Below are 57,671 nucleotides of genomic sequence, written 5' to 3'. Positions count from 1 at the left end.
TTTCCTACCGGTATTTCAGGCCAGGCGCTGGCTGGCCGCGGCCTGTCGCAGGCGCGCAAATTTGGGGCGGAAGTCGCAGTCCCGGTAGAGGCGAAATCCCTCAATTGTGATGCCAGCAAGGATTTTGAAATCGAGCTGGATAACGGCGAAAAAATCCATGCCGCATCCATCGTCGTTTCAACCGGTGCGCGCTACCGCAAGCCCGACATCCCCAGGCTGGAGCATTTCGAGGGACGCGGCATCTATTACAATGCCTCGTTCATGGAAGCAAATTTTTGCACCAGCGAAAAGGTCGTCGTCGTAGGCGGCGGCAATTCTGCCGGCCAAGCTGCGGTCTTCCTTGCCAGCCATGCCAAGCATGTGCACATCCTGGTGCGCGCGGAAGGCCTGGCCGCCAGCATGTCGCATTACCTGATACAGCGCATCGATGCTGCGAGCAATATCACCTTGCATACAAGAACCCGTATTGTTGAACTATTGGGAGACGGCAAGCTGCAACAGATACGCTGGCAGCATCGCGATGACGAACCGGAACTGGCGCCGGTCCAGCACGTATTCCTGTTTCTGGGAGCGGAACCAAATACCGAATGGCTACGCGATTGCGTCGCGCGTGATGACAAAGGATTTGTACTGACCGGTGCTCAAATTCCCAAGCAGGATTGGCAACTGGAGCGCCCGCCGTATTCGCTGGAAACCAGCCGCCCAGGTATTTTTGCCGTTGGAGATGTGCGCAGCGGCTCGGTGAAACGAGTTGCCGCTGCGGTAGGTGAGGGAGCTTCCGCAGTGCAGTCTTTACATCAATTCCTGGCGGGTGTTTAGGCCGAAAGCACCGTTTTCAATCATGAACTTCGGGGCAGGGGATTTGTGGTTTGAACGCCAAGAGGGTAGGGCCTAGTCGATAAACAAATCGCCCTGCATCAAACCACTATCCTCCACCTGCTCACTGGCCTTGCTTAAGGTATTGGCCCGTACTCCCAGCAGGCGGAATTTCTCATCTAAAGGCACCCGTTTAAGGCATTCGCCGGCGGCTCTGCGGATCGCATCTGCACTGGCCGTCGGCACCGGCAGAGTGACGTCGCGAGTGGCAATACGAAAATCGGTGTACCTGATCTTGATCCCTACCGTTTTTGTCACGTAACCTTTACGATCCAGATCATCTGCCAGCCTGGTGCAAAGCTCGGTGAAAATCGTGGAAAGCCTGTCACGGTCCTGCTTTGCGTGCAGGTCGCGTTCAAACGTCGTCTCGCGGCTGATGCCCTTGGGTTCTGAACTGGTGCTGATCTCCCTGTCATCGATGCCTTGGGACGCATTGGCAAGCCAGGCAGCATACTTGCGGCCAAAATGCGTTTGCAGCAAATCGGGATCGGCCGCCGCCAGTTCTCCCACCGTATTGATGCCCAGGCCGGCGAGCTTTTCCGTCGCCTTGGGGCCGATGCCATTCACCTTCTTGACCGGCAGCGGCCAGATGCGTGCCGGCACATCTCCCATCGACAAGATGGTCAGGCCATCCGGCTTTTCCAGGTCGGAGCATATCTTTGCCAACAGCTTGTTCGGCGCCACGCCTATGGAACAAGATAGTCCGGTCGCCTCGCGCACAGCAGCCTTTATCCGGGATGCCAGCGACAGCGTATCTTCTTCAATTTCGCTAAAGTCGATATAGATTTCATCAATGCCGCGATTTTCTATCCTGGGTGCGATACTGGCCACCGCCTGCTTGAAAAGCCTGGAATAGTGGCGGTAAGAGTCAAAATCTGTCGGCAGGATATAGGCGTCCGGCGCCAGTTTGGCGACCTTCATGATGCCCATTGCCGAGAATATGCCTAGCTGGCGCGCCGCATAGGTTGACGTAGTGACTACCCCGCGCCCTACATAATCCCTGAGCCTGGAAAATTGATGGCTGCCGTCCGGCAGCTCTACGGGCTTATGCGAAGACCTTCCACCTATGACGACAGGCTCTCCTTTCAACTCCGGATACCTTAGCAATTCCACGCTGGCGTAGAAGGCATCCATATCCAGGTGGGCGATGCGACGTTCAGCCATACGCAATCCCCAACCCCGCCTCCAGTTGATTCCAGAGAGTCTTCACCAGAAATTTGCCGGCGCGGGACCAGGAATAAATAGAGGGCAGGGGAGACATCGATGTATTTGCATAATTACTGTTTATTCATACAGTATAACGGCAGCACGGCTGCCAAGCAAGAACAGGGGGCCGACGCATATATCTTATTGCGGCTGAGACCTATGTTAAACATCGAACGGACAAAGTTTTTTCAAAAATACAAGATAAGGTAAGTATTGAGCCAATGCCTTTTTCTGTGGGACTGATATGAAAAAATTTGCCTCCTGTCTGCTGTGTGCCTTGTTCACTTGCTGTTTTTACGCAAATGCAAAGCAGCCACCTCCACCTTTGGTTTGCAATAGCGGCCAGCAGATATGCGTGAATGGGTCTGAAAGAACCTGCTACAGCCCGTCTGATGGTCAAACCTGTACGCAAGGGCTAGTGTGCAATACCAATCAGCAAGTATGTACCGGCAAAACGGGGCGCTACTGCTATGACTCATCGCAAGGACAAACTTGTTCGGACGGCCTGGTTTGCTCTACCGGCCAGCAAGCTTGCAGCGGCCAATATGGAAAATCCTGCTTCAACGCCTCCCAAGGGCAAACCTGCAATCAAGGGCTCACGTGCAATAGCGGCGAGTTAGTTTGCGCCAAAGGTCGCACAGCACTTTGCTATAACCCGTCCCAAGGGCAGACTTGCAACTAGACAAATTAAAGGAGGCCGTATGTCGGAAGTGACAATCAAGATTGGAATAACGGACCAGATGGTAAACCTGACGCGCGTACCTTGCGTTGGGGAGATCATTTCCATCAAAAGAAAAGACAATGAACGACTCATGCATTTGCGCATTGATAATGTGATGCACATGGCCGACGCTATTCCTGAATACATTGCTCCCGGTACAGCATCAGGGCAAGCGGAGGAGCTGATTCCCTATCACGCTATCGTGCATGTGACTGAGTTGCGCGCATGACAGATCAATAAAGAGAGGTGGGGAACCTCGTTCCGACCTTCCGCTTAAAATACCGTTTCAGATATCGCCGGCGCTAGCTGGTATCATTAAAGCCAGCATCCATAAGCGGAGATGGAGATGGCCCACTTATCCAATATTGCTCTTGCCATCGGCAAACTACTGGGGCTGGGCATCTTCTTTATCAGCTCCACCGTATGGGCTTATGGCTGGACAGGGCACGCGCGCGTGCTGGAGCAGGAATGGAATACTCTGACAAGCAATCCATGTGCAGGCAACTCAGGCAATAGCTCGCCAAATCAGAAAACAAAAGCGCTCGATTTCTCCAACCCGGACATTGCCGCCTCAGCGGTACTGGGTGCCATATTCAGCGATATAGGATATGCGCAAAAAGATACTGAAGAGTTCAGTGACTTGATGCATTACGTCGGCACCGGCGAATTTGCCAATACTCTCCGCGCTATCACCTGTTCAACGCCTCGGTCGGATAGCCTGCTGGCTTTCATGGTCGGATTCCGCTCTCATTCCATCGCCGACCGCTTCGGCCACTTCGAAGGCACCAATGTCGCTACCGCAATGCTGTCGCAGAGTATCGCGGTGAAAGGGCTATACAGGGCGCCCTATGAATTAGATATTCAAACGCATAAAAACCTTGAAATGGTCACGTTTACGATTTTCGATCTCCGCTATGGAAGTACCTCGCTGCTTAGGCATTTCATAGAATCGGGGCACGATGAGAAATTGATCGAGCCTCTGATTTCGCTGATACGTGAAGCGATTCTCCAAACCTACAAAAATAGCGCGGCACAATTAGTACCGACAGTACCGACAATACCGACGGCACTGCAGATCAAGAAGTATATGGATGCCGTAAGGGGCGTGGTTTGCAAGACAGTATCGGAGGTATATGAAAAGCAGCCCGATATACCAAACATCAACGAAACACGGGCTTCCTGCAAGAAATCCCTGGACGCCCGCTCCATCAAAGATTGGGATCTTCCAGCTGGAATGGATTGGAAGCAGTTTATTGCGAGAGGAGTTTATTGGTCATGGAATGATCATCTCCGCTCCATCTACGAAGGCTCAATACAAGTAGTTCGCGACAAGCTCCTGGAATCAAACAACAAGGACTTTGCGAACTACAATCTGGATACCAATATGCCCTCAGTAGGAGGGCAATACAAGCATGCAGACAATGCCTTCCTACAAAGGCAAGGCCAGGTGGTGGCTACAGCCATTTCGCAATGTCAATCTGGCGACGTCATCCCCAAAGTGAAAACCGCATTGAAGTCCTTCCAGGGGTTTCAGGAAGCAGGCGTTTGTGTGCGTGGCTTTATGGAAAGCAAGGCGGTTTCAAGTTCATGTCATGATCTGTTGCATACGCCTGAATTTGAATTTATCCTGGGCACATGGCTACCGGACCTGGCCCGGCCGATCGGCATGATAGGAAACGCATCAGCCTGTACTAGCGAAAAAATAGAAATCTTCGGAAAGCAGCTACGCATGAGCAAGGATTGCACTATCACGAGTGGCATCCCCATCAATATGATGGAGGGCGCTCTAGCCTGTTTGGAAAACGGCGGGCAAATAAAGAAGGCTGGCAGTTCCGCAATCGGCCCCCTTACTCTTTATCCATTATTGCCGCCGGCGGATGTGGCCGAGAGATTGAGGATGGAGCCGAGAAAAGGAAAAATAAACCCTGCAGACGGCCTATATCATTAAGAAATGCCCTACACGAAAATCTACCCTCGCTTTTGCACGGGTGCAACGATAGCGGGGGAAACCGACACAAAATACTAACGTATGCAGTCCAAACCGGTATAAGATAAACACAGCACTTCATAATAAAAACAAAAATAGGAATACATGTTCGTTATCTATTGGACCGCACTGGTCCGTACACCGGGTCAAACTGACCTTGTCAAAACTCCATTCAGAAAAGAATTCGATCTCACTTGTATGAGCGAGTTGCTTGCCTTTGCAGAGCAGCTTCGTGTGCAACAACGATCCGGCCCGCCTGATGAGGAGGGGGCGGTCAGCCATATCAATTACTGCTCAGAAAATCCCAGCTCGATAGGCCAGGCCGGCGCGGCAGATCCTTTGCCAAACTACGATTGGCAAAAGCGCAGAAAGCACATGCCCTCGTACAAACGCCGACGGTAATTCGCGGCCAACGCAAGCGTAGTTACCAAGCGCCTGCCAATATTCCCTCGGTTTCGATCCCTGTCTCACGCCTATGAACACTACCTGTTTAGAAAAAGGCATCGCACTCTTAGTCGATAGGCACAGCAACGCTTCCATGAAATAATTTCCCCATAGGAACGCTAAAAATGCCGTGTATCACTCTTTGCACGGAACATACAGAATGAATTGAATTTGCTTAATTTTTATGCAAGACTACCGCCAGGTCATTTTCCCCGGAATGGCATGGTGGCCGGGTTGCCTGTGCGATTGTCTGGCTTTCGACTTGACCTGAGCGGACATGAAGGTGCCACATAGCACCCCAATGTCAAAAAAGGTATTGATAGACTCAATTGCTTTGAAATATTTGGTTCCACATTCTGGGGAGAAATAATATGGCAAGCACTGCAAAAACAGCAAGCAAGACTAACGGCTCTGACATCTCTGCCCTAGACGAGGACGGCCAGCCGGTTGACTGGTGGTTCATCTACAAGGTTCCCAAGCTGGATGCTGGCACCGGCACCGACAAGGCCAGCGGCTACGAATACGTGTATTACGATTCCAGCATAGACAAGCGCAAAGACGGGATGGTCAACAAGTCGCCTTATCGCCTGGATCAAGGCACAGGAGCGATGAACCGTACACTGGATGCGGTATTCAAGAACCGTAGCAAGGCGGCGGCCAGCACCGGCTGGATCTTGTATAACGATGAATTGCCGCTGAGTGAAAAACGTAAGGACAGTGGCCTGATGGGACACACCAAGGGAGTGATTGCCTTTGACACCAAAAGCCAAACCGCATTCTGGCTGCTGCACTCCTGGCCCAAGTTTGCCGATATCAGCACCGGTCACGAACCCACGCCGCAATACGGACAAACCTATATATGTATTTCCCTGACGCTGGATACTGCGCGCAAGATCGCCACGCAAATGGCCACGCATCAGGAGCCGCAAACCTATTTTAGCCGCACCGCAGACCTGCCCGAAAAAGATCCGCTGTATGCCCTGACACAGCCACTGCCGTCCAAGAACGTTCCTGACGCCAGCGTGATCGACCTGACGAGCCGCGTCGGAATGAAATTCAAGGTAATGGCAAAGAACCGCGAGTGGAATCAGGATTTCTGGAACGGCTTTGTGGGGCCTACCCTGGGCGAGGATATGGATGATGAGACCTGGATACGCGGTCCTATCCCACCCATCGCCGATACCGACGGCATCCACAAGACCTTTGACATCAAGTATATCAACCTCGGACCTCTGGGCGCACACTGGGCGTGGCCGGAAACCCATGATCATGCAAAGTGGGGCATCACCGTAAAATCCACCTGGGTATGCGTGGGCGATATTAACCGCATGATCTCGCAGCGCAAGCGCGGCGGCGGCACCATCGCATTTCAAAACGAAACCCTATGGCGCGCGCTGTCAAAAGCCGGCTTGCTGCTGGCGCCGCCCGGCCACAGCCGTACAGAAGCGCACGAGGTCATCCAGAAGACCCACGTGCACAGCATGATAGACCATGAGCAGCCGCATCCAGCCTCCAAATTCGTCGCCAACCATAAGACAAAGTTTCCGGTGCCGGCCAAGAAAGCTGCCGTCAGGAAGCCCGCTATCAAGAAAGCTCCGGTTAAGAAGAAACCGGCTTGAAGCATGGTCTAGGATCACATCCGAATTATATGCAGAGCTTTGCCTCAATGGAGGTGATTTAAACATTGATCATGTCATCAATCATGGCCTCAGCGGCAGGCTGGTACGGCGCCCGCATCAAGAGATTCGATTCGCCGCCCATACTTTGCAGCACCACGGGCTTCGCATGACTGAGCGTTCTGAAACCGTACTCTCCGTGGTAATGACCCATGCCGGATGCCCCTACGCCGCCAAACGGGAGCGCGTCGAAAAAGACGTGGGTCATCGCATCATTCAGCACCAGCGCCCCAGACGTCGTACGAGTCTTGATCTGCTCCTGCTCGCCGCTGTCGTCGCCGAAGTAATATAACGCGAGCGGACGCGGGCGGGCGTTGATATAGGCGATCGCCTCGTTCAAGCTTGTATAGGTCACGATAGGGAGTATCGGTCCAAAGATTTCTTCCTGCATCACCCGCATGCTATCGGTGGTACCAACGATAAGAGTCGGCGCCATCTTGCGGACATCGAAATCCGAGAGGTCCTCGCCGGCCGGAGCGAGGCTCACAATGCCGGCGCCTTGTTGCCGGGCATCTTCGACCAATGCCAGTTGGCGCTCGAAGCCGCGTGCATTGATCATCGCCGTGTAATCGGGATTGTCGCGCATGCCTGGATACATTTGCGACACTGCTGCCTTAGCTTGTGCAATAAAAGTATCGACGCGGCTAGCGGGGATCAGTACATAATCCGGCGACAAGCAGATCTGGCCAGCATTGAAGGTCTTTACTGTCAATACCCGTTCCGCCACGCGCTGCAAGTCCGCATCCTTTCCGACCAGGACCGGCGACTTACCGCCCAGCTCCAGGGTCACAGGTACGAGGTTTTCCGACGCGGCCCGCATCACATGGTGTGCCACCTGCGTACTGCCGGTGAACACAAGATGATCAAACGGCTGTGCGCTAAAAATCGAACCCGTTTCGGGGCCGCCCAGCACGGTCGTAAGTTCATCGCTATCGAAATAACGCGCAATCAGTTCCGCCACCAGCTCGGATGTGCGCGGGGTCAGCTCAGACGGTTTCAGGATCGCCCTGTTGCCCGCTGCGAAAGCGCTCGCCAGCGGCCCGAACGCCAGCACCAGCGGGAAATTCCACGGGCTGATTATGCCTACGACGCCTAGCGGCTGGTACTCTACACTGGCCTTGATACCAGGCATGGGTTCGAGCGTCGTAGGGCGCGCCATCCATGCATCGAGATGCTCGTGATTGAAGCGCAAGCTCTCAATGGAGGCGAGGATGTCTGCGAGCAAGGTCTGTTGCCTGCCGCGGCAGCCGTAGTCCGTATTGATTGCCTCAACCAGCTCTTCCTTGTGGGTACGCAGCATCTTGATCGTTCTATCGATGCGATCCTTTCGCAGCGCAGCCGACGGTGGTCCCTCATTGAGCTGCACCTGTTTCATGGTATCGATCTGGTTACGGATCTGCTGGCTTGTTGGTTTTATAGGTAAGCGAAAATGTTTTGACATGATTTTTCCTTTTTTAAAAGGTGTATTTGCTTGTTTATCTGGCGTGCCTGCACGAGAACGATCAGATCACGGCCTCGATCAGCATAGGACCACGACGTTTCATTGCCGATGCAAACGCGGCCTCAAAGTCTTCGCGCGATTCAGCGCGCACGGCTTCCACGCCCATACCCTTGGCCAGGGCAACCCAGTCAAGTGCCGGGTTTTGCAAATCGAACATGGATGCGGCATGTACTCCATTCTCTGCAGCTCCCACGCGTTTGAGCTCATTGCTCAATATCTTGTAGCCGCGGTTCGCATAGATCACCGTCACGACGTCGACGTTTTCCCTTGCTTGCGTCCAGAGCGACTGCACGGTGTACATGGCACTGCCATCCCCTTGCAGGTTGACGACCTTGCGCTCAGGGCAGGCAATCCCGGCGCCGACAGAGACCGCCATCATGCTGCCGATGGCTCCACCTGTCAGTGTCAGAAAATCGTGCGGCGCCGCTGTTTCAGTCAGGCCATAGAATGGCAAAGCCAGGGACGACTCTTCGGTGATGATCGCGTTATCGGGTAAGTGCTTGGCAACGACCCGCATGATCGATTCCGCATCCAAGGGACCATCCAGGGAAACTTCAACGGGCTGGCGTATGCTGGTCTTGGCGACACAGGTATTCACACCTAGCGCATCAACCAGAGCATCGAGTGCAGCCGGGCCATTTTCATGAGGATGGGACAGCACCGCCAGGCGGCAGCCTTCGGGAGTGAGCCAACTGGGTTTGTCCGGGTAGGCAAAGAAGCTGACTGGCGGTTGAGCACCAACCAGTATGATCAACTCAGTGCCGGACAGGAACTCGACCACCTGCTCGGCAAAATACGGCAAACGTTCCACCGGCACCCGCCCTGCACCGCGCTGCAAGCGCGGCGCGAAGGTGTCGCACAGCAGGCGCGCTCCAGTCTTGGCAGCAATCCGGCCTGCTGCGCGCAGCCCTTTTTCCTGCAGGGCCTCACCTCTAAGCAGAAAAGCCGTGCGGACACCACTTTGCACAAGGCTCGCAACGTATTCAATGGTTTGTTCGCTAACGAGAGCAGGTGCAGGGAATGGCAGCGTAGATGCTACATCGTCTGCCGGATTCCAGGCCGTGTCTGCCGGAAGGATCAGCGTCGCGACCTGGCCGGGGGCCTCTGTCGCAGCTTGCACCGCACGGGCAGCGTCGGCACCGACTGTTAAGGAGCTGCTTGATGAGTGTAGCCAGTGAGATACGGGGCGGGCGAAACCCTTCAAATCGGAAGTCAGCGGCGCCTCGTAGCGCGCATGGGAAGATGCATGATCGCCAACGATGTTCACCACCGGACTCTGCGCTCGCCGGGCATTGTGCAAATTAGCCAGGCCGTTGGCCAAACCAGGGCCAAGATGCAGCAAGGTACAGGCCGGCTTTCCTGCCATGCGTGCGTAGCCATCGGCCGCGCCTGTCGCAACACCCTCGAACAGACAGAGGATAGGCCGCATCCCCTCGACTTCATCCAGTGCCGCCACGAAATGCATCTCTGACGTACCAGGATTACCAAAACAGACATTTACACCGTTCGCCATCAGCGAGCGCAACAGACTTTCTGCACCGTTCATTTTCACTTACCTCAATAAAAGCTATTTAGCCTTGCCGTCCAAGCTTTTTATGGGGCGACGAGGACGTGCGACATTGCACGCCTGAATCTTAGCAACTGCGATATCATGAAAAAATACGACTTCATATGAAACATTGTTACGTTATGCGTAAAAATCTGGATATTGGGTTACTACATGCGATGACCGCGTTTTTACGGGTCGTCGACTCAGGCAGCTTTACAGCGGCAGCAATACAGATGGATCTGACAACGGCGCAGGTCTCCCGGCTGGTTTCCGACCTGGAGAATCATTTGCAAACAAAGTTGCTACAGCGCACTACACGGCGGCTGGCGGTCACAAGTGTCGGCGAGCGCTACGCGGATCAGTGTCGCAGCATTCTTGAACTCGTGACGGAGGCGGAGGGTGAGGCAAGCGGCGCGAGCATACAGCCCACCGGGCGGCTGAGAATACAGTGCATGACTATCTTCGGCGGTCGCTATATTGTGCCGCTGGTGTCGAAATACTGCGCCATGTATCCGAAGGTAACTATCGAATACAGCACTTCACAGCATGTACCGGACTTGCTCGCGGAGGGAGTGGATGTCAGTGTGTATCTGGCCCAGCAATTGCCGGACTCAAGTATCGTGGCACAGCAGCTTGGGGCGACCCATGGCGTACTGTGCGCATCGCCGGCCTACATGGCACAGCATGGCTCCCCGGTAAATGTGCAAGAACTGACCGATTACCGATGCCTGCGCCTTATCAATCCATCCACAACGCCGCACTGGGAGTTGACCGACGGGCAACATACCTACACGCTAGACCCAAGGGGACCTCTGGTCGGAGATACCCCAGAAGCCGTGCTGCATGGCGCATGCAGCGGATTGGGCATTGCGCTGCTCCCACTCTATTCGGTGGTCGACCGTATCCTGAGCGGCGAACTTGCACATGTCCTCCCGCATTGGCGCACGCCTGATATCGGCGTGTATATGCTGATGCCATCCAGGAAATTTCTCGAAGCCAAAACGCGCGCCTGGCTAGACCTGTTGAAAATGGAATTGCCGGCTGCGCTGGCGCACGACGCCAGTCATTTCAACCGCAGCATAAAGCCAAGCGGCGAGGGCGCACCCGTCTAGAATACGGTGCTTGCTGCCGTAAGAAAGCGCAGCGAGTGTGGGCTCGCCCGCGAATAAGGCCGACCTATCACCACAGCAGTTACGCTGGCCACCTCCATGTGCAGCAACTCCTCAAGCGCTCAAACTCGACGAACGATCAAGTTATACAGCGTGCGAATGGAAAGCACGACGATAGAAACTGTGAGCAGGAATAGCAGGAGCACGGCGATAGCTCCCAAGATTTCCCCACCAACAGCACTGGCATACACCAACGCAGAATTCGACAATGCCGCCATCGGGAAGCCTATGCCCCACCACGACGGTGAAAAAGGAGCGGGCCTGACAACAAGCCGCCAGGAGATTATCACGAATAGAAACAGGGCGAAGTAAAACAGCAGCGCCGCAAACATATCAACTTTTTGTACCAGATTGACATAGGCGATAAAGCCCACCGCAAACGGCGCAACCAAAATCATTTTGGAAGGACGCATGGCTTCCGCCAAAGGTTCATGATGAACCAGGCGCGAAAAAATCATGACAAAGAAAACAATAGCACTGACTCCGCCGATAGCAGCAGCAAGCAGGTTCACTTCATGCGTCCATGCTGCCGTCAGCCCGCCACCGGTGACGACGATATCGAGACTGCCAACACCGGCAATCAGCCAGGACGGAACCACGCTGGTGGGCGCGGCGCTTCCATTCAGCAACCGGGAAATCATGATAACGCTAAGTGCCAGGGTAACCGCCGTCCCGATAGCCCAAACGACCAGTTGGGCATCGGCGCTGTAGCTACTGATCACGCTTGATAGCAGCAAGATACTGATGCCTACAGTCCCAAAGAAGCTCCCGATGACCGGATGCGAAAATTCGTGTTTCACCAGGTCGGGGTACTTGAGCAGTTTACCCAGATAAGACAAGGTCAGAACAATGAACAGCGAGATCGCGACAAGCCCTATCGTGTTCGACACAGCGATACTCACGCCATACTCCTTGCTGGCAAGACGCCAGGCCAGTGAAAGACCGGCAACACTCATGACAGAGCCAAAAAAGCCAATTGCTAAATGTCGAACGGACGGCAGTGTGCGTGCTGCAGTGCCATGGCTCGATTGACGAGATTCCATAAAAGCTCCATATGATTAGTCGAATAAGCTCACTGCTTTCCTGGCCTGTTCCGCCTGCTGCATGTTGCCCAGAGGGAGTCACAGCTCCGCCCCGGCTCATTAAAAATGACGCCAATTTGGACTCATGCGATTGTCATAATCAGTGCGGCGTGCCGTTAGTTATCGGTCATCGCTAATGCATTGACAGCTTGATGCCACTCATTGTTTGCGAGGGCATAAGTCGAATTTTGGCTCGGATACAGCCATGATTCAGGCGCAGGTTGCAGTGCTACGTTCGCATTGTGCATGAGCGGCCCTGAGCTGTGGGTAGGTCAGGGAGGGTGTGGCTCAAAAGGAGTAGGGGTTGTCCCAAAAGTAGCCAAGCACGAGCATCAATCTAGATCGTACTCTACGAGCTTTGGCGAGAACTGCACTCACACATACGAACTATCGTCTATAACTGACGATGCATCTCTTCCAGAAAAGCTCTTATCGCCTTTTCGTCGCGCTTAAAAAATGCCCACTTGCCTTTGCGATGAAGGGAGATCAGACCGGCTCTCTGTAGTGCGGCCAGGTGAGACGATGTGGTTGATTGCGAGAGGCCGGAGCGCTCGTTGATCTGGCCTGCACACACACCATTCTCAAGGGGATGCTCGGGTGAAGGAAAATAGGACTTGGGGTCCTTCAGCCATGCCAAAATCTCTCGCCGCGCGGGATTCGCAAGCGCCTTCACAATTTCATCTATATTCATGATGTCTGATTCAAATGGAAATAAGCACACAGACCAGGTTCGTGCGTTAGAATTAATTTTAGGGGAAAGGCGACGGACGAAACAGTCTCTCCACATGCCGTTTCGGGCCAATCCGGCGCTAAAAAAGGACAGGGCCATACAAGCAGCCCCGGCCGATTGTCTTTTTACTGCCTAGCCTTTTGGCACACTGCGGCAATAGCCGAAGCTATCAGCAGCACTGGCGATATCCAGAGTCCGGCACTTACTGACCCGGTCATATCTGATACATATCCAGACAATAAAGGACCAACCGCTTGTCCCACAGCAAACGCTACGGTCAATGCGGAAATCGCAGCGGTCCAGATTTTGGGGGCAAGTAATTTACGAACCATCACAGTCACCGCCGTCGGACCGGCCATGAAACTTCCGCCGAAGATGATCGCTGAAACAAACGCGGCGGACAGGCTTGGCCAGATCAAGGTGGGGAGGGTGCCAAATAGTACGACTATGGCCACTACACCAGCGCCAACACCTTCCCGCATTTTTGTCAGCACGCGTCCCCACAGCAAGGTGCCGATAACCGATGCCATGCCAAGCACAATCCAGAAGCCTGCTGCATACAGTGCGCTACTGCCGCTCTGGCGAATCAACACAATAATAAACGTCATGTACGAGACATAACCAGCACCGAATAGCGCATAACTGATGAATGTCGGCCACAAAAAGGCAGCTTCCTTCATCGGCAGCACACCCGAGTCAGGTGAGAGCTGTTCAGGCACAGCGCGGGTAGCAGCAATAGCCGGCACCATCGCCAGTATCGCAATGAAGCCCATATACAACCAGCCATGCTCCCAGCCGGAAGCACCCAGTTTGGCCAGGATAGGCGGAATAAGCAAACCGGAAATAACGATGCCACTACCGACGCCAGTAATATATATAGCAAGCAGCAATGAGGATCTGGCCGGTGATGCGTCCGGGGCGACACCGGCTGCGAGCGACACGCCGACGACAAAAGTGACTGCCGTCGTAAGCCCGCCAATGAAGCGCAGCAGCATCAGGACATTGTAGCTATCGACGAGGCCGGTCAGCAAAAGAACCTGGCCGCTGAGCGCCAAAGAAACTAAAAAGCTGGTCTTGATACCCAGTCGTTTGGAAAACCAGGCCCCGGCAGCAGCACCGATGACATATCCCACCGCATTGGCGGTATTCATGCCTCCTGCCTCAACATAAGTCCAGTGCAATGACTCGCGCATTGCAGGCAGCAGCAGTGCATAGGCAAAGCGAGAAAATCCCAATGACACGGCAGCCCCGATCGACAGGCCGATTGCAACGAAAATTTCGCTTGTACTCCCACGCCTTAGCGGTACGGTATCAATTATCGATATCATGGAATTACTCCTTATCTGAATTCTTCAATACTCATCTCAATATTTCTTCGCAGCGAACGATCACTGGCTTTTTTTGTAGTGAACTAAGGCTTCACGAGAATCTCTAAAGAAGTCTTATTTCTGCAAAAAGTGGTTCAGTCAAAGTGAAGTGCGGTCCTTTGTATTCTCGTAGATGCCCGTCTTCTTCGATAGTGCATTGATGGATAGGTTTCGGCCATTCAATCGCTCATATCGGACATTTGCGTTGCGAGCGTCGATTGAAGATGATCTTTAGAACACATTGCGTCCTTTGGCGGAAACTCTTAAGGAGATAGAAAAATGTGAGAACAAAGTCTGGTAGCAAGACAGAAAATCATCTCCGTATGAGGCGATCCTAGATACTGACCTCTGTTTCATGCTGAGCAGGCTTCATCCGCCGTGGCAGAGGACAGGCCCCGCCGCCGGAATAAAAATGCCCCCAAACGCACGACCATAGGAAGGTAGTCAATGGCCATGGTCGCCAGGAGTAGAGCAATGCGTAAGAGAGCGTAAAATTGTGTGCCTGGATTGGATATCAGGGATACATTGCCGCAAAGATATTCGGTAGGCTTGCGGATTATAATGACGATGCATTTTTTCGGCGGGCAAAACACGATGAATTTTGGGCCAATCAGTGACTATTTTTTGCCACTTTCAATGGTCCCTACGAAGCTTTCCGGCATGAGTTACAGACGGGCTAATCGAGAAAACGAAAAGGAGACTGAATTGTCTACGTCGTTGTGGAATGAGGAGACAGATCGGTATACAATCAATTACATGGATACGCAAAAAACTCCGCCTCGCCATCGCTCACCAATGGCGCATCGCATATTGACGACTGCTCACGACCTTTTCTACCGCAATGGCATTCGCGCTACAGGTGTGGATAGAGTGATCGCCGAATCTGGCGTCGCAAAAAAGACTTTTTATCGTCACTATCCAGCCAAGGATGATCTGGTACTGACCTTCCTGGAATACCGGCACCAGAATTGGATGGCCTGGTTTATCGACGCATTGGAACGCCACGGTTCAACCACGCGGGCGATTACGCCTGCGCTATCGGAATGGTTTCACAGCGAAGCGTTCCGAGGTTGCGCGTTCATCAATACCGTCGCAGAAATTGGTGCAAGTTTGCCGGCAGCGGTAGATATTTCCAAGAATCATAAGCAAGACATGGCCGCCGCAATTCGCAAGCTGCTGCCTTCATCATCCCGAACTGCAAACGCAGACGCGCGTGCATTGGCCCTTGCCGTCGATGGCGCGATAGTCGGCGCCCAGTTCGGTGAGCCCGTCGATGAAATACTGAAGTCGTTATCGCGCTTGATAGCAGGAATTGAAGCAATAACCGGCACACCGAAGGTGAAAGGCCTGCTAAAGTAAACTTAGCCGGATTAGAAGGAAAAATTTGATGAAAATTGCGATTATTGTTTTTGATGGCGTCCAGGCACTGGACATAGCCGGCCCCCTTGATGTTTTTAAGGAAGCGAACGGTTTCCTGCCCAAGCATAAGCAATACGGAATCACGATGGTAGGTGTCCGCCCTGATAGCGTGACATGCTCAAACGGCATGGAGATCAAGGTGCCCGTTGACTATCTGAACTACCACGAAGACTGCGATCTATTGCTGGTCGCCGGCGGGCCGCGCGCACCCGAGATGCAACCAGATCCGGATTTCCTGGTATGGCTAAAAAACAAGACGCACGCGGCAAAAAGGTTCGGTTCCGTATGCAATGGCGTGTTTTTGCTGGCCCACGCCGGCGTGCTGGATGGCAGAGAAATCACGACGCACTGGAGCGATGTGAAGAGGCTATCCGCACAGTTCCCGCTGGCGAAAGTGCGCCCAGACAAAATATATGTCAGGGATGGTGGCCTGTTTACCTGTGCGGGCGTTACTGCCGGGATAGATCTTTGCCTGGCCCTGGTGGCGGAAGATTTTGGACAGGAGCTTGCAGTAAAAGTCGCAAAACGGCTGATCGTCTATATACGCCGTGATGGTGGACAGTCGCAATATAGCCCTTATCTGGCCGTTGGGCCGGAGGAAGATTCGATTGTTGGAAAAGTGATGCGCTATGTGACCGATCATCTCGCTGATACTTTATCTATCGAACAGCTTGCCGATGCCGTCGCAGTAAGTCGTCGCACGTTTTCCCGCATATTTGCCAAGCATGCCAAGGTAACTCCGTCCGTATTTGTCGAGCAGGTTCGTATTGATTTCGCACGAAAACTGCTGGAAGAAACCGACGTTCCATTAAAAACTGTTGCCTTCCGCTGTGGCTTTCATAGCGCCACGCATATGCGGATGATCTTTTCACGGCGGCTCGATACCACGCCTAAACAGTATCGCCAGCGTTTCCGCACAGAAGAATTGAATACCTCAGGAATTCTGGATGATATGGATGACGATCTGAATATGGAAACGCAAAAAATACCAACCCATTTCGATATGCCCAAACGCGGCAGGGTCTTGAATCAACAGAGCGATTCATAGGCAGTATTCAGGATGACTGCATTCAGTGAATTGCAGCATCTTTCAATACTAGCTGTTCCAATAAATCCTTGGGAATGGAATCGGCGCAGAGAGCGATGACAGTCGCTATCTCGCTCAGATTCTCGTCAGCGCCAGCTTCTTCGACTGCAAACCGTTCGCGCGCCTTGTCCTGAAGCAGTATCTGCATGCGTGCGGAAGTTGCGTTGTGCTGTGCATTTTCTGCCAGGTTCCTATGGTTCAATACCGTTGTCAGCGTATTGCCGTTGCCCGTGTGGACGACTTTGAACGGATCAAATCCAGCCGCCAACGAGTATCTGAGGAAATTTTCATGGAATTCGTTATGGTCCATGCCGTCTAAGGCCAGGATATGGAACGATAAGCCCTTGCCCTCGTTGTATGCTGATGCGCCGGCTTCTGCCAAGGCTTCCAGTTCGGTCCATTGAAATCTGGAAGGGTCATCCTGCCAACGTTCTTCCAGATACAGGTATTCGCCTATCAGGCGGTTGATGTCTTGCGTCGCTGCGATTTTCATACTATCCCTCTTTCGGGCTATGCCTGGGGTGTCGCAATCCTTGCCCCAGGATGTTTTCATCTATCGGCAATATGCCAACGCCCAGCAAAGCTGGCAGGCACCGTTACCAGAAAATTTACTGCCTTGTACTACCTGTAAGCCATCCATGGCTCAGCCAGGAGTACAAGGGACTTTCGCTCTTACAGCTGTCTTTAACCCGGCTAATACTTGAATGCACCGGCCACCAGCGCAGCTTGTTGCGCAGTGTGCATAGAAGGGTGGCCGGGGGCCGTAGAAGCCATCGCCGGACGGCTTGAGTCGCGCAAAATTGCATTCGCCGGCAATGCTTTTCTAAGATCTTCTTCAATGACCTTCCAAGCCCCCTGGTTCCTTGCCTCTTCCTGGCTCCACACAACAGCCCTGGCGTTTTTGTAAAGCGCCAATTCAGCCGCTAGCTGTTCGGCAGGGAAGGGGTACAGTTGTTCCAGGCGGACAATGGCGGTGTTGGTGATGCCGTTTTTACGACGATGTTCCAGCAATTCAAAGTAGATCTTGCCAGAGCACACGATGACTTGCTCGATAGCATCGTAGGCCGCGGGCTTTAATTCGGAATCTCCCAGCACGGCCCTGAACTCTCCATTCGCCAACTGGTCCAGGCTGCTGACCGCTTCAGGATGGCGCAACATGGACTTGGGCGTCATCACTATCAACGGCCGGCGGCCACGCTGTGTTGCCTGCCTTCTCAACAAGTGAAAGATTTGCGCAGGAGTAGTAGGCTGGCAAACCTGAATATTTTCCAAGGCACATAACTGCAGGTAGCGCTCCAGTCTGGCAGAGGCGTGCTCGGGACCAGCTCCCTCCTGGCCGTGGGGCAGGAACATTGTCAAGCCGCTGGTCTGGCCCCATTTCGACTCACCGGCAACAATGAAGTTGTCGATAACGACTTGGGCGCCGTTCGCAAAATCGCCGTATTGCGCCTCCCAGATTACCAGGGCCTCTTCCTTGACAGTGCTATAGCCATATTCAAACGCCAAGACAGCGGCCTCGGAAAGGATGGAATTATTTACGGTAAAGCGCGCCTGGTCTGCACTCAGATGTGCCAGTGGGATATAGCGGCCTTCATCCCTTGCCACACGCTGCTGATTGTTCAGTACTGCATGGCGGTGGCTAAAAGTACCGCGTTCTGAATCCTGGCCGCTGATACGAACCTCAATACCAGAAGCCAGCAGCGAGGCAAAGGCCAGATGCTCGCCCATCCCCCAGTCAAGCAGCTTGGTGCCATCCGCCATTTCACGGCGACCGGTGATTACTTTCGTCACCAGGGGATGCAAGCTGAAATCCTGCGGCACTTCAGTGATTTTGTGCGCCAGCGCGACCAGCTCTTCTCGCGCAGGTGGTGCATAGGTGATCTCAGTTACGCTATTTTTCGGCTTTCGGACTACTTTGCTTACACTGCCACTAGCATTGGGCAATGCAATCGCATCAGATACGATGTCCAGCTCTGCTTCAGCCTTGGCTTCTATCAATTGCTCGCGATAAGCGCTTGCACAAGCATCTACCTCTTCTGCTGTCACCACCTTGTCATCCATCAGTTTTTTGGCATAGATCGCGCGAGCACCTGGATGACCGGCGATAGAGCGGTACATCAGGGGTTGCGTAATATTTGGCGTATCCTGCTCTTGATGGCCATGACGGCGGAAGCAGACAAGATCGATCACAACGCTTTTCCCGAATGTCGCGCGGTATTCAACTGCCAGCCTGACGGCAGCGACAACAGCCTCTGGGTCGTCTCCGTTCACATGTAATACCGGTGCCTCTATCATCTTGGCGATATCGGTGCAATAGAACGTCGATCTGCTCTCGCTTGGATCAGAAGTGGTAAAACCGATTTGATTATTGACGACAATATGTACGGTCCCACCTGTGCCATGCCCTTTGGTGGAGCCAAGGTTCATGGTTTCCATGACGATGCCCTGGCCGGAAATGGCCACATCGCCGTGAATTTCTACCGGCATGACAGCACCATCGCCGACGACGCCAAGTTTTTCTGCTCTGGCTCTCGCAATTCCCTGCACGACGGGGTTAACGATTTCCAGGTGTGAAGGATTAAACGCCAGCACAACCTCAACGGGGCCATGCTGGGTCTCCATCGTTCCAGTAAAGCCTTTGTGGTATTTAACGTCGCCAGCGGGCAGCAGATGCGCGGTCTTGCCGTCAAATTCGTCGAAAAGCACTTGCGGTGGCTTACCAACGGTGTTGACCAATACATTCAGGCGGCCACGATGGGCCATCCCGAGGACGACACTCTTCAGGCCCAGCGACGACCCAAAAGAGATCAGCTCATCCAGCAGAACAATAAGCGCTTCGCCCCCTTCGAGGGAAAAGCGTTTCTGGCCGACATAACGGGTATGCAGATACTTTTCCAGGCCTTCGGCAGCAGTCAGCCTTTCCAGAATATGACGCCTTTGCTCAGCCGACAGCAAGGGCCTGGCGCGCGTGGATTCAAGCCTCATCTGCCACCACTGGCGTTGCGCAGCGTCTGCCAGATACATGTATTCCGCACCAAGCGTCCCGCAATAGGTATCCTCCAGCGCGTCCACAATTTCTTTTAAGGTGGCAGTATCGCGATCCCAGAAATAGGTATCTGCAGTGCTGAAGCTGGTCGCCATGTCCGTGGCAGACAGACCATAAAATGCCGGAGTCAGATCAGGCACGTGTGCAGTAGGGGTCCACTGCAGTGGATCAAGTAGGGCGCTGCGCGTGCCCACCATGCGGTACGCTGCAATCAGGGATTGCACTGCAACCTGTTTTTTCGCCAATTGCAAAGCATCGCCCTTGCTCAAAGTATGATGCGTACCTTTGGCCAGCTCAACAAACCGGTCTACGACGGGTGCGTGCGCAACATCATCCTTGTCTGAGCCGTCCACCGCAGGGACACCCCGTAGCGCTTCGAAATAGCTGCGCCATTCAGCCGTCACCGTACTTGGATCAGAAAGATATGTCTCGTACAGGCCTTCAATATACGGAACGTTTTCTCCAAACAGGAAAGAAGTTGTTCTGTTTTGCGTCATCATCGTAATTCTCCTCAGCCAGGCATGCCACCCGACATTCATCGTAAAATCCAGGGTCCTGGTCAGACCCAGCCTCATTCAACCAAAAAGCCGCCGGATTATCCAAGCCTGCGACAAGACATTGATCGATATAAAGCACGGGTGTCTGACTACCCACGACGAAATGCCTATTCACTTTCTGGTACTGCTGCTCTCTTATCCAAAGAGCACCTAACTCGCATAAACTCTTCTGCTTGCTGGCATGCACAGTATGGATTTGACTCATTTCAAAAGAAACTTCTGGCTGCATTTGTAAGCGGCCAACTAGTGCTTGTTTCGGGCCACAACGCTCCATCCTCTTTATTTTCAATAACCCGCCCGGTTGCAGATATAACCACTCAAACCAAGATGGCCGTAAAGCGCACTCAATTGACCAATAACTCGCCATGCCGGCGCTTGTGGTGCACCTTGTCCACGCCGATAATCTTTTCATCGAAAGCAAAAACGGATCGACTTTGAAAGACTTTGGAATCTCACTCTGGCCGGCGGCCAGGAATCAAAGTGCGATGACTTGTTTCCGCTAGCTGGTGATTTGAGATGGAGGGGATAGGCTTCTCCATACACTTTGATGAGTTTTCCATGTTCCCAACTGATTCCCCGTCATCACTTCCTGACCTGCTTGGTCCCGGCCTGGACGTTGTCTTCTGCGGTATCAATCCAGGACTCTCCGCGGCAGAGAGCGGCCATCATTTTCTGGGTCGGGGCAACCGATTCTGGCGAGTGCTTCATCTGGCCGGCTACACGCCAGAGCAGATAGCTCCTGAAGATGACAGCGATCTGCTCCAGTACCGGTACGGCTTGACGACGGCGGTCGGCCGCGCGACTGCGGGTGCGAGTGAACTGGCCATTGATGAATTTTTCGGCGCGCAGCTTCTGCTGGCAGAAAAAATCGAGCGTTACGCCCCGCGCTATATTGCATTTCTCGGCAAAGTTGCCTATGCCGCCATGTCGCACAAGCGTGTAGTTGATTGGGGACCTCAGCCTGAATTATTTGGTGGCGCATCCGTATGGGTGTTGCCCAATCCCAGTGGATTGAATCGCTCGTTCAACGTACATGATCTGGTATGTGCCTATCGTGAATTGCGTCTGGCTATCGATGGTCGTGACATTGCACTGGCCGGCCGGTCCGCCGGCACATGGCGTTCCGATATTTGTACCTACCCCGCAAAGACCTTGCCCCGCATATACGAAGCCGATACGGCGAAAAAAACCAAGCCTTCCTGATCATCGGTGACGGAGGAGGGGAGAAGCTGCTTACGAAACAGCAAAAACGAATGAAACTAAAGGAATCGCGATGGACACCTATGATTCAAATAACATCTTCGCCGAGATTTTACGCGGCGAGGTCCCTGTGCATAAAGTCTATGAGGACGGAGCAACGCTCGCATTCATGGATACCACACCCAGGACTGACGGCCATGTTCTCGTCATCCCCAAGGTACGGGCACGAAATATCCTCGACGTTGCGCCTGATATATTAGCGGACTTGATGATCAAGACACAACGGATTGCAGTCGCGATCAAAACAGCATTGAAAGCCGACGGCCTGAGCATTCAGCAATACTCGGAATCGGCCGGTGGCCAGACGGTCTTCCACCTGCATATCCATATCCTGCCCAGGTACCGTGGTGTCCCGCTGAGGTCTCCGGCTGAAATCATGCCGGGGAATTCACTACTGGCCGCACAAGCCGAATCTATCCGGAAGGCACTCGCTTAGCGCAAGCAGGCAAGTCGGCCAATTGGTATCAATAGGTCTCCCGGGCACACCGCCCCCGGCTTCAAACTGCCGGATGCCCTGATCCCGGATAACTATAAATATGTAGGTAAATAACAATGCGGCTATTCCTAGCCTCAAGCTTGATCGGGCTTTTATGCCTTACTTTCTACAATAGCCCAGAGTTCTCAACTCTCTTTGGCTTCCCAATCTTTTTCTGGTATCAGTTTGCATGGGTGCCGCCCACCGCTTTACTGATCTGGATTGTCTACCGTAATGATCTGAAAAAAAAATAGCCGGATAGCGGCAAGCGTAACAGGGGAGTTGGCCTCAGTAGCATTGCTGGTCATTACTGGGCATTATTCGACGCTGGCACATCCACGCTGGCTATATCAAGGCCAAGATAAGTAAGCCACTTAGCAGCGGCACAATTGAAGCAGCCTACTTCAACCTAAAAGAACTGGGATATGAGGCTAAAAAACCGGATAATAGCGGCTATATCATTTTGAGCACTATTTTGGAACTCTCCCATGGAAATTAAGGTCAACTTTCTCGATAAGCTTCGTCTAGAAGCCAAGTTCGATGATTTCACGGTGGTGGCTGACCAGCCTATCCGCTACAAGGGCGATGGCTCTGCTCCCGGCCCCTTCGATTACTTTTTGGCTTCATCGGCCTTGTGCGCGGCTTACTTTGTGAAGTTGTATTGCGATACTCGCAATATTTCTACCGAAAATATCCGTCTGTCGCAGAATAATATTGTCGATCCGGAAAACCGCTACCAGCAGATTTTCAAGATCCAGGTTGAATTGCCGCCGGATATCTCTGCCAAGGACCGTCAGGGTATTTTGCGCTCCATCGACCGCTGCACGGTGAAAAAAGTAGTGCAGGCCGGCCCTGAGTTTGTGATTGAAGAAGTAGAGAATCTGGATGCCGATGCCCAGGCCTTGCTGATGTTGAAACCGGCCTCTGAAGCGAACACCTATATCCTGGGCAAGGATCTGCCGCTGGAGCAAACCATCGCCAATATGTCTGGCGTGCTCGCGGACCTGGGCATCAAGATAGAAATCGCCTCGTGGCGCAATATTATTCCTAATGTATGGTCGCTGCATATACGCGATGCGCACTCGCCGATGTGTTTTACCAACGGCAAAGGCTCCACCAAGGAAAGCGCGCTGGCGTCGGCGTTGGGAGAGTATATCGAGCGCTTGAATTGCAACCATTTCTACGCCGGTGCGTTTTGGGGCGAAGACATCGCCAACGCAGAGTTTGTTCATTACCCGAACGAGCGCTGGTTCAAGCCCGGTCGTAAAGATGCGCTGCCGGCTGAAATTCTGGATGAGTATTGCCTGGAAATTTACAATCCCGATGGCGAGCTACGCGGCTCGCATCTGATCGACACCAATTCCGGCAATGTGCAGCGCGGCATCTGCTCGCTACCGTATGTGAGAAAATCAGACGGCCAAGCAGTGTATTTCCCATCCAACCTGATCGAAAACCTGTTCGTCAGCAACGGCATGAGTGCCGGCAATACGCTGGCCGAAGCACAGGTGCAATGCCTGTCGGAGATTTTCGAGAGGGCGGTCAAGCGCGAAATTTTGGAAGGTGAAATCACCCTGCCGGACGTGCCGCAAGAAGTATTGGCGAAATACCCCGGCATTGTGGCCGGCATTCAGGGCCTGGAAGAGCAAGGCTTTCCGGTGCTGGTGAAGGACGCATCGCTGGGCGGAACCTACCCGGTGATGTGCGTTACCTTGATGAATCCGCGCACAGGCGGTGTGTTTGCCTCGTTCGGCGCGCACCCAAGCCTGGAGGTAGCGCTGGAACGCAGCCTGACGGAACTGCTGCAAGGCCGCAGTTTTGAGGGCCTGAACGATTTGCCACAACCTACCTTTGTCAGCAATGCGGTGACCGAGCCGAATAATTTTGTTGAGCACTTCATCGATTCCAGCGGCATTGTGTCTTGGCGCTTTTTCAGCGCCAAGGCGGATTACGATTTTGTGGAATGGGATTTTTCCGGCCACGGAGAAAACTCCAATGCCGACGAAGCCACGACCCTGTTCGGCATACTCGAAGAAATGGGCAAAGAAGTCTACATGGCGACGTATGAGCAGCTGGGCGCCACGGCCTGCCGAATCTTGGTGCCGGGTTATTCCGAAGTGTATCCGGTAGAAGACTTGATCTGGGATAACACCAACAAAGCGCTGTTGTTCCGCGAAGATATCCTGAACCTGCATAAGCTGGACGATGCCAGCCTGGAGTCCTTGCTTGAGCGTTTGGAAGACAATGAGCTGGATGAGCACAGCGACATTGCCACCTTGATCGGCATCGAGTTTGACGAAAATACGGAATGGGGCCAATTGACGGTGCTGGAGCTGAAGCTGCTGATTCATCTCGCCCTGGAACAATTTGAAGACGCGCATGAGCTGGTGGGCGCCTTCCTGCAATACAACGAAAACACAGTCGAGCGCGGATTGTTTTACCAGGCCTTGAATGTAGTGCTGGAAGTGCTGCTGGATGAGGATCTGGAGCTGGACGATTACATCGTCAATTTCCGCCGCATGTTTGGCAACCCCAGGATGGACGCGGTACTGGGCTCAGTGGACGGCAGCGTACGCTTCTTCGGCCTGACGCCAACCAGCGTGAAACTGGAAGGGCTGGACAGGCACCACCGCTTGATCGACAGCTACAAGAAACTGCACGTGGCACGGGCCAAAGCGGCCGTCACATTCAGCTAGAGTTACGAGTTACGAGTTGCGGCCAGCTCTGCAACTATAACTTTCATTCCGGGCACAAACGCTTGTTCGATAGCAAGGCAGGCATTTGTGCGGTGATGAACCAGATATGTGGATCGCCGCCGCTTTTTACATCTGCAAATTCACCGATGAGCGAGCGAGGGTGAGGTTCTGCAGATCCATTCAGAAGGCAGAAGGAAATCTGGTACGGTACTGTGTCTATTGTCTATTGTCTATTGTCTATTGCTAGGCAGGGCGAGTTATTATTCATACAATCACGCAAGCTTGTGCGCAAGATTTCAATAAATTAACTACTCTGAGAAAAAATGGATATTGGTTTCATACAAAGATTGTGCCGTGACACCATAAAGCGCGGGCAAATCCTCACATTGATATGCGGCTTGCTGTTTGTTACAGGCGGCTGCTTTGCCCAGGCAAGAGATCTGGCCACTCCACTATCGATTGGCGAGACATTTACAATACGCTCAGATATCCTGGGAGAGACGCGACGCATCAACGTATATATGCCGTCGGTCTATACGACGACAAACAAACTACGCCTGCCGGTCTTGTATATGCCCGACGGCGGACTGGCCGAGGACTTCCTGCATGTCGCAGGACTGCTGCAGGTATCAGTTGACAATAACACGATGCGCCCGTTCATCCTGGTGGGTATCGAGAACACACAACGTCGGCGCGATTTGACCGGGCCAACCGAGGTCGCAAAGGACAAGGCAATCGCGCCGGTTGTCGGTGGCTCAGCAGCGTTTCGCCGCTTCATCCGTACTGAGCTGATACCGCAGGTAAAAGAGCGCTATCGCACTACGGCAGAAAATGCCATTGTCGGCGAATCGCTGGCGGGCTTGTTCGCCGTCGAGACACTCTTGCTTGAGCCAGATCTGTTTGATATCGCTATTGCTATCGACCCTAGTCTCTGGTGGAACGATAGTCAATTGATCAAAGACGCAGAGTCTTTGCTAAAAGCTAAAGCCTCAAGTAGCAAGACCCTGTATCTCGTCGCCAGCGGCGAGAAGGGCGAGGCCGAGATGATGCAGGAATTTTCGCACGCACTGACAAAGGCCGGAAATGTTGGACTGCATTGGCGTGTGGAGTCGATGCCTGGGGAAAGCCATGCCACCGTCTATCAACCTGCAGCACTGAAGGCGTTCCGCACTGTGTTCAAGCCAGCTAGTTAATGTCTGGCTATTGGGAAGCCTGACCGCTTCAATCCTGATGGACTAGTTCTTCTGCGATATGTCACCGAGCTGACAATGCAGGAACTTGAGGAGTAGGGGAGTGGTGCGATCAGGCCGGGCATCTAAACATTATTGAATCGCTTTGTAGCCGCTTCCGCCCAGTATCACGGTTTTCCTATCATTAAATACAGCGCATTTTTGCTACGCGAAGCACGCCCGGCGCCAAAGTAAAGTGGCCCCAGCGGCGTATCTATAGCCAGGTAGAGTGCGTTACTCCGTACCGTCTGTTCACCATTTTGCGCGTCGATCGTGTTGCCCATTCGTCCTAGCTCGGCAGATGCGCCGAGATAGACGCCGTCCAGCCAACCAGGTCCGGAGATGCGGTAATTGTAGACCAAGCGTCCGAAATGAAGGCTGTTACCCACCAACTCACCAGTCCGGTAGCCCGACAATTTGAGGAAGCCGCCGAACGAAATCAATTCATCATCCGGCAGTTCGTTGCCACCCAACTTGCGCTGCACCTCCATAGCAGCCGTCAGCGAATGTGGACCGGTAGCCAGCGCCGTCAGCGCCGAGAAGGAAAGCTTGTTGTAGTTGTTGTCTGCCCCCAGTGTGCTACGCGACGAATATAGCTGCAAGTCCGTTTCTACCCCCGAGCGAGGGAAGACCCGATTATCCAGCGTGTCGGCACGCAGACGCAATTGCAATCCAGCCGCGCGTGCTCGTGGAAGCAACTCACTCGCGGGAACAAAACTGGTGTCGTTGAGCATGCTTACATTGCCACGTGAGATGCCGACGCGTGCCTCGCCCCATTCCTGCACTGGTACGCCCAAGTCGACGCCTGAGGTGACCGACTGACGTCGAAAACGCGCCAACCGGTCACCGTTACGGTAGAGGTCGAACGGTGTGCGCTCGCCACTCAGGTAAGCGCTGGTGAATAGTCGCTGACCGGGCGTTAGCGGTTGCAGCCATTCGGTACTAAGGCGATCAGCGTGACCGATTTCCACCTCGTTACGCCACTCGGCACCCAACGCGTTAAGCCAGCTCCAGCGATGCGAGGCGCGTAGCGAGAAAAATGAGTCTCCCTCAAAATCTGTCGACACTCCCAGGCCCAGCCGCAAGTACTGCGGTCCCCAAGATTTTTCGCTGACAGTGGTGGTCATGACATTGCTACCATCGGGCCGAAGATTGACGGCATAGCTGACGTGTTCGAAATCGCCGCGCCCGAACAGGCGACGCATGTCACGCTCGGCCTTGGCTGAGTCGAACAAATCGCCAGCCTGTGTTTCCATGCCGCCACGCAGCGCCTCTTGCTGCACCCGCTGCGTACCGACGAATTCAATGTCATTGATCCTGATGCCGGTCATTGGAGAAACTTCTTTCCGGGAGGCGATCAGGGCGGCGTAATCTGTCTTGGTGACAGCATAACGTTGCAGTTCACCGGCGGCCGCGCGACCCGCCACTAGGCCTAGCGCTTCGGCCTCCTTGAGCAGATCAAAGCTGCTGGAATTGACGGTGCTGAGATCAGGGGTGATCAGTACGTCACGCTAGCTCAATTCCGCCAGTGAATGGCGCACATTGCTGGCGGTAAGCATGCGCGTCATCTGATTGGACATTGACAATACCGATTTGATTTCCTCGCGTTTAAGCAGGGGTGTACCAATGTTGACAGCAATGATGATGTCTGCGCCCAGCGCGCGCGCCACGTCGACCGGCAGATTGCGTGAAAGACCACCATCAACCAGCAGGCGGCCATCAATCTCGACCGGTGTAAGCACCGCTGGAATCGCCATGCTCGCGCGCACCGCCAACGCAAGGTTGCCCTGGGCCAGAACCACCATTTCGCCGCTGGCGGCGTCGGTAGCGATAGCACGGAAGGGTATAGGCAGGCGATCGAAGTTTTCGCTAGCCTGGCGCGCCGTCAGGCGCCTTAGCACAGCCTCCAGCGCCACCCCTGAGACCGCCCCCATGGGCAGGGAAATACCATTGGCGTCGATGCCAAACTCAGGTCCGACATAGCTGCCTTCGTCGTCGGTCTTTCGGGCCACTGACAGCGAGCGCCGGTCAACGTCGTGAAAAAGTGATGCAGTGCTGAGCGACTGCATCTCGCGCTCAATGTCGGCCAGCGGCATGCCGCTGGCGTAGGCAGCACCAACGATAGCGCCAGCACTGGTGCCGACGACAATATCGACCGGCACCCGCAGCTCTTCCAGCGCCTTGAGCACACCAATGTGGGCGCCGCCACGCGCACCGCCGCCGGACAGCACCAGCGCCACCTTGGGTCGGACAGCAACATCGGGCTGATTCTGCGGGGGCGCCGCAATCGCGCCCATGCTCGCGGCGCACAGCAGCAGTATCGAAAGTTTGAGCATGCCACCTCGTGTAAGGGATGTCCATTGGCCGTGTTCGCCAACTGTAGCACAGCATTGCTTTAGCGACAACATGCTCTTGATAGGGGCAATAAAGATCGGAAATCGCACTGCAGAACAAGGCGTCGCTGAGCCTATCTGCATCAAAGCAGATAGGCAAAACAAATATCCCAACATTCGATCGGTGCTAGATGCCACAGAAAATCGTGCTCGATACTTGCTTCTACTCCCTCGGCCAATATTGTGATTTTTAGATCATCACAAATGGAAGCTCTCCCTGGAGATACTCGTCGTTCATTAACAAAATTTAATGTGACGTTCATCTGCTTATCATTTGGAAAAATTTACACTGGCAGCACTTTACATGAAGCGATTGCAGGATCTTACCTATCTGCCCCGAACAAAGAACAGCTCAATAAAATGCCTACAAATAAATTCTCTTTTAAGACATGTGCCGGCTACGTTGGCCTGTTGATAATATCCTTCTTTTGTGGGGCGGGGGCCGAAGCGGGAGAGCAAACGCCTGTGAGTGCTCAAAAGGCAGTTCCGACAAATGCGCAAATGTGCTTTGTATGCCACGGCCCTGGTGGCATGGGAAGCCTGGAGAATGCGCCGCGCTTGGCAGGGCGTCCAGCGGAATATCTTGAACATGCTCTCACCATGTTCAAGTCCGGTACCCGAGCTAGCCCGATCATGCAAACTGTGGCACAACAGCTCACCGAGCAAGACATCCAAAATTTGTCCATTTACTTTTCCCAACAACGTCCGACGCGGCTGCCTAGACCTGTGGCAGAAGGCACTCTGATTGAGGCCGGAAGGGTCTTGGCGGAGAGCGGGGCAGGGCCAGTACCGGCATGTTTCAGTTGCCATGGTCCTGGCGGAAAAGGGGTTGGCACTCGCTTTCCCTCTATTGCAGGTGAATCTCCAGAGTTTCTGGTTTCTCGTTTGCACCAGTTCCAAGAGCGCGCGAAGACCATACCAATCGTAGCCGGCTCGATGACGGCCGTTGCATCGCAAATGAGCAACACAGAAATCGAGCAAGCTGCTGCCTATCTGTCACAAATCGATCCGTGATTGCCAACTATTCTAATCTTCGCCATGACTCCTGCAGCATGCTTCATGCAGTTTTAGTCTAGTACAAGGATCCGATGTAACCACACTATCAAAAAACGGGCCTTGCTGCGACAAGAGTTAAAGAGGGACGTGTTTTTCCTTTGGAGCCGATTCAGGCGATAGAAGGCCGGTTTGTATCGACAAGTGCCTTTAAGACCGCAACTGCGGGCCGCCGAAAGGCAAATTGCGAAGGCGCTTGCCGGTTGCCTGTGCCAAGGCATTGGCCAGGGCTCCCGCCATGGGCCCTTGGGCGGCTTCCGCAACGCCAAGGAAAGGCAAGCCCGGCCGATCCAGCAAATGTACCTCGATCTTAGCCGGAATCTGGGAAAAACGCATGATGGGATAGCTGGCCCAGTCTATACTCTTGATGCCGTTGCTGGCGAACTGTAACTGCTCGTACAGAGTCCAACTGGTTGATTGCACGATGCCGCCTTCTATCTGGTTGATGACACCGTCCGGGTTGACGATCTGCCCGCAATCGACTGCTGCAACCACCCGCACAACGCTGACCTTGCCCGTGTCCGGCTGGACTTCCAGCTCCAGAGCGATAGCTACATATCCCATCAGGTTTTTGTACTGGCCGAAAGCAAAGCCAAATCCCCGGTTGCGCTTCCTGCTGCGGTGTTCCCATCCAAATTGGCGCGCTGCGGTACGGATGACGTCTTGCGCTCGTGTATCCTCCAGGTGCCTCAGACGGAACTCCACCGGGTCAAGCGCGGCCATGGAAGACAGTTCATCCATCGTGCTTTCAATGGAGAGAATGTTGATATGCGCACCCAGTGAGCGCATCGCAGATGTGCGCAAGGGCGTGCGCGGCAGGAAATGGTTGGTGATATGTGCATTGGGAATCACATACAGAGGCAGGGCATTGCGGTCGCCGCCGCCTTCAGGCTGCAGCATCGGCAGGGAAGGGCTTGGGACGAATGGCCTGGCCAGCATCCACCCTGGAGCCAGTTTACCCGCGTTTCCCGGGCGCTCATTGTGTGAGCCGCTCCATAACTCATAGTGCCAGTAGGAGATGCGGCCGCTGGCATCGAGCCCGGCTTCGATCTCGGTAATCATCGCTGGTGCAAACGGTTCCCATTGGTTTTCCTGATCGCGCATCAGTTGTACCCGTACCGGCCTCCCTGGCATAGCCTTGGCGATCAGCACTGCGTCTGCGGCAACATCATCGGCTCCGTTTTGGCCGTAGCAACCTGAACCTTCGGTATGAATGCAGCGCACCCGCTCATCGGGCATGCCCAGCAATTCCGCCAGTGCACTGCGCAGCGGAAAAACGCCCTGTGTATGCGTCCACACCGTCATGCTGCCATCGGTCAGATGCGCTACCGCGCAGGACGGCCCGATAGAACCGTGCATGACATATTGCTTGGTGAACCTGGATTTTAGCGTACGCACCGCTGGCATCGCCATTTTGCCTTTATTTAAAATGACAATATCTTCAGAGGGTAGCGCCTGCAGTGTGGCATGGATGGTCTGCGGCGTCGGCAATACAGCGCCGCCTTCCCATTTTGCGCTGACCGTCAATGCACGCATGGCCGTAATTGCGCTCCACTCATCGGATGCCACGGCGGCCAAGTAGCTGCCATCACGTATTATTTTCAAGACGCCGGGCAGGCGTTCTGCTGCGGCAATATCAACTGACAGCAGACGCGCGTCCCTGGTCGGAGGCCGGATTACCCTTGCGTGTAGCATGCCAGGTAGCCGGATATCCTGTACATAGCTGGAGCCTCCAGTTAGCTTGCCCGGAATATCAACCCTGGGGACCGGATGGCCGATCAGCGTATAGCTTGACGGCGGCTTCAGCACTGAAGCCGGGGCCGCCTGCCGGTGCAGGTCTATACCGGCGATGGCGGCGCCATAGTTGATACTTCCCCCCTCGGCACTAGTGATTCTGCCATTGCGGATCCAGAGGCTGTCTGCGCTCACTTTGAGTTTGGCAGCAGCGCCCTGTAGCAGCAGCGCGCGAACCTGGGCTGCTGCGTTGAGAAGTGCCGTTCCGCTGTCGGGTATGGTGTGGCTGCCTGCAGTAAATCCTTCGTTGGGCGTCAGGCTGGTGTCACCAGCGATGAACATGATGTCGGCGGGCATCAGCTCCAGCTGCTCGGCGGCGATCTGAATTAGCGCGGTGCGCACGCCTGTACCCAGTTCGACCTTGCCACTGCAAACGGTCACTTTTCCGTCTGCCGCTATTCTGATCCAGGCATCCAGCCACGGTGTGCTTTTAAGGCTGCCGGGCAGCCCCTTGTTTAGCACCTTGGGCAGGCCCATGGCGTTCAACTCGGCATAGGCCAATTTCGGTAAAAAAGAAAATGCAACGACAAGTGCGCTTCCCTTGAGGAAAGCGCGGCGCCCGTTATTGGCAGGTATTTCGCGCATATCAAGCCCTCTTTCTTGTGTAAAGCACGCCGCTGGCGGCGACTTCGCGAATGGCGGCCAGGATGCGCATATGAGTTCCGCAGCGGCACAGATTGGGCTCCATGTATTCACGGATTTGCTCTTCCGTCGGATTCTCCCTGGTTTCCAACAGCGCCTGAGCGCGCATGACCATCCCGGCGATGCAGTAGCCGCACTGCGCGGCCTGGTGTTTGATAAAGGCTGCCTGCAATGGGCCGGGAGCGGCGGCGGAACCCAGCCCTTCGATCGTGCGCACATTGCGCCCGGAAACGGCGGCGAGCGGAGTCAGGCAGGAGAAGACGGGCTTGCCATCCAGCAGAACCGTACATGCACCGCATTGTCCCAGGCCGCAGCCGAATTTTGCGCCGTTCAGTTTCAGTTCGTCGCGCAAGACATAGAGTAGGGGCGACGAAGAGGCCGACTCTATCGTCGTCGCGATACTGTTGAGAGTAATGTTCGTCTTCATGGATGAATTTCCTTGCGAGCTTGAGCAACTTTACTGGACAGTTCCGGCCAGGGCGGGCGTTTGCCGATATCGACTCTAACGTATTGGGCAATGCTGACGATCTGTTCATCGGTCAGCACGTCGGCGAAAGGCGGCATGTACACGGCACTCTGCGTCACCCATGGCGCGCCGCCCAGCATGGTTTGGATCAGGTTGGCAGGATTGTCGCCCACGACCGAATGACTCAGTGCCAGGGAGGGGCGCTTGCCGGTAGTCGACATCGGAGCAGAAGCACTGTGGCAGGACGCGCAGGCAGCGGCAAATAAGGTCGCTCCCTCAGTGGTGTGCAGTTGGCTGGGAATGGCTGGTTGTAGTGGTGCCGGGTGGGGAAGCTGTACCGACATGATGTAGCTGGCGATCGCCTGCACGTCCTCGCGAGGCACTTCAGACAGGCGTTCCGTTACTGCCCGCATCGGCCCTTTGGCTGCGCCGTGCTCTGCCGACAAGCCGGTGCGCAGGTAGTTTTCCAGTTGCTTTGCTGTCCAGGGGACTTTGGCGCCGACCAAGGTAGTCAGCGCAGGCGCTTCCCAGCCATCCACGCTGCCGCCTCCCAGCAAGGTTTTAGATTCACCGCCTATCGGGTTAAGCTCGGTATGGCAGGATGCGCAATGGCCCAGGCTGTCAACCAGATAGCGGCCCCGCGCTATCTGCCTGTCGCTGTCCGTGGCCACAGCTGCTGCCGGCTCTTCACCCGGATGCAGGTACAGCAGATTCCAGAACGCCAGCGAGGGACGGAAACGCAGGGGTAGCAGGAGCTCGTTGGTGGGCGGCGTGTAGCGGACCGGCGTTCGGCTCATCAAATAGGCATAGGCCGCCTCAATGTCCTGGTCTGTCATCCGAGTGTAGTGAATATAGGGAAACGCGGGGTAGAGCAGGTGCCCGTCGCGGGAGATGCCATGCCTTACGGCGCGGCGAAACGCCTCCAGCGACCAGGCACCTATGCCCGTTTCAGGGTCCGGCGTGATGTTAGTGCTATAGATGGTGCCGAAGGGCGTTCTCAGTGGCAGGCCTCCGGCATAGGGCAGGCCTGTAGCTGAGCTATGGCATACCATGCAGTCGCCTAAGGCGACTATCCTTTGCCCCTGGGATACCAACTGGGCATTGTGCGTCGTAGTTTTTATCGGGGCAATTGCCGGCTGCAAAGCCCATGCCAATGCTGCGATACCGCCTGCTGCAAGGGTGCCTAAGCCGATCATTTTTCTTTTCAGAGACATGGTCTTGGTATCCGAGGATAAGTAGGGTGGTTAAACGCTTGCTGACTGCAATGCCTGTTCTTGATGCGGCGGCCCGCCGTGTTTTTAGCAGACCGGAAAATTCAACTTTTGGCCTGTCCTTTTGTCTTGCCGCTTGCTGGACGCTATTCTATGTGCAAGGTCCTTAAAGATAATTAGCTTGGAGTGCGCCTACACTTTTCGTTTAATTTGAACAATTGTCAGACTGCGCCACTCTTTCTAATCTTATGCCCCTTGAAATGTTCGACTCAATGAATACTGCGTCAATTGGAATATCGCTCAAGGGCTTCAGCACCTTCGGCATTCCTTGCGGTTGAAAATGCAATCTCATAAAAGGGGGCGGGTGTCGCTGTCCATATCAAGGCGTAGCTTAGGTGTCGGAGATAGGCTTGTCTATCATCCTTAAGGGTTAATCCGGTTGGTATTTGCTACTTACTTTTATTGAAAATTGACCTCGCCGGCATGGTATTGATCAATGATGCGCACGCAAATATCACCTCGGACCTGCCAGGTCTGAACCCAATACCGCCTGAGCGATATAAGTTGCAGGAATACCCGGACCGTGGTGATGTGAAAAAATGCAGCATAATGGATTTTTGCAGTATCGGTTGCGATACACAATGCGGCGGCAGGGCTGCCATGGATGTTTTGTTTATTCTGTCTGGCAGTGTTCACTGCTGTCTAAGCCGTGGGGGCTATTACTGAGGAAAGACAAACGCAATACAGCGAGGAAGAACATGCTCACTATTACAAATCGGTGCGGTATCGCTTTATTGTCAGGTTTTTTCGATCTCGTTGACCGCGTATCTCGCGTCTTTACGCGGACTGACCTATTGGTTTATGTTATGCGTACCGTCCGTTTCTAAACCGGTATCATTGTTTTGAAAATTGCTCTCGTTAAATTACAGATTGGACGAAGTAACCTCTCCAGTTATAGGTAGTGTCACTAAAAACTCACTCCCCATCCCTAGGCCTGCACTTCGTACATCAACGCCCCCCCCGTGCATATGTACAATGGATTTGACGATCGCCAGGCCGACACCCAGACCTTGCTGAGAATGATCAAGTGACGGGGGGCCTTGCTTGAAAAGCTCAAAGACCAAAGGCAGCATTTCGGATGCAATACCCATTCCATCGTCTTTAATTGTTACTGTTACTGTGTCGTCGTTCAGACAAGCGGATATCGCGATATGTCCTTGCTCCTGAGTGAATTTTGACGCATTGTTAAGTAGATTTGAAAATACCTGTGCCAGTCGAACAGCGTCACCGTTTAAGTTGATGGCCTCAAGCGGTAAATTGACCGTCAAGATTTGATTTCTGCTCGCAATAAAGGGCGCGCTGATCTCGACAGAATTATTAATGATATCTGCGAGGGACACTGTGCGCTTTTCCAATGAAATTTTTCCAGCGCTAATTCGTGACACATCAGCCAGGTCATCCACGAGGTACTTAAGATGCTTGAATTGTCGAGCAATGACTCCCTGCAGTCTCGGTAACTGTGGATGTGCATCTACAATTTTCCCAAGTAAGTCTGCGGCCAAACCTATAGGTGCGAGGGGACTACGCAATTCGTGCGCTAACAAGACAAAAAATTTTTCTAGTCGCAGGTTTTCGATCTCCGCCTTGGCTTGCAGGTCTTGCGCACCAAAGGTCGCTTCAATTAAATTGCGATTTGCCTCCCGCAACTGCAATACAAGCTTTTCCAAATTGGTCCTGCTTGTATTGACTATTTCTAAATCGGTCTCAGAACTCAAACTGTCAAAATCGTTGCGCACAACTCCCTCGACCTCGCTAGCAATTTGATGAGAGACTCTTGAACAGTTAGAATATGGCTGTTTTGGCAAGACTGTACCCATTTTCAAAGTTCCGCCTAGATGAAAAGGAGGTTCGTACAATTGATCCGCATTAACCGTTCAATCCTCTTGGAGAGACCTTGCAGAACCATTGGTCGGGGAATTACAAGAGTGAATTGGCCAACTGCTTTTCCATCTGCCTTTACTCGCCGCTGATATACCCATATAAATTACTTTAGTCGCGGCAGCGTCTTTCTCTTTGATCCATATCAAGGTTGTACGATTGAGCCCAGTGTCCTTTGGTGCTCGTTTGAGTAAGGATGGGGTAATTTGGAAAGCCACCCCCTTATTTTATTTAACATAATATAAAGAGTTAGCATCGCTAGAATGCTGGAGAGCCAATGCTGGCGCGGCTTCCGCTTGTGTCGGTGTCAAAAACAGATTGACAACGAACGCAAGGAGGAGGGCGCTAGCGGTCGCTGCCATCCTCGTCATAAAAACTTCAAACAGTGATTTTTGACCCGTCTTTTCCGCGCGGTCAATGCACGCCGCACCGATCACTTTGATCGGGTCAATTCCCAATTCCATCGCAACGGCGAGACATGCTTCGTCGTCCATTACGCGCTTTCCGGACATGTATTGGCTGATCGCGCTCTTCGTCAAATTCAATTTCTTGGCAAGTTCTGCATCATTAATTTGATGCCGTTCTTTTAACATTTCTAAGAATCTTACACTTTTCATATTAGTTTCTTTCTTGACAGAGTTTGCACCTGTGAACTAATGTTCACAACTGTGAACGATCACACCTGTGAACTTGACGAGACTTTACCATGAAACAGCAAGAAGACCGGTTTACCCGTGACGCGTTTGCAACGCCCGTAAGAGGTCGTCCGCGCAAGCCTGACGCACTGACACCGGCTCAGCGTTCCAAAGCGTACAGAGCACGCCAGAAGGCTGCAAAGCTCTCTCAGTTCACCCCCTCCAATTAATTTCCGTGACGCGTCACGAAAAATACATGACCACTTCCCCGAATCTGCAAAACAACGAAGTCCCGGCGGCGACCGCCAAAGGGTCGCGCTTGCGCGGCACTGGCGGTGCCGGTGGGACTTCACCCCGTCCTGTAAAACGGGGTGAAAGTCTCCCTACGGAGCAGGGCGTCATTGTGGACTGGCTTCGTTTTACCTTCCTTCCTACCGGCGCAATTACTCACGCCCTGGAACAAATGAATCGATATTTCAAGCTCTGGTTTCCAGTTCCGGTAACGATGGTCTCCAGCAAGCGCGGATTGCACGGCTATCAGGCTAGTCACGATGTCATGGCCTACATCGACGGCGAAATGATCAGGCTTGCGATTGTGGCCTGTGGAGGCGACAACGTCGGCGGCACGATCTGCGTCGATGTGAGCGGTACAGGCTGTGCCATTGTCGATGACTGGCAAGCCATCTACGCCACGATGCAAGACCTTGACGCACGCATCACGCGGTGCGATCTGGCGATGGATTTTCTCGACGGTGAATGCACCATCGGGCAGATAGAAGAGATGTACATGGCTGGCGAGTTCAACAGCGGTGGACGTATCCCGAAGTATTACAAACATGAGGGCGGCGATATTCATTCGCTCGGCTGTCTCGGACGCACATTTGAGATAGGCCGCAGGGCATCAGGGAAGCTCGTTCGCGCCTACGAGAAAGGTAAACAATTGGGTAATCAAGACTCCAACTGGCTCCGCATCGAGATCGAGCTACACAATAAAAATCGCGTCATTCCGCATGACGTGATTCTCAAGCGTGCTGAGTATTTCGCAGGCGCACACAAGGCGCTGGAAGGCTTTGTAGCAACAGCCTCGCGCAAGATTCCAACCCTACAGCGACAACACGAAAGTGAACTTGCAAGGAAGCTGGAACACCTGCGCAACCAGTACGGCAAGACCATCGACCAAGCGTCGAAATTCTATAGCGACGATTACGCCTCATTGATCGCGGATATCCGAGTAAAGGGGATACCGGCATCGATGCATAAATCTGCGCTGGCAACGCACGTGTACGGCTCACACGCTCCAGAGTCCGAATTAATGAGGGAGTAAATCATGGAAGTCAAAGCAAAGGTAACAATTCGCGGTGCCAAAATTTTCAAAGGCACCATCGACGGCAAAGACATGGACAGCGGCAAGATTTTTACGGACGTTGATCTGAAGGGCGAAACGTCTTGGGGTGTCTGCACGCAAGAACTGAAGTGCAGCGATTCGGCCATGGTGAAAGAGATCGCGCATAACCCTTTCCCCTTCATTGCCGAAATCGACATTCTGATGGAAAGCAACGGCAAGGTAACGAGCCAGTTGGTGACCAAGATCAAGCCTATGCAACGTGAAGCTGCTCCAGCTAGCGCAGCAAAAGCGGCTTAAACATGGCGCTCTGCGTATCAGCATCAACGAACCCAGACGGCTCGCTGCAGCTGGTGCCAGACCCGTCAAAAACGGATTTGGGTACATGTAGTTATGTACTGCAGTCAGGTGCGGAGGTAGCGGAATCGTCACTCGCTAATCTCACACCTGCCCAAGGTCTAGAGATTTCAATGAGCGTTTGCGCTCTTTGGGCTTTAGCCTGGGGAATTAAACAAGTGGCGAAAACATTGAAAGGAATTGGAAATGAAGAAATCGAATAAATTGAAACTGGCTGTTGCTGGTGCGATGGCTGTTGGCGTATCTGCTGCAAACGCTGCCAGCACAATCGACACATCCTCTGTGACTTCCGCAATGACAGACGCAAGTGCTGCAGTTGCTGTAGTCGGTGCTGCTGGTCTGGTGGTTATCGTCGGCACCAAAGTATTCAAGTGGATTGCTCGCGCACTCTAATTTCGGCTGCAGTAAGGGGGCTTCGGCTCCCTTTTTTTCGTTAACGACTATGAGAACTCAACATGCTTGGATATATCGTCTTGGTCGCCGTTTGCGGCGCGTTCTGGATATTGTTTTCCTCTTAGGAGCAATTTTTTATTGCGCCGATTCTTTGGCAATGGGCATTAATGGTCACGTGTGGACTAAGACCGGTGCCAACGGGACTTTTTCCTATCCAGACTGCGGCAGTCATGAGTCAAAGGTGAAATTTACCAACAACACCGCAGGCGATTATTCCGCTGGGAATGTGTCAGTGTCCTGCGGAGATACTAATCCTAATGACGGGTCGTTTTGGGGTCTTTATACCTATAATCTGATCGGCGGCTGCTCCGCTGGATATTCTGCGTATGGCGTTTCATCTTGCCGCAAGCAGTGTACCGCACCGCAATTCAACTTTCCCGACGCGTCAGACAGTTGCGTTGACAAGCCAGACTGCAAAGTCACTGAGAACTACATCAGCGCAAGCAATAGCTGTGTGCCTAAAGTTTGCCCGACCGGCCAGACCATGAACCCTACCACCGGCGCATGCTATGACAATACGCCGCCTCCAGATACAGGGACAACAAGCTCTACCGGCTCTACCGGCTCAAATGGCGGCGGCAGTACAGGCTCAACCGGTTCGACGGGTAGCGGCAGCACAGGTGACGGCGGAACAAGCAGCACTGGCGGCACCTCGACAGGATCTACGGGCACAACATCCAGCAGTACAAGCTCTACCGGCAGTTCAACAACCTCTACAGGCTCGACAGGCGGCAGTACCACTTCTACCAGTGGTAACGGCACTGGTTCAACGTCTACAGGCTCCACCGGCTCAACAGGTGGCACCTCAGGCGGTTCGACTGGTTCCACCTCGACCGGCAGCACATCCACCGGTTCAACGGGTAGCACATCTGGTTCTACCGGCAGTACCGGCTCGACCTCAAGCGGCTTAGGCTCTACAGGTGGTTCCACTGGCTCTACCGGCTCAACATCAGGCGGCTCTACTGGCAGCACGACATCCGGCTCCGGGTCCGGCAATGGCGATGACCCAAGCGGTGATTTTTGCGCTAAGCATCCTGAATTGAATATTTGCAAGAACTCCAGTGTTCAGGGCGATTGCGCTCAAACCACTTGCGACGGCGATGCGATCACCTGCGCCATCCTGCAGAAACAGCGCCAGCAGTACTGCGAAGATCATGACGAAAAAAATCCTCAAGTGATTTTGGGTAAGCAGTTGTTGAATGGTGAGGATCCGATGAAGTCGCAGTATCCGACCTTGGACAACGCGCAAACCGTCGATCTATCTCAGAACCACCTGGACACAGGCGGCTGGGGCTTAGGCGGTTCCTGCTTTCAAGATAAAACCTTTTCGGTTGCGGGTGCCTCCGTGACTATTCCGCTGTCTCAATCCTGCCAATACCTGATCGCCTTTCGCTACGCAATTATGCTGCTCGCCGGTATTGCTAGCTGGCGCATGGTGTCCGGCTCCATCTTAAGGAACTGATATGCAATTTCTCGTTGCCGCATTAATTGGTGGTCTGGTGCAAATCGCAGCCTCGTTGGTCGGTCGTGTGTTGATGGCCTTGTTTGTCGGCTATGTCACCTATACCGGCTTCTCGGCCACAACAAACCTGATCGTCGATCAGATGAAATCTTCACTGCTGGGCATGCCTTCTGATATCGCATCTTTTCTCGGCTGGCTGTGGGTCGATAAGGCGCTGTCCATGATGGTGTCTGCCTTCACTGCGGCGCTGGCCGTCAAGCTGGCCGGTGGCGACAAGCTGACTAAAATGGTGATCAAAAAATGATAAACCTCTTCACGGGATTACCCGGGAACGGCAAGACACTGTATGCATTGAGCTACGTCAAGGCATGGGCAGAGAAGGATAGCCGACCGGTATTCTACGCAGGGATTAAAGGTCTCAAGCTGGCATGGCAAGAGATCGATGCAAAACAGTGGATGGACTGTCCGCCGAATTCCATTGTCGTCATTGATGAAGCACAGTTTCAGTTTCCATTGAGAGCGTCGGCCAAGGATATTCCAGACCACGTTAAACAGTTGGCCGTGCATCGGCATTCGGGTATCGATCTGGTCCTGATTACCCAGCATCCCGGCTTGGTCGATCCGTTTTTGCGCAAGCTCGTAGGTCGTCACCTGCATATCGTGCGCACCTTTGGTACCGAGAGGGCGACCATACACGAATGGGCAGCCTGTCAGGACAACTGCGATAAGTCGGCAGGGCGCGCTAGCTCGATCAAGCATCACTGGAAATACGACAAAGCCGCCTATGCCTATTATGAGTCCGCAGAGGTGCATACCGTTAAGCGCAATATTCCTATGCGCCTGTTCGTGTTGATGGCGGTACCGGTGTTGCTGATCGCTGCCGTGTTCTATGTGTATCGCTTCACAAAAAAACACAATGAGGCCGATGCTCAGCCAGTCAACGCAACAGCGCAACTGAGTCCGGCTGCTCCAGCGAACGGCAATAAAAAGACCGGCTCCTATGTCAACGCCAAGGAAGATGCCAAGCAATACGTGTATGAGAATATGCCGCGTGTGGACGGTCTCCCATTTACGGCGCCCAAGTACGATGAATTGACGGCGCCCACGCAGGCACCGGCTCCGGTCGCCTGTATGGCCACAAAAAGCCGCTGTAGTTGCTACAGCCAGCAAGCCACTCCGATAGCCATGGCGGACAACCTGTGCCGCGAGATCGTGAAAAACGGCTATTTCCAAGATTTCGATGTGGCAGGCAAGAGCAAGGATAGACAGCCTGCCTATCAGGCTAATGCAGTGGTGCTGAATGATCAGGGCAAGCAGGCCCGGCCAGAACTACCAAGCCCATCGGGCGCTATCGTCATGCCGTTTGAACGCGGCGCACGTCTTACTCCAAAAGGATAACCATGATCGCATTGCCTATTACCGGCACAGATAGCCGCGTCCGCCAACTGGTGGCCAACTACTGCAGCACAGTGCTGCTGATGTATCTCGGCTTGCTGTTCTATACCGAGTTCAGCGTGTATCACGCTGGCATCTACGGCGCTTACTGGGAGCCGCAAACCTTGACATGGATGTCCGCGATACATATCAGCACGCCTAAGGCCCTGAGGGCTTTATTTTGGGCGTATGCAGTAGTGCTGGTGCCTTACTTCGCGCTGGCCGGTAATGTGGAGGCCAAAGGCTATTTGTTCATCAAATGGCTGTCGGCCGCAGTTTCCGGCCGCACTAAGATGCTGCCGGCAGAAAAACAAGCGGCGCTAGTGCTTTTGCTGAAATTCGTTTTTGTGCCATTCATCATTAATGCCGGCATTGTGCACGTGTGCCAGTTGAACTACCGGATAGTGGACGTGTTCAAGTACTACAGCTTGCCCGAACTGGAGCGGCCATACTTCGTCAAGGACATGGCCGTGCTGTACCTGCAGATCGCGACGGCCTTTGTCTATACGCTGGATGTGGTGCCGTTTGTGGTTGGCTATCTGACGGAAAGCCACCTGCAGGACAACAAAATCAAGTCGGTCGATGTCACTGCGTCCGGCTGGTTCTTCTGCTTGATGTGCTATCCGCCGTTTAACAACGCGGCAGGCGCTTTCATACCGACAAACGTGCCTGATCATGTGGAAAGCTTCGCGGCCATTCTCGGCACAGACTTCATTGGGCGCAATCTGCATCTGGTTCTAAACAGCCTGGCGGTTCTGTTCCTGCTGGCGTACGCCTCCTGCAGCGTGTCGCTGGGCTGGAAGTGTAGCAACTTGACGAGTAGGGGAGTAGTGCGGTCGGGGCTGTACGGGATAGTCAGACATCCAGCCTACGTGTGCAAAAATGCTGCATGGTGGATTTTTGCGGGTTCGATTGCGATACACAATGCAGCGGCAGGGCGTCCATGGGTGTTTGACTTACTGTGTCTGGCCTTGTTTACCTGTGTCTATGCGATGAGGGCGATTACTGAAGAAAGACACTTGCAATACAGCGATGTTGAGTATGCGAGTTATTGCCAACAAGTGCCTTATCGATTCTTACCTTGTTGGATTTAATATCGGCCAAAATCATAATTCATTGTAGACTAATACTTCAAATTTCAGGGAGCCTTCGATGACTAATCATGATGAGACATTATTGTGGCATTACACCAGACGGGATCCGGCGGAGAAAATTATTAGCTTTAGGAGTTTTTGGGCAAGCAGTATTTTGTTCTTGAACGATTCTACTGAGTTTGATCACTTAAGAGACTTGATTACGGAGTGGATAAAAATAACTCCTTCCAACGTCGGTGGTTGGGGCGATCCTAAGGATGTACCGTATTTTTTGAAGGGGAGTCAAACCGTTGTGGTCGAGTCTTTTCGCAAAAGCTTGTTTCATCCTTCACGTATGCACGCTTACATTATATCGTTGACTACAGTTCGTGATGACCTTAGCCAGTGGCGAGCGTACGGGACAGGTGGTGGAATGTCGCTTGGTTTTTCAAAAGGTGAGCTTACGGATGTCGCTGAGTCCGCTGGTTTTCAGTTAGAGGATTGTATTTACGATGACGCGGTTAAGAGGTCATTAGTGCATCAGCTTATGGTCAAGCATGTTGCAGAATATGACAAGGTCGCAAAATCTTTGGAAAGGGACGATTTACTCAATTCCTCCATGGGTAGTTGGACATTTTCCGAGCCAATGAAAGATCTACTTCGTAATTTTTATGCCGATGCCCAAAGACTGGCTTGTCGGATTAAAAGTTCTGCGTTTGCCGCTGAACGTGAGTGCCGCTTGATTGGACTGTTTGCTCCGAATGCTAAGGATGTGCGATTTCGTCACAATGACTCTATGACTGTACCTTATAGGGTTTTCTCAATGGAGAAGGACGGCAAGCTGAGCGCCCTGAGAAAAATTGTCGCGGGACCATCTCCCCATATAGACTTGAACCATTTAGCGTTTCAGGGCATATGTTTGCATAATGGCTTACTGGACGTCGAAATTACAGACTCTAGTATTCCTTTTCGTTTCTGGTAGTGCGTTAGCTTGTAATTTTCCTGACCCAAATTTAGAATGGCCGTTATGAAAACACTCATAGCGGCCATTTTTCTTTGTTCGTGCAGCCTGGCGTCAGCGGCCATCAATGTGTGTATCGATGCCGACGGCAAGAAAACCTTCACTGATCAGGCCTGCAGCAAGTTTTCTTTGAAAGACACCAATCCACAGCCAGTGGTTGTTGCTGCTCCCACTCGGCCAGCGCAGCCGTACGTAGCTCCACCTTTGCCAAATATCGTCATCGAGCCGTCTTCGATCAAAGACCCACCGCAGCAAAGTATTTGGTTTGTCCGTCATCGGACTGACTATCCTTTGTTGATACTCATAGGCGCGTTTCTATTTCCGGTCGTTTTTATCCTGCTTTGGTACGTCTTCGATTTTGGAAATCGGCGCAAGCGGCGTATGGGCGTAGACGCAGCGGCAAAGCCGTAAAATATCTCTGCCCTTATCGAATTTAGCTTGGTGCGTCTGGCAGCGTTTTCATGAAAAAAAAGGAGACTAATCTCCTTTTTTCCCTTGGTTGGATGCTATAGATTTAGTAGCCCTCGTTGGATGATGCCCAATTGTCTAACAGGTAGATGTAAAAGATTGTCGACTATGGTGTCGTCGGCGACCGTTTTTATGTACCACGTGCTTGGATCGTTAGGATCATGAATTACGGCTATCACATTGATTTGGTATCCCGCCACGTCAACATAAAAATGAGATTCGCGAGCAACAATCTGTCGTGCGGCCTCTTGTTTTGTGCAATGGCCCCAAGGCCCCCATACGTGCGTGATGCTGCCTAGATATAAGCCAAGAAGCCCGGCAGAGCGAGACACTTCAGTGATTTGCTTGTATAACATATTTAATACTCCAGTTACATTTATAAAGGAGCATGAAATTTTCGACCCAGCACACCTGTATCTAAATACAGTCTTGACATGCAGATGCTATTGCACGAAACTTCGGGTTCTCAGGCTCATCGTTTCGTGTAAATTCTACGTCTCGATTCCATGGCACCTAGGCATTAATGTCTAGGTGCGATCTCCACCTACTAGATATAGTAGGTCGGCCAATCTGACCACTACCCCTAGTTGCGCGCATTATACCTCCAACATTTTTTTGTGTGTCAATTTTTATTGTCAAATTGCCTTCAGCATAAAGGCGGCGGCAAAGCCGTAAAATATCCCTGCCATGATCGAAGTAAGGTAGTCGGGCTTATTCCAGGAACTGGAGCGGTCGACGCCTCTCAGGGCGGCCAGAGGGATTTTTAGCCGGGCATTCCCAGCTCGTGTTTTTCCCAGTGCGGCCAAATCAAATCAGCTCCCATCATGCAGACCAACTCAGCGTTCGCAGCTGGTCAGCATCGTTAGCACTTTTGCATTAAAATATTTGCTTTCCAGCAAAGCTGCAAAGACGTGCAACAACTCGAACTTTTCCCATTTGAGCATTTAAGTGACGCGGAAAAACAACAGGCTTTAAATTTAATTAGGTCGCAATATTGGATTCTCCGGAACACCCGAGGTTGGCGTTTTGGAGATGCGCCGCGGCGCAAAGCTTATCGCAAAATCGCAGCCGAAAAAAAACGCCTGATGCTATCAGGCGTTTCGAAAAGGGAGGTTTTGGATTTTTTAGCTTGCTGCCGGTTGAAGTGCAAACGGGGTAGAGACTGCCCGAATTGCTCGGCCAAATATGCGGCGTAATTTGCGAGCCATTTCCACAAGCCATTTAACATAATATAAATTATGCGAAATTATGACTATCCAAATTCCCCCTTCAAAATAACCAAAATTCTCTGTGGAAGCACACCCCAAATCCGTGCCTTTCCTATTTAAGTGCGTATATTAGTAACTTTACAATTCTCAACTGAGAGATGCGATGGCTACCGAGGAGCAAAAATACTTAAGCGTGGAAAGACCCGTTTTTCTTGCATTCATCAAATCTGCAAAATTACTAATAGACCACGAGAGCATTTGCAAAGAAATTGGATCATCTATGCCCGACATTAGCTGCCGCTTAACTGATAAAACCCACTATTTTGAGTTGGTCGAGATATGCGATTCAAGAATTGCAGAAGCGAATGCTTTCGAGCTAAAGAATTTTGCAGCCGATAACGATACGCCCGCGTCTTACACCAGAGCCGCCGATCCCACCGGAAATATAATCAGAGACAAGTTCAAGAAAACTTATAATACATCGCACCCAATTGATCTTCTTTGCTACGTCGCTGGGCGTACCGTATCACCAGATGATTTAATAATAAGCCGTATCCTCGAAATTGCCGAAAGCAAGAAAACCTCCTTCAATCGCATTTGGTTATACGGAGAAAAGTACGTCTATAGCGTTTGGCCTCAGTATATCGAATACCCAAGATAAAAACCTCATGTGGGACTTTTTTACTTCTTGCGCTTGCGAAATTGGCCGTTCGCCTTGGCAAGAAGTTTCATCACTATATCGGGATCAAATCCGGTAAGAAGCTTGCATCCAAAACGATAGCTCCGCTGCGATCAATCCAGCAGTAATGCTCGGGATTCGTTTGTCCTCTGCGAAGCGGGTTGCGCGTGCAGAATTTTGCATAGGCAGGGTCAACGAAGCGATATGGCAGTGACTCATCCCGCCCAGCCGTAATTCCTAGGCGTGTGGTTTGAATCAAATGCGCAGGAGACTCGCCCACATCGTCGACAAACAGCATCTCTGGATCAAACGGTTGAGCATCCCAATCCGGCACTCGCAGCGCCAAAGCTCGGCACAACTGGACCTGCCCCGCACAGAGGCGATGCAAGGGGCGCGTTGTGCCGTCCGGGCCTGGGTTTTCCACTTGCATGATGGCGAATGCCGCCGGGCCGGCGATAGGATCAATCCACGGATAAGCTGACTTGATCAGCACTGCATTGCCCTCGCCCGCACCACTGATATTGAACGAATCTCCGCCGCGCGAGTAGTACATATAGATGGTGCCGCTATCCATGAAGAGCGCGCGTCTTTTGTGGGTGTAGCCGAGCGATGCGTGGCTGCCCTTCTCATCCAGCTTGTATGCCTCAGTTTCTATGATGCGTGCAGACAGCCATTGATTTTTCCAGCGTCGGCGCAAGACCTTGCCGATTAATGCTCGCGCAAGGGCTGGGCTGTCTTGATCGAAGAAGGAATTCTCCAGCATATGAAACTTCGTGGCGCCTGCATTTTCATCCCGCATAGAATTTTTCATTCAATAGTTCTTCCAATACTCAATTCCACAGGCCAGACGCAATACTGATACGTCGGCGGAACTACATGATTCTTGATTGTGCCTTCAGCATTAATCAAGAGGTGATCTTGTCCGGATCAAGGTTCGCCAGGAACTGGTGGATCTGCGCCACCACTGCCGCGCCCTCACCTACCGCTGCAGCAACACGTTTGGTGGAACCGGCGCGTACGTCCCCTATTGCGAATACTCCAGGCACGCTGGTCTCCAGCGGCGAGCGCATCGCCATCTCCGGCGGATGGAGATTCCCGGCCAAATTGGCTGCGGACTGCGTTTTCGCAACGTCAGCGCCAGTCCGTATAAATCCATGTTTGTCGACATCCACACCCGAGTCAGCGAGCCATCCGGTATTGGGGTCGGCGCCGATAAACAGGAAAATCCGGCAGACGTCACAATCAGACTCTTCCCCGGTTTGCGAGTTACGGATTCGCACTTGTTTCAAACCGTCGTCATCCCCTTCCAGCGCCACAATTTCCGAATAGGTGTGCAACTCGATGTTGGGATGAGCCTGTATCCGCTCTATGAGGTAACGAGACATCGTCGATGCCAAGGCCCCTTTACGAATAAGCATGTGTACCTTGGAAGCATGCCCGGCGAGGAACACGGCGGCCTGCCCAGCAGAATTACCGCCGCCGACCAGTACCACCTCCTCCGTCTTGCATAATTGCGCCTCTACTGGCGATGCCCAGTAGTACACGCCCTTGCCCTCAAATTGCTTCAGGTTGGCCAGCGATGGCCGACGGTAGCGGGCACCGCATGACAGCACTACCGTGCGTGCCTTGATACGGCTCAGACTACCGCACATTTCCACTTGCAATGGATAGATGCCGCAGATCAAGCGGCCGGCCGGCGCGGGGATCGCAATCTCGACGCCAAATTTTTCTGCCTGCACATAGGCGCGACCTGTCAGCGCTCCGCCCGAGATGCCCGTTGGGAAGCCCAGATAATTCTCTATCCGCGCGCTGGCACCAGCCTGGCCGCCATAAGCATGCGTTTCCAGCACCAGCACCGACAAGCCCTCTGATGCCGCATACACCGCCGTCGCCAGCCCGGAGGGACCGGCGCCAACCACAATCACGTCCCAGACCTTGTCTTCGCTTAAGTGCCTGAGCGTGCCGATACAGCGGCCAAGCTCAACCACCGATGGATTTTTCTTGATACCGATGTTTGGAAAAATGACCAGCGGCCAATCCTCCAGCGTTGGCTGATGCCGGGCTACCAGCTCAGCGGCCTGAGGATCCACGAGCGGGTCCAGTACCGTATAAGGATGGGCGTTGGCCGTTAAGAAACTCTGCAATGCATGAATGCGTCCATGCCCGCGCGGGCCGATGATGACGGGACCACCGGAGTTTTGCTCCAGCAAAGCGACGGTGCGAAGGATCAGCGCCCGGATGATGCGCTCTCCCAGCTCCGCATAAGCCACCGCAAGCGTGCGCAAAGACTCTGCCGATAGCAACAGCACGCTCAATTCATTTACGGCGATGCCATTCGCCAAGGCAGGCCGGTCGGATAACTGGCCTGTATCGCCGGTAAATTGGCCAGGGCGCAAGGTAACGATCCGGGTGTTGTTATGAAAACCGTCGTGGCGGTATACCGCAATGGCTCCGGTCAGCACGAACATCATGCCGGCGGGAGGTTTTCCGGCTTCAAGCACTACAGCGCCATCACTGAAATGCTGCTCAGTGGCAAAACGCTTCACATGACGCATATCAGCTTCGCTCAGCGTCGGAAATATCTGGTGGCGGCGCTTCTCAAGCTCCACGCTAGGAAGCGATGGCTGTTCTTCTGGCGACTCTGTGAGCTTAGTGATCATGGCAGTGGCGAAAAACCAGGAGGGTTGAAGAATACGACAAGTGTATCCCAAACAAGCCGCTTAACCGGGCCGCGGCAATGTTCGCGTTGAGTCGCGGCCCCGTATTTCAATCTTTTTCAAAGATTGAGGAAATATGATCTAAGATTCTTCTCCGGGTTCTGAACGTATTTTCACGTGGAGTCTTGCCGATGCAAAAAGTTTTTCCGATAGCCGCCTTGATACTCGGATTGAGCGTGATGACGCAGGCGTGGTCGGCCAACCTCTGCCCTCCCCATGCGGTGAGGATTGCCCTTTACGAGGCGGGCCTGTTTTACTTCGACGGCAAGGGCATAGACCGTGAAATGGCAAACGAACTGCAGAGCCGCACCGGTTGTATCGTTGAGGCGACACCGCTGCCGAGGGCACGCGCCTATTTCTTGCTGGAAGAAGGTCACACAGACATAGTCATGGCGGCGGTCGTCAATCCTAAACGCGATCAGTATGCGTTCTTTATCCCGTATATGCAGCAACGCTTTGTGACAGTGATACATATGGACGTGCCCGTCGAGAAGACGACTCTGGCTGCATTCGCTGCTGATCCTGCCTTGCATTTCGGCGCGGTACGCGGCGTCAACTACGGCGGTGGCCGCGATGACTGGTATGCGAGGATGGAAAGAGAACAGAGGCTGGAGCTAGGCTCGGGCATGCCCAATGTATTTCGCATGCTGAAGTCCAGACGCTTCCAGGCGCTGTTCGCTGTTCCATTGCAATACGAAAAGGAGTTGGCCGATGCCGGCATGAGCGATCAGGTGCGCGTGGTCGACTGGTTTCCCAACGAACCTCCTGCCGCACGCGCGCTCGCAATGTCGCGCAAAAATTTCACAGCCGAGCAACTCAAGGGCTGGACAGAGGTCGTCCAATCGATGAAATCCGATGGCACGATCAAGCGCATCCTGGCCAAATACCTTTCCGCCGCTGAAGCGTCAAAAGCCGTCATTAAATAAGCTGGCCAGACTCGCCAGCTCAAGCTATCTCGCTATCTCGCGCTACAAGATCAGTCGCATAGTCCAGGATTGTGACGAATTAAGGTGGCATATCTCTAAAAAGCCATGCACAACGCGCACCCAAATGCCAAGCGCAGTGACTCAAAATACAACGGCCACAATCTTATCAATTGTAATAGATTGTAAGAGTTGTCATGAACGTCAACCAGATCCCAAGGCTTCCTTAGCTCCAATTGTAAAGAAATGCCTGGGTACCAGCAGGCACGGCATCGGACAGACAGCGAGCCGTGTCGCCGCCATTTGTTGCGCTGCAACCAGATTGTCAACAATCGCCTTGCAGCATCTTTTGATGTGCGTGAGATCCACCTCCGTAATATATCTAAGCTCTGCTGCCGCAGTGCCTACTTTATAGCTTGTAACATTTCCCTAACGGCGGAACGCTATATTCGTCGAGTCATCGTTTGGCCGCTGCATACCTTTTTACAGCGTGCTTCCTCTCGACGCAGCATTCGCCAAGGCAATCGAAAGCCGCATTTTAATGAATATGTTCACTTAATTCCGGCGATCTGGACACACAAAAAAACCGTGTCACATATCGGCTTGACACGTATAGGTGTGCGGGATAACTTACGCAAAATATTGCCTTATGGGAATTTTTTCGTACCAAACCCAAACCTGCGTAAAACCGCAAGCAGGTGTGCATCATCGAAGTTGTCGCAAGAGCAGTTGACTTTAAGGACCGTGCGGGAGTCTGTATTACGGAAGTAATGAATCAAGCAGCCTGATGCACGGGGCTTTTGTGCTTGCTTCGAGATATGGGGCCAATCAAGCGCCAGCATGCTCAAGAAGCAGGGGCTGAAAAGAATGTTGAACACCCACAGATTTTTTTTTACGTAAATAGAGTAGTAACGAACCACGAGCAAATGGAGATACTATGAACCGAGTTCCATATCAGCATAGATTAAACAAGCAGTTGCAGAATCTTTCAACACAAGGCTTGCCGTTAGCCTTGGCATTGTTGTTGGCGGGCTGCGGCGGCGGAAGTGATGAATCCACCGCACCCGACGCCAGGGGCCCTGTAAGCGCCAAGGTCCTGGCCGCTGCCATGGCTTCCGCCGAAACAGCACTGACGCCGATCAGCGCCAGCGCCAGTTCGTCGGAGCGTGGTGATCTGTCGGCCGCTGCAGCGATTGACCACAACGAAGGTACGCGCTGGGGCAGCGGATTTTCCGATGACCAGTACCTGACCCTGGACTACGGCAAATCCGTGGTCATCACCCGCGTTCATATCGAATGGGAAAATGCGCACGCCATCCAATACCAACTGCAGGTATCGGACGACAATGCTAATTGGACCACGATCAAGAACGTGGACAACAGCCAGGGCGGCACTGAAGATATTGCTGTTGCGGGCCAGGGACGCTACCTGCGCATGAAGGGCGTGAAGCGCTCCACGCAGTACGGCTATTCGATCTTCGAGATCCAGGCTTTCTCGGGCACTCCGGTCACACCTCCAGTGACAGACCCGACCAATCCTACTAACCCGACCAATCCGACGGACCCTACAAATCCTCCGTCAGGACCAATCGATACCAGCAAGCCTGGCGTATCCATCAAGCCGGTAACGGCAACCTCGTCCGCATTGGAAAACGGTGGCATGCCTGCTACTCTGGCGATAGACGGCAAGCCTGGCACCCGCTGGTCCAGCGCATCCGAGGATGGAGCCTGGATCCAGTTCGACTTTGGCACCAAGACCCAGGTCGGCTATATGAAACTGCTCTGGGAAAACGCCTACGGCAAGCAGTACACGCTGCAGGTATCGGATGACGGCCAGACCTGGTCGCAAATCCGCTCCGTGACCAACGGCCAGGGCGGTACCGAGGAGTTCTTCAATCTCGGTGTCAATGCCCGTTACCTCAAGCTGCAAGGCGTAGCCCGCGCAACCCAGTATGGCTACTCATTGTTCGAAGTGGAGTTCAAAACACCAGGCAGCGATAACACATTGCCTAATGCGACTACTTCGGCACTGAAATTCCCTGTCAACGGCAACGGCTGGGCTGCATTGCCTACGCCCGGCCAGCCGCTGGAAACTCTGCAGTTCACACTGCCTGACGGTACGCTGGTCACCCGCTTCGGCGCGCGCGGCCTGGCTCGTCACGGTCGCGAGCGCGGCGAGGAATGGAATGAAATCGGCTACGGCCCCAATGAAACTGTTGACCCAGCGACTGGCTTGCCGGTAGACAAAGGACCGGGCAATTACCTGACCTTCGTGCCGCAATACTTCAAAAACCGCACCTGGGGTGTTGAGGTCATTGACAATAGCCGCGTAGCAGGCGTGACCAAGCCAACGTTAACGGTGAACCAGTACACCACTGTTGATTTCCTGAAGGGTGGCGTCGCCTACTTCCGCGCAATCGACCGCCCGGGCGTGACGGGTTATGGCTGGATGTCTCCAGGCCAGCTGGTGGATGACAATGTGCCTATCTGCAAACCGGTTGCCTACCCAGCCAACGGCAAGCTGACCAATGCCAACGGCATCAACAACGGCTGTACCATGCTGGTCAAGGAATATCCAGGCATGAGCGGCCTGGATGCTAACGGTTTCCCGAACGGCACAGATATCAAGGCCCGCCCTCTGGTCGTTGGCGATGTCATCGAAGTTTCACCATCGATGTTCACCACAACAGACTCAATGGCAGCCAAAGGCGACAATGGCGGCATCCGCTACTATTCAGCCGAATGGATCTACGTCGTAGGCTCGGGCCTCAAGCCATGGTACGGCGTACAGCCACGCCTGAACTCGGTACCGCTGCCGGATGAAACTTTGTCTGGTGGTGCAGGTTCAGTGTCCTATAACTATTCGGACAATGGCCTGTTCATGTTCCAGCAGCCGCAAAATAACGTCGGTATGCAAAACATGCAGCGCTTCGTCGAAGGTCGTCGTCTGGTTCACACCAACTTCACCACCGGTGACCACAACGAGCCGGGCAATGACCGCTATGCACCAGCCGTGGGCCTGCAGGGACAACGCTTTAACCAGTCCGCCTGTATCGCTTGCCACGTCAACAATGGCCGCAGTGTAGCTCCAACCGCGCTGAACCAGCGTCTTGACAGCATGTCCGTCCGCGTTGCGACAACCGATGCGAATGGCGTACAGTTGCCGCATCCGCAGTACGGCACTGCCGTCCAGATGAATGCGTTCTCTGCAACCGGAACACCGCAAAACTGGGGCAACAGCGTTCTTGTCGCAGGGTTCGACACCAGCTCAGTGAAGCTTGCAGACGGCACGGTAGTTGAACTGCGCAAACCTAAGCTCGCATTTGAAGGCCCGACCCCGGATACCTTCTCGCTGCGTGCAGCCCAGCCTATGATAGGCACAGGCTTGCTGGAAGCCATCCCTGAAGCGGATATCCTCGCTCGAGTACGTTCGACACCGGATGCTGATGGCGTAAAAGGTGTAGCCAACTTCGTGTTCGATCCTGAAAGCGGCGCTGTCCGTGTAGGCCGCTTTGGCTGGAAGGCATCCAAAGCGACCCTGCGTCAGCAGGCTGCTTCTGCGCTGCTGTTGGACATGGCAGTAACTTCGCCTCTGTACCCTAACCTGAGCTGCAACACTAACCCAGCCGGCTGCAATTCTGCCGGTGCCCAGAAAGGTATTTCAGAGTCCGATCTGCAATCGATCTCCAACTACCTCGCACTGGTGGCTGTACCTGCTCAACGTAGCCTTGCCAGCGGCTTCCCTAAAGGCGTAGCGCCAATGGATGAGCATGTTGTCGATGCGGTTAAGGTCAGCGCCGGCGCCAAAGTCTTCCAGGGTATGCGTTGTGCAGCTTGCCACACAGTGGAAATGAAAACTGGTCCAGGACACTTGTTCGCCGAACTGGATAATCAGACCATCCGTCCTCACACTGATTTGCTGTTGCACGACATGGGCACAGGTCTTGCCGACAAATTTGTCGAAGGCCAGGCTAAAGGCAGTATGTGGCGTACAGCACCTCTGTGGGGTATCGGTTACACAGACAAGGTCATGGGCAACAGCGCCAAAGTCGGTTACCTGCACGATGGCCGCGCTCGCAACCTCACTGAAGCCATCCTCTGGCACGGCGGCGAAGCAGCTACAGCAAGCCAGCGTTTCCAAAACCTGTCTACCGCAGACCGCACAGCCCTGCTGGCATATTTGAAATCGCTCTAATGTGTAGTTAGGTTTGCTTGAGATAACGGCCGCTGAGTAGATAGCTTACTCAGCGGCCGTTTGCATGATGCTTTGTGGGAGAGTGACCATGAGTTGTGTGACCAATTATCCGTATGGGTATATCACCACTGCGAACTTAAGATCAAATTCCTTGCTGCAAGCCCCGACACCTTGTATCGAACCCCATGACCCTCGCTCCCTAGCCGGGCGTTACGTAAATGAAGCCCTCGCTATCAAGTTTGGTCAGCATCTTATCCAGCATACGCAAAGTCGAAGTGTGATCATGAAAGAGAATGACGTCTCCCCTTTCGATCTTCAAATTGTCGACGTATGCTTTGACGCTGTCGATGACGCGCGATTTATTGCTTTGAACCATATCCATCGAGTTGACAGTCCAGTACAAGGAAGCCATTCCCTGTTCAAGCGCAAAGTTCGTCACATTTTCTGAACGCTCACCCCATGGAGCCCTAAAATAGGCAGGCCTAGATCCGGTCAAATTTTTAATATATGAACTGCATTCACTGATCTCCTGGTGCATTTTTTGCGGATCATCTCTGTCAAGATTCTTAAGATTCAGGTGATGGTATCCATGATTGCCAATCAGATGTCCCGCACTTGTTATTTCTTTCAGCGTATCCCTGCTTGCCTGAAAATTGGAATTTGCCGCTGGATCAAGATGTTTGCAGTTAACAAACCAGATGCTTTTTGCAGAATGCTTTTTTAAGATGGCAAGTATCGCCAAATCGATCTCCGGGTCATCCGGGCCATCGTCAAAAGTAAGCAGGATAGGTTTTTGTTTGAACGATAATTGCGGCAAAAATTTATCCAGGCCATGCTTAGGTTGGGAGATTTGCTGAGATTTCGAGTCGATAAAGTATTTTTCTGAGTAAGACGCTGCACTTACTTCAGAAAAGCCTAACTCTGGATTAATCGCTAGTGCGGCAACACTAAACAGTAAAAGCCATATTGGATTTCGTTTCACGTCTCAAGCCCGCCGCGTTGATTAATTATGTGTTGAAAACTCGTAAACCTGTAAGCACCGCACAAAAAACATTTCGTCACTAGTGCTTTAAAGCATTGTTTCACACAATAAATAAAAAAACCGGTGAAAAATTTGATTTAACTTAAGTTCACAACCCAGATGTCTTTTAGACATTAAAGACCTCCATATATCTAACAACAAGAAAAACTGGCAGATATAACAGCCCGCACAGCAAGACGACAGCACCATTTTCTACAAGCTGTCATAGCTGTAATGAGTACTTGGGAGCCCGCCATGCGCAGCAATACTGCTGATGCAAAAGTAAAATTAGTTAGTATTCAAGCTACCAATTTTTCTCGCCCATCTACCTTGTTCCAAAAGACGTCATTACCGCTTACCGTGGTTCTATTGAGTATCCGTCTTTGGTCGGCGCTGACAGAAGTTGCCTTGTGCGCCACCCTGAGATTGTCGGCAATAACAAAATCACCTTTTTGCCAGGCATGGATATAGGTCGCACCGGGGCGAGAAAAATGCTGGTCCAGTTCAGCCATCAGTTCCTCAGACTCCCCCTCTCTCAGGCCCTGGATATGATGCGTCAATCCCATATTCAGATAGAGGCCGGGGCGTCCGGTTTTGGGATGCAGCATCACCAGCGGATGCAAGATGCCGTTCCTGTGTACGGTAATCAGCTTTTCAACTTTGCGTTTCATCTCTAGTGACAGCTCACGGTAAGCAAGCTGCAAATCAGTAAACAAAGTCTGGCCGCCCTCCCTTGCTTCCTCTACTGTCTGCCATAGCGTGATCGGCGTGGCGACTTCACGGAAAGAGCCGTCGGAGTGCCAGTAACGCCCTACTTCTACATGGCCGTCTGCCGGGCGGCTGGCAACGCGGAAAATTTGCGGCACACCGGCAACCTGGTTACCGGTATTGGGGAATGTTTCGAGGCTGCCGAAAATGCGCGATGCAGCAACCTGCTCATCAGGCGCCAGGCCTTGGTCACGCACCACCAGAAGCCCATACTCCAACAAGGCCTCACGCAACTTGCCGGTATCACTCTCGCCAATCTGGCGTAGATTGATCTCTTCCACAAAGGCACCAAAACCGATAGGCATAGCCAGAATTTTCATATTTCGCTCCAGGATCTGAATTGTTTCGCCATAGAAAGGCAGACTTCTCCCGGCTTCACAAAAACTCAACAGGCCGGGGATAGAGCAACTATAGGCTTTGTCCATATTGCTGTTAATATAGGAAAAATCGTCAACACCTTTGCATTCAACGCAAAAGCCAACATGGACAGATTCGCTGCCCTCAATACCTTCATCCTGGTAGCCCACACCGGTGGATTCTCGGCGGCGGCAAGAGAGCTAGGCCTTGCAACCTCCTCCGTAGCCCGCTTGATAGACGCACTTGAAGAAAAGATAGGCGCGCCTTTACTGAATCGTTCCACGCGCAAGGTGACACTGACCGAGGCAGGACGTGCCTATTATGAAAAGGCCGTAAAAATCCTGTCGGATCTGGAAGAGGCAGATAACACCGCGGCGGCAAGATCCAGCGAGCCGGCTGGGCTATTGCGCATCTCGGCCCCGGTCACCTTTACCAATTTGCACATCGCTCCGCTACTGCCGGAGCTGACGCGCCTTTATCCCAGGCTCGAATTTGATATGCGACTGAGCGATGCAACGGTGAATCTGGTAGACGAGTCGATAGATGTCGCGATACGCATAGGCGCAATGGAACAGCAAGCCAACTTGATTGCTCGCAAGCTGTCCATGCACGAGCGCTATATTTGCGCCAGTCCCACTTATCTGGCGCAGCACGGCCGTCCGGTGCTGCCGGAGGATCTGATGAAACACAATTGCCTGCAGTTTGCCTATGCAGCGGGCAGGCAGATCTGGCATTTGCAATCGGGGGCCAGGATGGAAGAGGTACAGGTAAGCGGCAATTTGAGTGTCAACAACTCGGAAACCCTGCGGCAGGCGGCGCTGCGAAGCATGGGCATTGCGTTGCTGCCTGACTGGCTGGTACATGCCGATATACAGGCCGGGAATCTGATACGCCTGATGGAAAAGTACCAGGTCAATCCGGGCGCAATGGATATTGGAATTTATGCGGTTTACCAGCTTAATCGCCGTGGATCGTCAAAGATCAAGGCGTTCACGGACGCCTTGAGTATTGCCTTGCTTGATGCGCAATCATCCAGAAATAAACACAAGTGATCTGGCGAGCCGCTGGTTCGGCGGCACCGCCAACTCACCGAATAATGCCAGCTTAAGACCGCGCGTCCGGCTGCCAGCCTCCACCCAAAGCGCGCGCCACCGCTGCAGCCGCCAACAGGCGTTGCGTCTGGATCTGAACAGTAGCGCGATCAGCCGCCAGGGAGCTCCTTTGCGCGTCCGTCACTTCCAGGAAATTGGACAGGCCGCGTTCATAGCGGAAACGTGCCACTGTGTAGGCGCGGCCAGCCGCAGTCTGTGCCTGCTGTTGCGCCTGCGCCTGTTGCTGCCTTTGTTCAGTATCGGATAACGCATCTTCCACTTCACGCAAGGCAGTCAGCAGCTTGCCTTCATGGTTGGCAAGTGCCTCGTCATAGCGGGCACGCGCCAGATCCAGGTTGGACTGGTTGCGGCCGCCATCAAAGACAGGCAGCGATAAAGCCAGAGGGCCGACACTGAACTGGCGCGAGCCGGATTCCATCAGCTTGCTCAGGCTCTCGGACGCAAACCCGAAATTACCGGTCAATTGCAGCGATGGGTAAAACGCAGCCTCTGCCACACCTATCTGTGCATTGGAAGAACGCAGCAAGGCGACGCTCTGCTGCAGGTCTGGACGCTGCGCCAGCAGGCTGGCAGGCAAACCCGCCTGCACCCGTGGAGCCTCGGGAAGAGCAACGTCAGCAGTCAGCTTCAGGCCTTCGGAGGGAGAAGCACCAATCAGCACTGCAAGCGCATGCTCCAGCAAATTGGACTGGCGCTGTGCCTCGTGCAGGTCTGCTTCCGCATTGGCGGTCTCCACTTGCGCGCGCGCGACATCCAGTTCATTGGTAAAGCCGTTATCGAAGCGGGCTTGCACCAGTTGCTGGGTTTCTTTACGGCTGGCTAGTGCGTCTTGCAGGATGCGCTGTTCCGCCTGCAGGCCGCGCCATTGCCAATAG

Annotated in this window: 49 protein-coding genes (2 of these 49 cut by a window edge); 27 read left to right on the top strand and 22 right to left on the bottom strand. The window is 53.3% G+C overall.

Features of this window, described 5'->3' with window-relative positions; translation table 11 throughout:
• Positions 1–819 carry the 3' portion of an FAD-dependent oxidoreductase gene (locus IEW12_RS00525; RefSeq protein ID WP_188564056.1) on the top strand. The gene continues 861 nt to the left of window position 1, outside the view, so 819 of the gene's 1,680 nt are visible here — the last part of the coding sequence; the start codon falls outside the window, past its left edge; it ends in the stop codon at positions 817–819.
• A gap of 72 nt (positions 820–891) precedes the next feature.
• Here the strand turns inward: IEW12_RS00525 and dinB are convergent, their stop codons facing one another.
• Positions 892–2,040 (bottom strand): DNA polymerase IV, encoded by a 1,149-nt coding sequence (gene dinB, locus IEW12_RS00520; protein WP_188564055.1) that lies wholly within the window; start codon positions 2,038–2,040, stop codon positions 892–894.
• 743 nt (positions 2,041–2,783) lie between these two features.
• Here dinB and IEW12_RS00515 point away from each other — a divergent pair.
• The 4 genes from IEW12_RS00515 to IEW12_RS00500 all read left to right on the top strand — a co-directional run bounded on the left by IEW12_RS00515 (position 2,784) and on the right by IEW12_RS00500 (position 6,853).
• Positions 2,784–3,032 (top strand): hypothetical protein, encoded by a 249-nt coding sequence (locus IEW12_RS00515; protein ID WP_188564054.1) that lies wholly within the window; start codon positions 2,784–2,786, stop codon positions 3,030–3,032.
• 117 nt (positions 3,033–3,149) lie between these two features.
• The gene (locus IEW12_RS00510; RefSeq protein WP_188564053.1) at positions 3,150–4,751 is read left to right on the top strand and encodes a zinc dependent phospholipase C family protein; all 1,602 of its coding nucleotides are present in this window, start codon (positions 3,150–3,152) and stop codon (positions 4,749–4,751) included.
• A 144-nt stretch (positions 4,752–4,895) separates the two neighbouring features.
• Positions 4,896–5,192: a hypothetical protein gene (locus tag IEW12_RS00505; protein ID WP_188564052.1), complete on the top strand. Its 297-nt coding sequence runs from the start codon at positions 4,896–4,898 to the stop codon at positions 5,190–5,192.
• Positions 5,193–5,605: 413 nt separating this feature from the next.
• A complete protein-coding gene (locus tag IEW12_RS00500; protein ID WP_188564051.1) occupies positions 5,606–6,853 on the top strand; it encodes a deoxyribonuclease II family protein in 1,248 nt (415 codons plus the stop codon).
• A gap of 58 nt (positions 6,854–6,911) precedes the next feature.
• On the opposite strand, the gene IEW12_RS00495 is transcribed toward IEW12_RS00500, so the two are convergent.
• Together IEW12_RS00495 and IEW12_RS00490 are read right to left on the bottom strand one after the other, a co-directional pair.
• Complete coding sequence (locus IEW12_RS00495) at positions 6,912–8,285, bottom strand: coniferyl aldehyde dehydrogenase (protein ID WP_503826888.1); 1,374 nt, start codon at positions 8,283–8,285, stop codon at positions 6,912–6,914.
• Positions 8,286–8,412: 127 nt separating this feature from the next.
• Complete coding sequence (locus IEW12_RS00490; RefSeq protein ID WP_188564049.1) at positions 8,413–9,957, bottom strand: acetolactate synthase large subunit; 1,545 nt, start codon at positions 9,955–9,957, stop codon at positions 8,413–8,415.
• Positions 9,958–10,100: 143 nt separating this feature from the next.
• Here IEW12_RS00490 and IEW12_RS00485 point away from each other — a divergent pair, with 143 nt between their 5' ends.
• Positions 10,101–11,072 (top strand): LysR family transcriptional regulator, encoded by a 972-nt coding sequence (locus IEW12_RS00485; protein WP_188564048.1) that lies wholly within the window; start codon positions 10,101–10,103, stop codon positions 11,070–11,072.
• Positions 11,073–11,191: 119 nt separating this feature from the next.
• On the opposite strand, the gene IEW12_RS00480 is transcribed toward IEW12_RS00485, so the two are convergent.
• The 3 genes from IEW12_RS00480 to IEW12_RS00470 form a co-directional block, all read right to left on the bottom strand.
• Positions 11,192–12,172, bottom strand: a complete 981-nt coding sequence (locus tag IEW12_RS00480; protein WP_188564047.1) for an SLAC1 anion channel family protein — start codon at positions 12,170–12,172, stop codon at positions 11,192–11,194.
• A 433-nt stretch (positions 12,173–12,605) separates the two neighbouring features.
• Positions 12,606–12,902 carry an ArsR/SmtB family transcription factor gene (locus IEW12_RS00475; protein WP_188564046.1) on the bottom strand — a complete coding sequence of 99 codons (297 nt, stop codon included), beginning with the start codon at positions 12,900–12,902 and terminating at the stop codon, positions 12,606–12,608.
• 164 nt (positions 12,903–13,066) lie between these two features.
• Complete coding sequence (locus IEW12_RS00470; RefSeq protein ID WP_188564045.1) at positions 13,067–14,269, bottom strand: YbfB/YjiJ family MFS transporter; 1,203 nt, start codon at positions 14,267–14,269, stop codon at positions 13,067–13,069.
• A 600-nt stretch (positions 14,270–14,869) separates the two neighbouring features.
• Here IEW12_RS00470 and IEW12_RS00465 point away from each other — a divergent pair.
• A complete protein-coding gene (locus IEW12_RS00465; protein WP_308789101.1) occupies positions 14,870–15,667 on the top strand; it encodes a TetR/AcrR family transcriptional regulator in 798 nt (265 codons plus the stop codon).
• A 28-nt stretch (positions 15,668–15,695) separates the two neighbouring features.
• Positions 15,696–16,775: a GlxA family transcriptional regulator gene (locus tag IEW12_RS00460; protein ID WP_188564044.1), complete on the top strand. Its 1,080-nt coding sequence runs from the start codon at positions 15,696–15,698 to the stop codon at positions 16,773–16,775.
• A 22-nt stretch (positions 16,776–16,797) separates the two neighbouring features.
• Here IEW12_RS00460 and IEW12_RS00455 read toward each other — a convergent pair whose 3' ends face one another.
• The 3 genes from IEW12_RS00455 to IEW12_RS00445 all read right to left on the bottom strand — a co-directional run bounded on the left by IEW12_RS00455 (position 16,798) and on the right by IEW12_RS00445 (position 20,784).
• On the bottom strand, positions 16,798–17,307 hold the full coding sequence (locus tag IEW12_RS00455) for a hypothetical protein (RefSeq protein ID WP_188564043.1): 510 nt from the start codon (positions 17,305–17,307) through the stop codon (positions 16,798–16,800).
• A gap of 200 nt (positions 17,308–17,507) precedes the next feature.
• Positions 17,508–20,360, bottom strand: coding sequence for a 2-oxoglutarate dehydrogenase E1 component (locus tag IEW12_RS00450; protein ID WP_229750836.1), 2,853 nt, complete (start codon positions 20,358–20,360; stop codon positions 17,508–17,510).
• On the bottom strand, positions 20,302–20,784 hold the full coding sequence (locus tag IEW12_RS00445; RefSeq protein ID WP_188564042.1) for a hypothetical protein: 483 nt from the start codon (positions 20,782–20,784) through the stop codon (positions 20,302–20,304). The genes IEW12_RS00450 and IEW12_RS00445 overlap by 59 nt, the downstream gene beginning before the upstream one ends.
• 191 nt (positions 20,785–20,975) lie before the next feature.
• Between IEW12_RS00445 and mug the strand changes: the two genes are divergently transcribed.
• From mug to IEW12_RS00420, 5 genes are all read left to right on the top strand, one after another.
• Positions 20,976–21,620: a G/U mismatch-specific DNA glycosylase gene (gene mug / locus IEW12_RS00440; protein WP_188564041.1), complete on the top strand. Its 645-nt coding sequence runs from the start codon at positions 20,976–20,978 to the stop codon at positions 21,618–21,620.
• 70 nt (positions 21,621–21,690) lie between these two features.
• Entirely contained in the window at positions 21,691–22,113 is a 423-nt protein-coding gene (locus IEW12_RS00435) for an HIT family protein (RefSeq protein ID WP_188564040.1), read from the top strand.
• 116 nt (positions 22,114–22,229) lie between these two features.
• Positions 22,230–22,406, top strand: coding sequence for a DUF3311 domain-containing protein (locus IEW12_RS00430; RefSeq protein WP_188564039.1), 177 nt, complete (start codon positions 22,230–22,232; stop codon positions 22,404–22,406).
• A 234-nt stretch (positions 22,407–22,640) separates the two neighbouring features.
• Positions 22,641–24,845 carry an OsmC domain/YcaO domain-containing protein gene (locus IEW12_RS00425; RefSeq protein ID WP_188564038.1) on the top strand — a complete coding sequence of 735 codons (2,205 nt, stop codon included), beginning with the start codon at positions 22,641–22,643 and terminating at the stop codon, positions 24,843–24,845.
• Between the two features lie 323 nt (positions 24,846–25,168).
• Positions 25,169–26,038 (top strand): alpha/beta hydrolase, encoded by an 870-nt coding sequence (locus tag IEW12_RS00420; RefSeq protein ID WP_188564037.1) that lies wholly within the window; start codon positions 25,169–25,171, stop codon positions 26,036–26,038.
• 164 nt (positions 26,039–26,202) lie between these two features.
• On the opposite strand, the gene IEW12_RS28715 is transcribed toward IEW12_RS00420, so the two are convergent.
• Both IEW12_RS28715 and IEW12_RS28710 read right to left on the bottom strand, forming a co-directional pair.
• The gene (locus IEW12_RS28715; RefSeq protein WP_229750835.1) at positions 26,203–27,501 is read right to left on the bottom strand and encodes a BamA/TamA family outer membrane protein; all 1,299 of its coding nucleotides are present in this window, start codon (positions 27,499–27,501) and stop codon (positions 26,203–26,205) included.
• Positions 27,502–27,585: 84 nt separating this feature from the next.
• The gene (locus IEW12_RS28710; protein WP_229750834.1) at positions 27,586–28,410 is read right to left on the bottom strand and encodes a patatin-like phospholipase family protein; all 825 of its coding nucleotides are present in this window, start codon (positions 28,408–28,410) and stop codon (positions 27,586–27,588) included.
• Between the two features lie 261 nt (positions 28,411–28,671).
• Between IEW12_RS28710 and IEW12_RS00410 the strand changes: the two genes are divergently transcribed.
• Positions 28,672–29,481: a c-type cytochrome gene (locus tag IEW12_RS00410; RefSeq protein WP_188564036.1), complete on the top strand. Its 810-nt coding sequence runs from the start codon at positions 28,672–28,674 to the stop codon at positions 29,479–29,481.
• 189 nt (positions 29,482–29,670) lie between these two features.
• Here the strand turns inward: IEW12_RS00410 and IEW12_RS00405 are convergent, their stop codons facing one another.
• From IEW12_RS00405 to IEW12_RS00385, 5 genes are all read right to left on the bottom strand, one after another.
• Positions 29,671–31,899 carry a xanthine dehydrogenase family protein molybdopterin-binding subunit gene (locus tag IEW12_RS00405; RefSeq protein ID WP_188564035.1) on the bottom strand — a complete coding sequence of 743 codons (2,229 nt, stop codon included), beginning with the start codon at positions 31,897–31,899 and terminating at the stop codon, positions 29,671–29,673.
• Position 31,900: 1 nt separating this feature from the next.
• Positions 31,901–32,383: a (2Fe-2S)-binding protein gene (locus tag IEW12_RS00400; protein ID WP_188564034.1), complete on the bottom strand. Its 483-nt coding sequence runs from the start codon at positions 32,381–32,383 to the stop codon at positions 31,901–31,903.
• Positions 32,380–33,636, bottom strand: coding sequence for a c-type cytochrome (locus IEW12_RS00395; protein WP_188564033.1), 1,257 nt, complete (start codon positions 33,634–33,636; stop codon positions 32,380–32,382). Before IEW12_RS00395 ends, IEW12_RS00400 begins: the two co-directional genes overlap by 4 nt.
• A 920-nt stretch (positions 33,637–34,556) precedes the next feature.
• Positions 34,557–35,510, bottom strand: a complete 954-nt coding sequence (locus tag IEW12_RS00390) for a sensor histidine kinase (protein ID WP_188564032.1) — start codon at positions 35,508–35,510, stop codon at positions 34,557–34,559.
• A 288-nt stretch (positions 35,511–35,798) separates the two neighbouring features.
• The gene (locus tag IEW12_RS00385) at positions 35,799–36,188 is read right to left on the bottom strand and encodes a helix-turn-helix domain-containing protein (protein ID WP_188564031.1); all 390 of its coding nucleotides are present in this window, start codon (positions 36,186–36,188) and stop codon (positions 35,799–35,801) included.
• Between the two features lie 274 nt (positions 36,189–36,462).
• On the opposite strand from IEW12_RS00385, the gene IEW12_RS00380 reads away from it, so the two are divergent.
• The 3 genes from IEW12_RS00380 (at position 36,463) to IEW12_RS00370 (ending at position 38,298) form a co-directional block, all read left to right on the top strand.
• Positions 36,463–37,530: a replication initiation factor domain-containing protein gene (locus IEW12_RS00380; protein ID WP_188564030.1), complete on the top strand. Its 1,068-nt coding sequence runs from the start codon at positions 36,463–36,465 to the stop codon at positions 37,528–37,530.
• A gap of 3 nt (positions 37,531–37,533) precedes the next feature.
• The gene (locus IEW12_RS00375) at positions 37,534–37,848 is read left to right on the top strand and encodes a hypothetical protein (RefSeq protein ID WP_188564029.1); all 315 of its coding nucleotides are present in this window, start codon (positions 37,534–37,536) and stop codon (positions 37,846–37,848) included.
• A 243-nt stretch (positions 37,849–38,091) separates the two neighbouring features.
• Positions 38,092–38,298 carry a major capsid protein gene (locus tag IEW12_RS00370; RefSeq protein WP_188564028.1) on the top strand — a complete coding sequence of 69 codons (207 nt, stop codon included), beginning with the start codon at positions 38,092–38,094 and terminating at the stop codon, positions 38,296–38,298.
• Positions 38,299–38,865: 567 nt separating this feature from the next.
• On the opposite strand, the gene IEW12_RS00365 is transcribed toward IEW12_RS00370, so the two are convergent.
• Positions 38,866–39,330: a hypothetical protein gene (locus tag IEW12_RS00365; RefSeq protein ID WP_188564027.1), complete on the bottom strand. Its 465-nt coding sequence runs from the start codon at positions 39,328–39,330 to the stop codon at positions 38,866–38,868.
• Positions 39,331–39,397: 67 nt separating this feature from the next.
• On the opposite strand from IEW12_RS00365, the gene IEW12_RS00360 reads away from it, so the two are divergent.
• From IEW12_RS00360 to IEW12_RS00325, 7 genes are all read left to right on the top strand, one after another.
• Positions 39,398–39,820: a virulence factor TspB C-terminal domain-related protein gene (locus tag IEW12_RS00360; protein WP_188564026.1), complete on the top strand. Its 423-nt coding sequence runs from the start codon at positions 39,398–39,400 to the stop codon at positions 39,818–39,820.
• Position 39,821: 1 nt separating this feature from the next.
• A complete protein-coding gene (locus tag IEW12_RS00355; protein WP_188564025.1) occupies positions 39,822–40,124 on the top strand; it encodes a DUF2523 domain-containing protein in 303 nt (100 codons plus the stop codon).
• Positions 40,121–41,218: a zonular occludens toxin domain-containing protein gene (locus IEW12_RS00350; RefSeq protein ID WP_188564024.1), complete on the top strand. Its 1,098-nt coding sequence runs from the start codon at positions 40,121–40,123 to the stop codon at positions 41,216–41,218. The genes IEW12_RS00355 and IEW12_RS00350 overlap by 4 nt, the downstream gene beginning before the upstream one ends.
• A 2-nt stretch (positions 41,219–41,220) precedes the next feature.
• Complete coding sequence (locus IEW12_RS00345; protein ID WP_188564023.1) at positions 41,221–42,348, top strand: methyltransferase family protein; 1,128 nt, start codon at positions 41,221–41,223, stop codon at positions 42,346–42,348.
• A 58-nt stretch (positions 42,349–42,406) separates the two neighbouring features.
• Positions 42,407–43,309: a DUF2971 domain-containing protein gene (locus IEW12_RS00340; RefSeq protein WP_188564022.1), complete on the top strand. Its 903-nt coding sequence runs from the start codon at positions 42,407–42,409 to the stop codon at positions 43,307–43,309.
• A gap of 45 nt (positions 43,310–43,354) precedes the next feature.
• Positions 43,355–43,759, top strand: a complete 405-nt coding sequence (locus IEW12_RS00335; RefSeq protein ID WP_188564021.1) for a DUF4124 domain-containing protein — start codon at positions 43,355–43,357, stop codon at positions 43,757–43,759.
• Positions 43,760–45,187: 1,428 nt separating this feature from the next.
• Entirely contained in the window at positions 45,188–45,685 is a 498-nt protein-coding gene (locus tag IEW12_RS00325; RefSeq protein ID WP_188564019.1) for a hypothetical protein, read from the top strand.
• Between the two features lie 73 nt (positions 45,686–45,758).
• Here the strand turns inward: IEW12_RS00325 and IEW12_RS00320 are convergent, their stop codons facing one another.
• Both IEW12_RS00320 and IEW12_RS00315 read right to left on the bottom strand, forming a co-directional pair.
• Positions 45,759–46,502, bottom strand: coding sequence for a DNA-3-methyladenine glycosylase (locus IEW12_RS00320; protein ID WP_229750833.1), 744 nt, complete (start codon positions 46,500–46,502; stop codon positions 45,759–45,761).
• Between the two features lie 106 nt (positions 46,503–46,608).
• Positions 46,609–48,363 (bottom strand): FAD-dependent oxidoreductase, encoded by a 1,755-nt coding sequence (locus IEW12_RS00315; protein ID WP_188564018.1) that lies wholly within the window; start codon positions 48,361–48,363, stop codon positions 46,609–46,611.
• A 188-nt stretch (positions 48,364–48,551) separates the two neighbouring features.
• Here IEW12_RS00315 and IEW12_RS00310 point away from each other — a divergent pair, with 188 nt between their 5' ends.
• Together IEW12_RS00310 and IEW12_RS00305 are read left to right on the top strand one after the other, a co-directional pair.
• Positions 48,552–49,346 carry a substrate-binding periplasmic protein gene (locus IEW12_RS00310; RefSeq protein WP_188564017.1) on the top strand — a complete coding sequence of 265 codons (795 nt, stop codon included), beginning with the start codon at positions 48,552–48,554 and terminating at the stop codon, positions 49,344–49,346.
• A gap of 934 nt (positions 49,347–50,280) precedes the next feature.
• Complete coding sequence (locus IEW12_RS00305; protein WP_188564016.1) at positions 50,281–53,538, top strand: di-heme oxidoredictase family protein; 3,258 nt, start codon at positions 50,281–50,283, stop codon at positions 53,536–53,538.
• Positions 53,539–53,737: 199 nt separating this feature from the next.
• On the opposite strand, the gene IEW12_RS00300 is transcribed toward IEW12_RS00305, so the two are convergent.
• Entirely contained in the window at positions 53,738–54,520 is a 783-nt protein-coding gene (locus IEW12_RS00300) for a polysaccharide deacetylase family protein (protein WP_188564015.1), read from the bottom strand.
• Between the two features lie 338 nt (positions 54,521–54,858).
• Positions 54,859–55,647 carry a TauD/TfdA dioxygenase family protein gene (locus tag IEW12_RS00295; protein ID WP_188564014.1) on the bottom strand — a complete coding sequence of 263 codons (789 nt, stop codon included), beginning with the start codon at positions 55,645–55,647 and terminating at the stop codon, positions 54,859–54,861.
• Positions 55,648–55,809: 162 nt separating this feature from the next.
• On the opposite strand from IEW12_RS00295, the gene IEW12_RS00290 reads away from it, so the two are divergent.
• Positions 55,810–56,736 carry a LysR family transcriptional regulator gene (locus IEW12_RS00290; RefSeq protein ID WP_188564013.1) on the top strand — a complete coding sequence of 309 codons (927 nt, stop codon included), beginning with the start codon at positions 55,810–55,812 and terminating at the stop codon, positions 56,734–56,736.
• 52 nt (positions 56,737–56,788) lie between these two features.
• On the opposite strand, the gene IEW12_RS00285 is transcribed toward IEW12_RS00290, so the two are convergent.
• Positions 56,789–57,671, bottom strand: partial view of an efflux transporter outer membrane subunit gene (locus IEW12_RS00285; RefSeq protein WP_308789100.1) — the 3' portion only. 632 nt of this gene lie beyond the right edge of the window; only the last 883 of its 1,515 coding nucleotides appear in the window; the start codon falls outside the window, past its right edge — the gene reads right to left on this strand; the stop codon is at positions 56,789–56,791.

Source organism: Parundibacterium terreum (genome assembly GCF_014636315.1).
Taxonomy (GTDB): Bacteria; Pseudomonadota; Gammaproteobacteria; order Burkholderiales; family Burkholderiaceae_D; genus Undibacterium; species Undibacterium terreum.
This window is presented reverse-complemented; position numbering and strand designations above follow the sequence as displayed.

Excerpts from the sequence above, each read along its gene's own strand:
- IEW12_RS00505 (WP_188564052.1), top strand. The coding sequence starts at position 4,896 with ATGTTCGTTATCTATTGGACCGCACTGGTCCGTACACCGGGTCAAACT.
- IEW12_RS00460 (WP_188564044.1), top strand. The coding sequence starts at position 15,696 with ATGAAAATTGCGATTATTGTTTTTGATGGCGTCCAGGCACTGGACATA.
- mug (WP_188564041.1), top strand. The coding sequence starts at position 20,976 with ATGTTCCCAACTGATTCCCCGTCATCACTTCCTGACCTGCTTGGTCCC.
- IEW12_RS00375 (WP_188564029.1), top strand. The coding sequence starts at position 37,534 with ATGGAAGTCAAAGCAAAGGTAACAATTCGCGGTGCCAAAATTTTCAAA.
- IEW12_RS00465 (WP_308789101.1), top strand. The coding sequence starts at position 14,870 with ATGACGATGCATTTTTTCGGCGGGCAAAACACGATGAATTTTGGGCCA.
- IEW12_RS00380 (WP_188564030.1), top strand. The coding sequence starts at position 36,463 with ATGACCACTTCCCCGAATCTGCAAAACAACGAAGTCCCGGCGGCGACC.
- IEW12_RS00490 (WP_188564049.1), bottom strand. The coding sequence starts at position 9,957 with ATGAACGGTGCAGAAAGTCTGTTGCGCTCGCTGATGGCGAACGGTGTA.
- IEW12_RS00290 (WP_188564013.1), top strand. The coding sequence starts at position 55,810 with ATGGACAGATTCGCTGCCCTCAATACCTTCATCCTGGTAGCCCACACC.
- IEW12_RS00480 (WP_188564047.1), bottom strand. The coding sequence starts at position 12,172 with ATGGAATCTCGTCAATCGAGCCATGGCACTGCAGCACGCACACTGCCG.
- IEW12_RS00305 (WP_188564016.1), top strand. The coding sequence starts at position 50,281 with ATGAACCGAGTTCCATATCAGCATAGATTAAACAAGCAGTTGCAGAAT.
- dinB (WP_188564055.1), bottom strand. The coding sequence starts at position 2,040 with ATGGCTGAACGTCGCATCGCCCACCTGGATATGGATGCCTTCTACGCC.
- IEW12_RS00500 (WP_188564051.1), top strand. The coding sequence starts at position 5,606 with ATGGCAAGCACTGCAAAAACAGCAAGCAAGACTAACGGCTCTGACATC.
- IEW12_RS00450 (WP_229750836.1), bottom strand. The coding sequence starts at position 20,360 with ATGATGACGCAAAACAGAACAACTTCTTTCCTGTTTGGAGAAAACGTT.
- IEW12_RS00445 (WP_188564042.1), bottom strand. The coding sequence starts at position 20,784 with ATGGCGAGTTATTGGTCAATTGAGTGCGCTTTACGGCCATCTTGGTTT.
- IEW12_RS00370 (WP_188564028.1), top strand. The coding sequence starts at position 38,092 with ATGAAGAAATCGAATAAATTGAAACTGGCTGTTGCTGGTGCGATGGCT.
- IEW12_RS00325 (WP_188564019.1), top strand. The coding sequence starts at position 45,188 with ATGGCTACCGAGGAGCAAAAATACTTAAGCGTGGAAAGACCCGTTTTT.
- IEW12_RS00295 (WP_188564014.1), bottom strand. The coding sequence starts at position 55,647 with ATGAAAATTCTGGCTATGCCTATCGGTTTTGGTGCCTTTGTGGAAGAG.
- IEW12_RS00470 (WP_188564045.1), bottom strand. The coding sequence starts at position 14,269 with ATGATATCGATAATTGATACCGTACCGCTAAGGCGTGGGAGTACAAGC.
- IEW12_RS00455 (WP_188564043.1), bottom strand. The coding sequence starts at position 17,307 with ATGAAAATCGCAGCGACGCAAGACATCAACCGCCTGATAGGCGAATAC.
- IEW12_RS00485 (WP_188564048.1), top strand. The coding sequence starts at position 10,101 with ATGCGTAAAAATCTGGATATTGGGTTACTACATGCGATGACCGCGTTT.
- IEW12_RS00425 (WP_188564038.1), top strand. The coding sequence starts at position 22,641 with ATGGAAATTAAGGTCAACTTTCTCGATAAGCTTCGTCTAGAAGCCAAG.
- IEW12_RS00385 (WP_188564031.1), bottom strand. The coding sequence starts at position 36,188 with ATGAAAAGTGTAAGATTCTTAGAAATGTTAAAAGAACGGCATCAAATT.
- IEW12_RS00430 (WP_188564039.1), top strand. The coding sequence starts at position 22,230 with ATGCGGCTATTCCTAGCCTCAAGCTTGATCGGGCTTTTATGCCTTACT.
- IEW12_RS00355 (WP_188564025.1), top strand. The coding sequence starts at position 39,822 with ATGCAATTTCTCGTTGCCGCATTAATTGGTGGTCTGGTGCAAATCGCA.
- IEW12_RS00310 (WP_188564017.1), top strand. The coding sequence starts at position 48,552 with ATGCAAAAAGTTTTTCCGATAGCCGCCTTGATACTCGGATTGAGCGTG.
- IEW12_RS00515 (WP_188564054.1), top strand. The coding sequence starts at position 2,784 with ATGTCGGAAGTGACAATCAAGATTGGAATAACGGACCAGATGGTAAAC.
- IEW12_RS00315 (WP_188564018.1), bottom strand. The coding sequence starts at position 48,363 with ATGATCACTAAGCTCACAGAGTCGCCAGAAGAACAGCCATCGCTTCCT.
- IEW12_RS00435 (WP_188564040.1), top strand. The coding sequence starts at position 21,691 with ATGGACACCTATGATTCAAATAACATCTTCGCCGAGATTTTACGCGGC.
- IEW12_RS00400 (WP_188564034.1), bottom strand. The coding sequence starts at position 32,383 with ATGAAGACGAACATTACTCTCAACAGTATCGCGACGACGATAGAGTCG.
- IEW12_RS00395 (WP_188564033.1), bottom strand. The coding sequence starts at position 33,636 with ATGTCTCTGAAAAGAAAAATGATCGGCTTAGGCACCCTTGCAGCAGGC.
- IEW12_RS00335 (WP_188564021.1), top strand. The coding sequence starts at position 43,355 with ATGAAAACACTCATAGCGGCCATTTTTCTTTGTTCGTGCAGCCTGGCG.
- IEW12_RS00510 (WP_188564053.1), top strand. The coding sequence starts at position 3,150 with ATGGCCCACTTATCCAATATTGCTCTTGCCATCGGCAAACTACTGGGG.
- IEW12_RS00340 (WP_188564022.1), top strand. The coding sequence starts at position 42,407 with ATGACTAATCATGATGAGACATTATTGTGGCATTACACCAGACGGGAT.
- IEW12_RS00320 (WP_229750833.1), bottom strand. The coding sequence starts at position 46,502 with ATGCGGGATGAAAATGCAGGCGCCACGAAGTTTCATATGCTGGAGAAT.
- IEW12_RS00345 (WP_188564023.1), top strand. The coding sequence starts at position 41,221 with ATGATCGCATTGCCTATTACCGGCACAGATAGCCGCGTCCGCCAACTG.
- IEW12_RS00390 (WP_188564032.1), bottom strand. The coding sequence starts at position 35,510 with ATGGGTACAGTCTTGCCAAAACAGCCATATTCTAACTGTTCAAGAGTC.
- IEW12_RS28710 (WP_229750834.1), bottom strand. The coding sequence starts at position 28,410 with ATGCTCAAACTTTCGATACTGCTGCTGTGCGCCGCGAGCATGGGCGCG.
- IEW12_RS00410 (WP_188564036.1), top strand. The coding sequence starts at position 28,672 with ATGGAAGCTCTCCCTGGAGATACTCGTCGTTCATTAACAAAATTTAAT.
- IEW12_RS00495 (WP_503826888.1), bottom strand. The coding sequence starts at position 8,285 with ATGAAACAGGTGCAGCTCAATGAGGGACCACCGTCGGCTGCGCTGCGA.
- IEW12_RS00420 (WP_188564037.1), top strand. The coding sequence starts at position 25,169 with ATGGATATTGGTTTCATACAAAGATTGTGCCGTGACACCATAAAGCGC.
- IEW12_RS00405 (WP_188564035.1), bottom strand. The coding sequence starts at position 31,899 with ATGCGCGAAATACCTGCCAATAACGGGCGCCGCGCTTTCCTCAAGGGA.
- IEW12_RS00475 (WP_188564046.1), bottom strand. The coding sequence starts at position 12,902 with ATGAATATAGATGAAATTGTGAAGGCGCTTGCGAATCCCGCGCGGCGA.
- IEW12_RS00350 (WP_188564024.1), top strand. The coding sequence starts at position 40,121 with ATGATAAACCTCTTCACGGGATTACCCGGGAACGGCAAGACACTGTAT.